The organism is Brevundimonas sp. DW-iso22, assembly GCF_058725425.1.
This window is the reverse complement of record NZ_JBZXEB010000002.1, coordinates 226737-284200: the sequence shown is the minus strand read 5'-3', so window position 1 is coordinate 284200 and position 57464 is coordinate 226737. Positions and strand designations below refer to the sequence as shown.

Genomic DNA, 57464 nt, shown 5'->3' with positions numbered 1-57464 from the left:
ACCGACAGCGCCACCATCAGCAGGATCAGCAAACCGCTCCACAGGGCGGCGGCCTGGGCCGGTGACATCTGCGTCAGGAACGACATGGCTCAGCCCTCGCGACCCACAGGATACAGGCGGTAGTGGTCATCATAGAACGGCGTGCGCTCATAGAACCACTGCAAACGCGCGTCGCCGTCGGCGGCAAAGGCGGGCTCGGCGGCCAGCTTGGCCTCGAACTCGGCCTTCAGCGCGGGGTCTGCCGCCAGCATCCGCTCGGCCAGGGGAGCTATGGCATAGCCCTCGATGTATTCCACGCGGCTCAGCACCTCGGGGAAGAAGCCCCAGGCGAAGAAGCTCTCGCTGGACTGCGGCTCCAGCAACAGCACGACGATGTCGCCCAGCGGCTGGTCGGTCGGCACGCGGACGGAGCCTGTCGGGAAGGACCAGTTTCTGCGTTCGGGCGTGACCCCGGAAATGGCGACGGCGACGTGACCCTCATTGGCGCGGGTGGCCAGGCGTGGGTCGTTCAGGCGCAGCATCTCGACATCGACGGCTCGCGGTTCTGTCACCGTTTCCATCTGGATACCGTGCATCGCCAGACGCTCGATAATGTCGGTGCGGTATGACGGCACCCAATAGGCGGCGGGGCGGCGCAGGGTCAGGCTGGGGTGGGAGCCATAGAAGGGCATCTGCCACAGCTCCGGATCGGGCTGGCCCGACCAGCGGATTTCCCTGCGGCCCGAGGCGGGGCTGTCATAGGTGTCGTACAGGATGCCCTTGAACGGGCGCGTCGAGGACGGCGCTTCGTCCTGAACGAAGTTGGCCGGAATTTCGGCAGGGCGCAGCGAGCTGTCCGCGGCGATGGCGGTGCGCAGGTCGTTGCCCCGGTCGGCCAGTGTCCGCATGGCGTGTTCGAGGAAGACATAGGTGCCCAGCACGCGCTGTTCGTGCGGCTTCAGGCTGTGGTTCTCGATCAGGATGGTCGGCACCCGCGCGGCCGAGCCCCATCCGTTGGAAAACCGTTCGCCCAGGCCGCCATCGTTCAGCCCGGCGCGGGGATTGGCATCGTCCTGACCAAAGACAAGCTCGCCGGGGATATGCCCTTGTGCTTTCAGAGCCGCGTTCATCGCCGGCTTGAACGCCTGATCCAGCCAGGTCGCGATGGCAGGCGAGCGGCTATAGCTGCCGTTCTCGCCGTTGTAGCCGTAGGTCACGTCGTACTGGTAATCCAGGCCGTCGGTGACGTGGATATCGACGTAGAGGTCGGGCTTGTACTTCAGGATCAGACCACGCACGGCCCGCATTTCGGGCTGGTCCAGCTTCAGATAGTCACGGTTCAGGTTCTGGTTGGTGGCCGTGTTGCGCCAGCCCTGGATGCGGGGGCCGCGCTGGTTCGGACGGGAATAGGCGGAGGCTCGCTCATGCCCATCGACCGACAGGATAGGAATCAGGATCAGATTGACCCGGTCCAGCAGGTCGTCGCGGCCATAGAAGGCGATGTCGCGCAGCAGCATCATGCCCGCGTCTTTGCCGTCGATCTCGCCCGGATGGATACCGGCCTGGGCTAGAAGCACGGGCTTGGACGGATCCAGCGTGTCGCCGTCCTTCGATGCGATGACGGCATAGATCGGTCGGCCTTCCGGCGAGGTGCCGAACTGTTCGATGCGGATCAGGTCGGACGCCGCATCCAGCCGGTCGAACCAGGCGCGGGTGTCGGCATAGTTCGGGCTGAAGTCGTGGCCGGCATCGGCCTCGAAGGCCGTGACCCACGGGTCGGAGGTATCGCGCAGCAGGCTTCGGCTGGCTCCGTTCCAATCAGGAGCTGGCGGCAGGAACGGCTGATCCCATGGCGCGGCATTGGGAACCGAGGGCGACTGGGACATGGCGGGACTCGCTACAAGGGCCGCAAGCGCGGCAACAAGAATGGCAGGGCGCATGGCGGAAGTCCTGTTCCGATTGGGCTGTGATGGCAAGCGCTGGATACCCGTTCGTCAGCGAGGATATGGCTGCCCTGGGCCGTACTTAGCCACCAAAGGCTGGTGACCACCCGCCTGAAGCAAACAGCATGTGTGCTGCTCGCGTCATGTTCCACATCGTATAGGCCAGGACCACAATAAGGGCCGCAATGACCACCTTTCGCTGTGGGGCAAAGGCGGCGACGCCGGTGGATACTGCAAAAATGCCCACGCCTATGATCAGTCTGATGGACCAGACGGCGGCCCAACTCGGATCAGCCAAGGCCAGAAACCCCAGCAAAATCCAGACGATGGCGTTGGCAGCCAGGACGCAGCCGAATACCAGTTGCCTGTGAGCCCAGAAATGTTCGTCCAGATCAATGCGCGTCTTTACCCCCTCCGCGCTGACTCGGGGAAAGGTCACACTGGCCGCGATGTAGAAGGTTGCGGCGACGACCAGGCCAACCAGCAGCAGCACCGGGTTGAAGGGGGCTCCGCGAAAGAACACCCAGGCCTGGTTCCAGAAGGTTGCCAGGTCGATGGCGACGAACACGGCCAGAAGCGGCGTCAGCCAACCGAAGCGGACGCGATGCCGCTCATGCAGGATGCGCGCGAGACCCCCGACCAGCTCGGCAACCGACAGGCCCAGCAGAAGGCCGTAGAAGCTGAAAAAGAACTCGAATGCGCTCATCTGGCCCCCAGGCCCTTTACTCTGCATAGAGCGAGCGGCCAGGGGCCGAGACGGAACTGGATCAGCGGTTCAAAAGTGTCAGCAGGCGATCTACATCGCGTTGGGCTGCGGCCCTTCGGCCTTCGTGCTGGGCGAGTTGACGCCGCTGGGAGTCTGTCAGGGTTCCCGTTTGCTCTTCGACGGCCTTGAGTTCGGCAATCTTGCTGTCGAGTTCAGCAACACGATCCTCGGCCTCCATCAACGAAGCTTCGCGACGCTCCGTAAGATTTGGGCGATCGCGTGAACTCGCTCCGCGACCCACCATTACCTGGGCATCGGCTATTGTGGCGGTGGTAACGACGGGCATGGCGGTGGCCAGTGCAAGCGTGGCAACAAGCAGCAATTTCATCTCGTAACCCTAAACTGAATGACGGCGTTGCCGGACCCTAGATTACATTTCCGTCACATGTGAAGCGGGTTTCGGACACAATTTCGCAACTGTGTCATTTCCATATCGGTGATTGGTCGCCGGGCAGGCCAAGACGGCCCCACATTTCTGTCACACGGGCCACGACGTCGTTGTCCATTCGGATCTCCTCACCCCACTCGCGCTTGGTTTCCGGCTCCCACTTGTCAGTGGCATCCAGTCCGATCTTGGAGCCCAGACCGCTCTCGGGACTGGCGAAGTCCAGATAGTCGATCGGGGTGTTCTCGATCAGGGTGATGTCGCGCGCCGGGTCCATCTTGGTGGAGATGGCCCACATGACCTGCTTCCAGTCGCGGGCGTCGATGTCGTCGTCCACGACGATGACCCATTTGGTGTACATGAACTGGCGCAGATAGCTCCAGACGCCCAGCATGACCCGCTTGGCATGGCCGGGATAGGCCTTCTTCATCGACACCACGGCGATGCGGTAGGAGCACCCCTCGGGCGGCAGCCAGAAGTCGGTGATCTCGGGGAACTGCGCGCGCAGCAGGGGAATGAACACCTCGTTCAGCGCCTCGCCGAGGACAGAAGGCTCGTCCGGCGGGCGACCGGTGAAGGTGGTCAGATAGATGGGGTCGCGCCGCATGGTGATGGCCGTCACCTGGAAGACCGGGAAAGTCTCGACCGAGTTGTAATAGCCGGTGTGGTCGCCGTACGGGCCCTCGGGCGCATGCTCGTCCAGCAGGACATGGCCTTCCAGCACGATCTCGGCGTTGGCAGGTACCATCAGCGGCACGGTCTTGCAGGGCACCAGCTCGGCCTTCTGTCCACGCAGCAGGCCCGCGAACTGATATTCCGACAAGGTGTCCGGGACCGGGGTCACCGCCGCCAGTATGGTGCCCGGATCGGCCCCCAGAACAACGGCGCAGGGTAGGGGGTCGCGCTTTCCGGCCTTCTTGTGCCGGGCATAGTGCTGGGCCCCGCCGCGATGGGCCAGCCAGCGCATGATGGCCTTGTCCTTGCCCAGCACCTGCATGCGATAGATGCCCAGGTTGAAGTCGTCCTCCCGGTCGTCGCTCGGGCCCTTGGTGACGACGAGACCCCAGGTGATCAGCGGTGCCGGCTCGCCCGGCCAGCAGCCCTGGACGGGCAGGGCAGTCAAATCGATCTGTTCACCCTTCAGCACGACCTCCTGCACCGGGGCCTTCTTCACCACCTTTGGCCGCATCGACATGACGGTCTGGGCCAGCGGCAGCATTTCCATGGCGTCCGACAGGCCGCGCGGCGGGGTCGGGTTGCGCAGGAAGGCCAGCAGTTCGCCGACCTCTCGCAGTTCGGCCGCGGTGGTGCGAACCTTCTTCTCCATGGTCACGCCCATGGCCACGCGCTTCACCGTACCGAACAGATTGGCAAGGCAAGGGATGGGGCTGATCGAGCCGTCCGGCATGACCGGCTTTTCGAACAGCACCGCCGGCCCGCCGTTGCGCAGCAGGCGGGTCTGGATCTCGGTCATCTCGAGGTGGGTGGAGACCGGCTCGGACACGCGAACCAGTTCGCCCTCGGCTTCGAGCATCGCCATGAAGTCGCGCAGGGATTTATAGGCCATGCTGGTGGATTAGGCGGACACGGGCGTCCTGTCACCTGACGGTAGGCTGCGGTCGATCGCCACGACCAAAAGGCCAACCATCAGGAAGAAGATCAGCAGTCCGCCGAAATAGGCGGCAGTCCGGGCCAGGCCCAGTTCACTGACGTCGACGAACCAGTACGGCCACCAGTCGGAGGCAAAACCGTGAACCAAGGTCCAGCCGCCATAGGCCAGGGGAAACAGCAACCACCGCGCCGGGTCCCGCCACGTCAGCTGTCCACGCGGCACGAAGGCCAGCCAGTCGATCAGCATGGCGCTGGGCATGACGTAGTGCAGCAGTATGTTGACCACATACAGCCAGCCCTGCGGAGCCCAGGTGGCATGCAGCAGGAAGTGATACACCAGCCCGACGACAACGGCATACATGGTCACTGCCGCCCTCACGCCGGGTGACGCCATCGCCCGTCCAGCCCCGGTGCGGCTCGCGACTACCGGCAGCAGCATCGCCAGCATCACCAGAACATTGGTCAGGATGGTGAAGAAGCTGAAGAAATTCAGGGTGAGGGCAGCGATACGGCCCGGGTCTGCGCCGATCATCAATGCGTACTGAACAACGAGCGCGAACAGGCCGACCAGGGCGAACACGCCGCGCCATAGGGTCTTCATGACAGGACTAGTCCCAGGCAGAACGCGAGCCCTGCGATGAAGCCCAGTGCCGCTCCGGCCTTGACGGCGGCCGGGTCGCCCCGGCCATCGCGCCATCCAGCCTTGAAACCTCGCCAGACCTGAGAGCGTCTCCACGGCATGGTCAGTAGGCCCGCGTGTCCGACGTCAGCGCCCAGAGCGGCAGGCGAAGGGCGCTGATCGCCGTGCCGATCCGTAGGCTGTTCAGATGAGCCCGGCCCGCCTCGATGCGGCGCTGCTCCTCGGGCGTCATGTCCATCAGCCGTGCCAGGTCTTCCACGCTCAGCCCCCGTCGCTCCCGCCAGTGCTTCAATCGGGCACCGACCGCCGCGTCTGCGGGATCGACGACCGGAAAACCATGCACAGAACCCATGTGCCGCTCCCTTGAGCCGCTCCCCCATAAGGTGATGGAGCGATGACGTTGCCTTGCCCTATCGGCCCGTCTGCGCGGGCCTGATCACCATTCGTGGTCCCATTCAAAGGCCTTGTCCAGCCAGTCGCCCAGGCGCCCGTCGGGCCGGGCCAGAGCGTGGATGCGGTCCATGTCCTCTTCGGTCAGGGCGAAGTCGAAGATGTCGAAGCTCTCTTGCGCCCTATGCACCTTGGTCGTGCGCGGGATGGCGATGACGTCCTGCTGGATCAGCCAGCGCAGGGTGACCTGGGCGGCGGACTTGCCGTGATGGTCGCCGATTTCCTTCAGCGTCGGGTCGTCGGCCACATTGCCCTGGGCCAGCGGGGACCAAGCGGTGATGGACGACCCCAGCTCCCGGGCCGTTTCCAGCAGTTGCGTCAGCTTGAGGTAGGGATGGTATTCGACCTGGTTGGTGATCAGGCGTGCCTTCGATATCGCCTGCGCTTCGCGGAACTGGGCCGAGGGGAAGTTGGACAGGCCGATGTTGCGGGTGAAGCCCTTGTCCTTGGCTTCGTTCAGCGCACCGATCGTCTCGGCAAACGGCGGCGTGGTCTTGGGCCAGTGGAGCAGCAGCAGGTCGGGAGTGAAGCCCAGGCTGGTGGCCGATTCCTTGGCCTGTTTCAGCAGGCCGGCGTGGTCGAAATGCTCGACCCAGATCTTGGTTGTCAGCCAGATGTCCTCGCGCGCGACGTGGCCCGCTTCGATCGCGTCGCGAATGCCGTCGCCGACCGCCGCCTCGTTCTTGTAGATCCAGGCCGTGTCGATGTGGCGGTATCCGATCCTCAGGGCCTCGGCCACCATGCGCCGCGCGTCAGCGGGCTCCAGTTGCCAGGTGCCGAAGCCGAGCAGGGGGATGGTGTTCCCATCGACGGTGATCGTGGCTTGGTCGGTCATGGCAAGGCTCCGTTTCGAAGGAGCCGTTTAACTAAGCAGCGACGCCGAGGTTTCAACCGGCCTTGGCGATGGGGGATGCGTCCGCTAAAGCCCGCAGCCTGATGTCTTGCCCGAGCGTAATCCCATGACCGACCTTCCCGACCGCCTGTCCGTCGATCCCGACAGCCCGTTCCACGATGCCGATCTGCTGGCCAAGGGCATCGGCGTCCGGTTCAAGGGCGAGGAAAAGACCAATGTCGAGGAATACTGCATCTCCGAAGGCTGGGTCCGCCTGGCTGTCGGCAATCGCGTGGATCGCCGCGGCAAGGCTCTGACAGTTAAGCTGCAAGGGCCGGTCGAGGCTTGGGTCAAGGGCGAAGAGGCCTAGGTCGCGATAGTCGCTTCCCGCGGTACGAGGTGCCCGCTACGGTTCGCTCTGCTTTCCTGAGTCTCCCGGAGCCGTCATGCGCCTGTCCGCCCGCCTTCTCTGCGCCAGTGCGCTTGCTTTTGGTCTGTCCGTCGCCCCAGCCCTGGCGCAGGACGCGCGCACCATCCGCGAGGCCGAGCAGCTGCGCGACCGGGCGCTGGACAGCAATGTCGCCTATGATCTGGTCTCGGAGCTGACAACGCGGTTCGGGCCTCGGCTCGCAGGCTCGGCCTCGGAGCAGGCCTCGGCGCGCTGGGGGGCGGACAAGTTCCGCGAAATGGGCTTCGACAACGTCTCCATCGAGCAGTTTCCCCTGGCCCTGTGGACACGGGGCGAGGCGAGGGTGGAGATCGTCGGGCCCTTCGCCCAGCCTCTGAATATCGTCTCGCTGGGCGGGTCCATCGCCACCCCGGCGGAAGGCATCGAGGGCGAAGCGGCCATCTTCGAGACCTATCAGCAGTTGCTGGATCAGCCCGAGGGCTCGTTGAACGGCAAGATTGCCATCGTGCTTCAGGACACGGTCCAGGCCCAGGACGGTCGCGGCTATGGCGCGACCTCACCCATCCGCGGCGCAGGCCCGACCGAGGCGGCCCGGCGCGGGGCCATCGGCTATGTGCTGCGGTCGCTGGGCACGCACGACCATCGCTTTGCCCACACGGGCGCGACGCGGGTAGGCGAGGGCACCATCCCCGCCTTTGCCATGAGCCCGCCGGATGCGGACCAACTGCGCCGGATCGGGCGACTGTCCGACGAACCGCTGCGCATCCGCCTGTTCTCCACCGCCGGTTTCACCGCCGACAGTGTCAGCCAGAACGTGGTGGGCGAAGTGCGCGGCTCGGGCCCGGATGCTGACGAAGTCATCGTCGTCGGCGGCCATCTGGACAGCTGGGATCTGGGGACCGGGGCCATCGACGACGGCGCAGGCGTGGCCATCACGGCCGCCGCCCTGAAGCTGATCGAGGACATGCCGCGCAAGCCCCGCCGGACCATCCGCGTCGTCTGGTGGGGTTCCGAAGAGGTCAGCCAGCCGCCGCCCGCCCAGGGCCTGGCCGGGGCCCGTCACTATGCCGAGACCCGACGCGATCAGATGGTGAACCATGTCGCCATTTCCGAAAGCGACTTCGGTGCCGGCCCGATCTACAGCCTGGCCCTGCCCGCAGGCGCAGCGGACACCGATTTCCGGCGCGCGGCGCAAGGCGTGCTGACGCCGCTGGGCGTTCTGTTCGATCCGGCCCCGGCGACGGGCGGCGGGCCGGATACCGGCCCGACGGTCGCTCTGGGCGTGCCCGCCTTCCGCCTGAACCAGGACGGTACGGACTATTTCGACACCCACCACACAGCCGACGACGTGCTGGACCGGATCGATCCGGAGGCCATGACCCAGAACGTCGCCGCCTGGGCCGCCTTCCTGTGGCTGCTGGCCAACTCGGATGTGGATTTTCGGGCGGCCGCGCCAGCCACCGCGCCGTAAGAAGGATATCGCATGGCCCAAGTGGCCCGGCGCTGCTAAGGCCATTGCGCCTGCGAGCGTGGCGAAATTGGTAGACGCAACAGACTTAAAATCTGTCGGCTTCGGTCTTGCGGGTTCGACCCCCGCCGCTCGCACCATCGGCTGATCTATTCAGCGCTTCTTACCCAGTTCGGCGGCGATGTCCTTGACCATGCGGCCGGCCTTGCGGTGGGCTGCGGTGATCTGGTCGCGCGTCACGCCCCAGCGCTTCATCCAGTATTCGACGGCCTGACGCTCGGACAGGTCCAGCCGGTCCTTGTCGATGAAGCCGCGCTTGTCCTTCAGTCCGGCCATGATCGGCGCTCCGTGTGAGGCCTCGAAAGGCCGTTTGGCCTGTCCATAGCGCATAACTTCGTGTTTCGCGCGGCGATCGCGGCTTAACCGCAGCGCGTTTCGTGGGCACAAGAGGGCATCATCCCTTTCGCCCGCATGGATATTCGATGATCAGAGCTCGCCGCGCCCGCATCGTCGCCACCCTGGGACCAGCCAGCCGCGCGCCCGGCACGGTCAAGGCCCTGGCCCAGGCCGGGGTGGACGTGTTTCGTCTGAACTTCAGCCACGGCACGCATGAGGATCATGCGGCGGCGCTGAAGGCCGTGCGGGGGGCGGAAATGGCGCTGAAACGGCCGCTGGGCGTGCTGGCCGATCTGCAAGGACCGAAGCTGCGGTTGGGCCGGTTTGCTGAGGTCGAGATTGACGTCAAGCAGGGCCACAAGATGCGGTTCGACCTGGATCCCACCCCAGGCGACGCCACGCGGGTGGAGATGCCGCATCCGGAAATCTTTAAGGCCCTGCGGACCGGCATGCTGCTGTTGCTCGACGACGGGCGGGTGCGTTTGCGTGTGGGCGAGCGCACGGATGAATGGGCCGATGTGACGGTCGAAAGCGGCTCCAAACTGTCGGATCGCAAGGGCGTGGCCGTGCCCGAGGCGGTCGTGCCGGTTTCGGCCCTGACGCCCAAGGACCGTGAAGATCTGGCCTTCGCCCTGCGCATCGGCGTGGATTGGGTGGCGCTGAGCTTTGTCCAGAAGGCCGAGGACATGGCCGAGTTGAAGCGGCTGGTCGCCGGCAAGGCGGCCTGTCTGGCCAAGATCGAAAAGCCCCAGGCCCTGGCTCAGTTGGACAGCATTCTGGATTATTGCGACGGCGTGATGGTCGCGCGCGGCGATCTGGGTGTCGAGCTGGAGCCCGAAGAGGTGCCAGTGGCCCAGAAGATGATCATCCGCGCCGCCCGCCAGCGCGGCGTGCCGGTGATCGTGGCGACCCAGATGCTGGAAAGCATGACGGCCTCGCCCGCGCCGACGCGCGCCGAGGCCTCCGACGTGGCCAATGCCGCCTATGAGGGGGCCGATGCCCTGATGCTGTCGGCCGAAACCGCGTCGGGCCAGTACCCCCTGGAATCGGTGGCGGTGATGAGCCGGATCATCGAGCGGGTGGAGAGTGATCCCCTGTGGCCCAGCCTGATGGATGCCGAACACGCCGGCATGGACGATATCGACGCCGACGCCCTGGTCGCGGCGGCGGGCAAGGCGGCTCAGGCTCAATCGACGGCCTGTATCGTGGTGTTCACGACCCTGGGCGGGACGGCCCGGCGGATGGCTCGCGAGCGGCCGTTGCTGCCGGTGCTGGCCCTGACGCCCAATCCGGACACGGCTCGCCGTCTCGCCCTGGTCTGGGGGCTGGAGACGCGGCTCGGCAAGGAGCCGACCAGTCTGGAAGACGTCACCGAGGATGCGGTCAAGAGCGCCATGACCTATGGGTTGGCGAAAGCAGGTCAGAGGGTGCTGATCCTGGCCGGGACGCCCTTCGGTGCGCCGGGGGCTGCGAATCTGCTGCGACTGGCCCATGCTCCGGCGAAGGGCGGCAAGTCGCGCGCCTGATCCTACGAGGATCGGCATGATCAAATACATCGGTTCCAAGCGGGCGTTGCTGACCCAGATCGCCACGGCGGTCAGTGGTCGGCTGCCCGACGGGGGGCTGGTGTGCGATCTGTTCTCCGGCACGGCGCGGGTCGGCCATGTGCTGAAAAAGCAGGGCTTCCGCGTCTGGTCCAATGACGTCAACGCCTATGCACATGTCTTGGCCACCGCCTATGTGCAGGCGGATCGCGAGCGGTGGGAGACGAAGGCCGAGACGGTGCTGGCCGAGTTGCGGACGGTGACGCCCCGGGCGGGATGGTTCACCCGCGCCTTCTGCGAGGATGCCCGCTATTTCACGCCCGAGAACGGTGCGCGGATCGATGCCATGCGCGACCGGATCGCGTCCATGGCCCTGGAGCCCGAACTGGAAGCGATCGCCCTGGTCAGTTTGATGGAGGCTGCGGACCGGGTCGATTCCACCGCCGGGGTGCAGATGGCCTATATGAAGGCCTGGGCCGCGCGGGCGTTGAAACCGCTGGAACTGCGGATGCCCGATGTTCTTCCGGGCGTGGCGGCGGGGCCTTGCCGGGCGACGCAGCGTGACGCGGTCGAGCTGGCCCCTGAGGTCGAGGCGGATCTCGTCTATCTGGACCCGCCGTATAATCAGCATTCCTATCTGGGCAACTACCACTGCTGGGAAAGCCTGGTGCTGTGGGACAAGCCCGAAACCTATGGTGTCGCCAACAAGCGGATCGACGTGCGCACGCGCAAGAGCGCCTTCAACAGCCGCCCCGGCATCGCCCCCGCCCTGAAGGCCGTCATCGACGGGGTGAAGACCCCCAACCTGGTCGTGTCGTTCAACGACGAGGGCTATCTGTCGCGCGATCAGCTGGTCGAGATGCTGTCGGCGCGCGGCGAGGTGCAGGTCATCGAAATCCAGCACCCCCGCTATGTCGGGGCCCGCATCGGCATCCATAATCCCAAGGGCGAGAAGGTTGGGACCGTGGGGCGGCTGAGGAATGTGGAGTATCTGTTCGTGGTCGGCGATCGGCCTCTGAAGCTGGCCGACGCGGCCTGAGGCGCTATGTCGGGAACCGGCGTTCCATATTGTCGTTAAACCGACATGGAACAGCAGCGCACCCCCTTGAACCAACCCGCCGATGCTTTCGACGCCATGCGTCATCGGGAGGCGCAGACCTTTGGTCGCCGTCCAGTCGCAAAGGCGGCGGTCCATCCGCAGGCCGATCCCTACGACCGCGCCCAGACCTGGGCCATCGTCGCCTTGGGCGGCATGATTGCGGCGCTGGCTGGGGCTCTGGCGGGCAGCGGCCTGTCGCTCTAGGCCTCCGCCTTCAGCAAGGCCCGGATCGGGGCCCAGCTGCGGCGATGCGCCGGGCAGGGGCCGAGGGTACGCAAGGCTTTGGAATGGATCGGGGCGTTGTAGCCCTTGTGTCCGGCAAAGCCGTAGCCGGGATATTGCGCATCGAGATCAATCATCAGCCGATCCCGTGCCGTCTTGGCCAGGATGGAAGCTGCTGCAATGGATAGGGAGAGGCTGTCGCCTTTGATGACCGTCTCGACTTCGCAGGGCAATTTGAAGCGGTAGTTGCCGTCCACCAATGCCGCCACGGGTTGGAGTGACATCGCCTCGATGGCCCGGCACATGGCCAGGCCGGTCGCGTGCAGGATGTTCAGTTCCGCGATCTCCTCCACCGAGGCGAAGCCGACGCCCCAAGCTAGGGCGCGGGCCTTGATCACAGGCTCCATCTCGAACCGGCGTTTTTCCGTCAGGGCCTTGGAATCGTCGATGCCGGGCGGCAGGTCGTCGGGGTTCAGAATGACAGCGGCCGCCGACACCGGCCCGGCCCAGGGGCCGCGACCCGCCTCGTCCACGCCGCAGACCAGGCCACCGACCGCGCGCGACAGGTCGGTCTCCAGCGACAGGGAGGGGATGTTGCGAACCGCAGTCATGGCCGCGCCATCGCACGAACTTGGGCGTGGCGAAAGCAGCTGGTCTGATGATCGTTGACCATGCCCACGGCCTGCATGAAGGCATAGACGATGACCGGCCCGCAGAAGGTGAAGCCCCGTGCCTTCAACGCCTTGGTCATGGCGACGGATTGCGGCGTCTGGGTCGGCCCGTCGCGATAGTCGGGCCAGGCATTCCGGATGGGCTGGCCGTCGACGAAGGACCACAGCCAGGCGGAAAAATCCTCGCCCTCGTCGCGCATCTTCAGCCAGATCTGCGCCCCCTTGATCGCGCTGTTGATCTTGGCGCGCGAGCGGATGATGCGCGGGTCGCCCAGCAGGCGCTGGATGTCGGCCTCGCCATAGCGGGCCACGATCTCCGGATCGAAATTGTCGAAGGCGTCGCGGATACCGTCTCGCTTTCGCAGGATGGTGATCCAGGCCAAGCCCGCCTGAAACCCGTCCAGCACCAGCTTTTCCCACAGGGCGCGGGCGTCATACTCCGGCACGCCCCATTCGGTGTCGTGGTAGGCGACATACAGCGGGTCGGTGCCGCACCAGCCGCAGCGGCCATCGGATTCGGTCATGGCGACAGGATGCCTGCGCAGATCATCCGTGGGAATGGCCGATTGATGCCGGACAGGGGGTGACGGGGGCAGAATCCCTCTTTAGCGTCCCGGCCCATGCGCAAACATCTTCTCGCCTCCGCCCTGTTCCTGGCCGCCCAAGCCCCCTTCACTGCCGCCTTGGCCCAGAGCGCCGATCCGGCCGTTCTTACGCCCGAGCGGGTGTTCGCCAATCCCTCATTGTCCGGGCCTGTGGCGCGGGGCGTGTCGCTGTCGCCTGATGGAGAGCTGGTCGCCTTCCTGCGCTCGCGTGAGGACGATGTGGATGTTCTGGACCTGTGGGCCGCCCCGACGGGCGAGGGCGAGCCGTTCAAGCTGATCGACGCGCGGGCCCTGGTGCCGGACGCCGGCGAATTGTCCGAGGCCGAGAAGGCGCGGCGCGAGCGCATGCGCATCAGCCAGCGCGGTGTGGTCGAATACTCTTGGGACGAACAGGGGCGCTACATCCTGGCCCCGCTGGAAGGCGACGTCTTCCTGGCTGAGCGGGCCGGAGGCAATGTCCGCCGCCTGACCGAAACCGAAGCGGACGAGATCGACGCCAAGGTCTCGCCCAAGGGCAATTTCGTCTCCTGGGTCCGGGATCAGGATCTGGTCGTCTATGACCTGGCAGCAGGCACCGAGGCCGAGGTCACGACCGACGGCGACGGCCTGATCACCTGGGCCACCGCCGAATTCATCGCCCAGGAGGAGATGGACCGCGACACCGGCTACTGGTGGAGCCCGGACGAACGCTACATCGCCCTGCAACGCACCGAGGAATCCACCGTCGATGTCGTACCCCGGCTGGACATCACCGGCGGCGGGGCCAGCGTGATCGAGCAGCGCTATCCCCGCGCCGGCCGCCCCAATGCCGTGGTCGAACTGTATGTGCAGGACCGTCAGAGCGGGCAGCGGACCAAGGTCGATCTGGGCACCAACACCGACATCTATCTGGCGCGGGTGAACTGGTCGGCGGACGGGCGGACGCTCTACGTCCAGCGCCAGTCGCGCGATCAGAAGCGGCTGGACCTGCTCAGCGTCGATCCGGCCACAGGGGCCTCGCGCGTGATCGTGACCCAGCGCTCCGACGCCTGGGTGCCCCTGACCAACGATTTCCGCGCGCTGGAGGACGGGACCTTCATCTGGTCGTCGGAAGAGACCGGCTGGCGGCATCTGTATCTCTACAACCGCGAAGGCCGTCGCCTGCGCGCGATCACGCGCGGGGCCTATCCCATCAAGGGGTTGAACGGCGTCAATCAGACGACGGGTGAAGTCTTCTTCACCGCCTCCATGCGCGATGGGCGCGAACTGCCGATCGAACAGCAGATGTTCCGCGCCTCCCTGCGCCGCACGGTGACGCCGGTCGCCGTGACGCCCGCTGGCGGCTGGTGGGGCGCATCGATGAACCGGACGGGCACGGCCTATGTCGGCAACTACACCGACCTGAACACGCCGGCGCAGTCGGGGCTGTACCGCGCCGACGGCACCTTCGTGCGCTGGATCGAGGAGAACCGGCTGGACGAGAGCCATCCTTATTTCCCCTATGTTTCCCGCCGCGGTCAGGTCACCTTCGGCGAACTGGAAAGCCACGGCGAGACCCTGGTCTGGCAGATGACCACACCGCCGGGCTTCGATCCGACGAAGACCTATCCGGTCGTTATGCAGGTCTATGGCGGGCCGTCAGGCGGCGGCGTCCGTCGCGGCTGGCAGTCGGCGACCAACCAGCTGCTGACCGAGGCGGGCTATATCGTCTTCCGCCTGGACAACCGAGGCGAGGGCGACCGCTCCACGGCGTTCAAACAGGCGCTGTATCTGAAGATGGGCCAGCCCGAGATCGAGGATCAGGTACTGGGTGCCAACTATCTGAGATCGCTGCCGTTCGTGGATGCTGACCGGATCTCGGCCATGGGCTGGAGCTACGGCGGCTTCATGACCCTGCACATGCTGACGGAGCCAGAAATGGGGCTGACGTCGGCGATTTCCGGCGCCCCGGTCACCGACTGGAGCCTGTACGACACCCACTATACCGAGCGGTTCATGTCGACGCCGGAAGCCAATGCCGAGGGCTATGCGGCGTCGGACGTGGTTGATCAGCTCGACCAGTCGACGGGTCGGCTGCTGCTGCTGCACGGCATGGCGGACGACAATGTCATCTTCGAAAACGCCACCCGCGTGATCGACGCCCTCCAGGCCAAGAGCGTGCCGTTCGAAATGATGCTGTATCCCGGCCAGCGCCACGGCATTCGCGGCAATGAACGACAGCTGCAGCAATGGCGGACCTATCTGGATTTCTTCGACCGCACGATTGGCGAGCGGGCGGCGAACTCGGACTGATCCGCTCGCTGCCGCACTTTGGTTAAGGTCGGAGACGAAGAAAATGGTGGGGATGATGAAGCGATACGGCAGATGGATGTGGGGCGTGTCGTTTGTTGTGCTCTCGGCGACAGCGTCTATAGCTCAGCAAAGCCCGCAGACCACACCGACGACACGACAGGACGCGGTTGAACAGGGCTGCCTTTCAAGAGAACAGCTTCCCGTCGAGATCGTTCGGTCCATCGCACGTGACCTGGCGCGTGAAGGGCGGGCAGATGCACCGTTTCCTTGCATCCAGCTAGAAACGTCGGATCAGGCTGGCGGCGCGAGTCCTCAGGTAGAGGTCACTCGACGGCAAGTCATGAGCATTCCGCTGCGCCCGCCGATCACCGCAGACAACATCATGCGTCAGTTCAGGGCCTATGACGAGACGAGGCGGAGCATGATCCAGTGGAACCATCCGCAGGTGCTTCAGCCTATGACGGCGGGCAGCACTCTGGTGTCCCGACCGGGTGCTCCTTTGTCAGAAATCAGTGGCCGCACGATTGTGCTGAAGGACAATATCGAGACGGCGGACATGCCGACGACGGCGGGCTCTCTGGCTCTTGTGAATAACGCTCCCGGTCGGGATGCGCCCATCGTTGCGCGTCTGAGAGCCACGCAGGCCATTCTGCTTGGCAAGGCCAATCTGTCTGAATGGGCCAACATTCGCTCTTCGGATTCAATCAGCGGCTGGAGCGCGGTCGGAGGACAGACGCGCAACCCTTATGACTTTGAGCGAACGCCATGCGGTTCGTCGGCCGGCAGTGCCGTCGCCGTGGCGACTGGACTGGCTGAACTGGCCATAGGCACAGAGACGGACGGCTCGATCACCTGTCCGGCCTCGGTCAACGGCATCGTGGGCTTCAAGCCGACCGTGGGTCTGGTCAGTCGGACGCACATCGTGCCCATCAGCCATTCTCAGGACACGGCCGGCCCGATGACCACGACGGTCGAGGACGCGGCCATCGTGCTGGGGGTCATCGCCGGGTCCGATCCGCTGGACCCCGCGACGGCCGAGGCCGATGCGCGCAAGGTCGACTATCGCGCCGCCCTGGACGCCGGGTCCCTGAACGGCGCGCGGATCGGGGTGATGTCTTTCCTCTTGCCCTCCTATTCCGAAGAGACCCGCGCCGCCTTCGAGCGGTCGTTGCAGGCCATGCGCGAGGCGGGGGCGGAGATCGTCGAGATCACGGAGCCCCCGGCCCAGTTCCGCCAGATCGGCGGCTGGGAGCTGACCGTCCTGCTGACCGAGCTGAAGCACGACTTGAACCTGTATCTGGCCTCGACCGATCCGCAGCAGGTGCCGACGCGCACCCTGGCCGACGTCATCGCCTTCAATGCCGCCGAGCCGCGCGAGACCGTGCTGTTTGGTCAGGACCTGTTCGAGCGGGCCGAGGCCACAGGCGGCCTGACCGATCCGGCCTATGTCGAGGCGCGGGCCAAGTCGTTGCAGGCCGCCGGGCCGGACGGCATCGACCGGATGATGGCGGACCACCGCGTCGTCGCCCTGATCGCGCCGACAACCTCGCGCGCCTGGACCAACGACCCGGAGGACGAGGACGACATGCAGGGCTCGGCCAGCCGCCTGGCCGCCGTCGCCGGTTATCCGCACCTGACCGTGCCCATGGGCCTCGACCGCGGCATGCCGGTGGGGATCAGCTTCATAGGCGGCAAGTGGGAGGATGCCCGCATCCTGTCGCTGGGCCATGCTTTCGAGCAGAAGACGCAGGCGCGGCGGGCACCGGGAATGGTCTCGCAGCAAGAATAAAGGGCTTGGACAAGTCTGGATAATCCTGCCGCGACAGGTTGGATAAGTCCGGTACTCTCTGGATAGATTGGCGCTTGTGCATACTGACCGGAACCGCGCCCAAGCGAAGCGGTTAGGCCGTCATGGAAAAGCTGTTCGTCCGGTTCGCGACCCTGACCGCCAAAGTGGCGGGCAAGCCGTGGACCTTCATCGCCTGCCTGGCGGTGGTCCTTGTTTGGGCCGTCAGTGGCCCGATCTTCAAGTTCAGCGAGACGTGGCAGCTGGTGATCAATACCGGCACGACCATCGTCACCTTCCTGATGGTGTTCCTGATCCAGAATACCCAGAACCGCGATGGCGCGGCGATGCAGGCCAAGCTGGACGAGCTGGTCTTCGCGGTGAAACAGGCGGATGCCCGCTTCATCGGTATCGAGCACCTGACCGAGCGGGAACTGGACGCCATCCTGGCTGAGGTGGAAGCGCGCGGAATCGCAGTGCATCAAGGCAAGCCAGCACGGGCAATCAAGGGCAAGCCGGCCAAGCGGGCCAGCGACATTGAGGCCGAGCAACCCGCCAAGGCCTCTCCTTCGGGCAAGGCTGGCTCCAGGGCCAAGGCATGAGCGACCTCGTCGCCAATATCGTGGGCACCGCTGCGGCCCTGTGTTCGATCACCAGTTTCGCACCCCAGATGATCAAGATCTGGAAGGAGCGCGACGCTTCGAATGTGTCGCTGAAAACCTATTCCCTGACCGTGACGTGTTTCGTGCTGTGGACCGTCTATGGTGTGATGACCACGGCCTGGCCGATCATCGTCGCCAATGCCTGCGCTCTGGTCATGGCGGCGGCGGTGCTGGGGATGAAGTGGCGGTTTCGGGACGGAGAGCCGGACTAGGCCCCCCGCAACCGCCCGCGTTTTTCCAGCGTGATGGTGTCGCCGTCGAAGCGGACCCAAGCGGGCTCCATGAGCTGCAGCACATTGCCCGGCTCGACCTCGAAGGCGCGGCCGAAGACGGACTGGGCGCGTGTGCCGCCGCCGAACTGATACAGTTCGCCCCATTGCTGGATCGGCCCGTCCGACGGCAGCAGCAAACCCAGCGACGGCCGGTCGTCCAGCGGGATAAACCATAAGCGGCCTTCCTCGTCGCCAACGGTGGGACGTAAGGACTCACCGGGCCCGGTGGTCACGAAGTCGGGGCCATAGGCGCGCTGGAACTCGGCCATGCCGCCAGCGCCGTCCAGAAGCCCCTGATAGGCGACCAGCAACGCCTTGAATTCGGGCGAACGGCTGCGCTGGGCGATCAGGTCTGCGTCGGCAGTCGAGGCCGTGGCCGCAGGTGCGAACAGGGTGGAGGCGCGGCTGGTCGATGGGCGGGGTGAGGGGGGTGAAGCAGCCGTAACCGGGGCCGTGGGTTTGCGTGCCGGTCGAGCCGGAGCCTGTTCGAAGAAATCCTCCGCCAGATCGCCGGGACCCCGCGCATCGGTCTGATCGGGGAAGGGCTCGAGCGGTTGATCGTCGTGGGTTAGCGGGCGCGCGAGGGCTCCATCCATGCGCCGGCGCAACTGGGCGACCTCGGCGGACAGGGTCTCGATCTGGCGCTGCTGGCGGGACAGCAGCCGGTGCAGAGTCTCCAGCGTGACTGCGCCATCTGTGGTGTCGCTTGGGTCGCGCCTCGGAAGAGTTGCAGCGGCATCGGCAGTCGAACCGTCCGATGGCTCATACTGCGGTTCGGCTCCAGTCTTCTTCCTGCCGCCCAGGCCCCACAGTCGGTCCCCGGCCACGGTCAGATATCCCTGACGACGATGCGGCGGTCGCGCTCGATCAGGGGCAGGGCCATGATCGACACCAGTTCGCGCAAGGCGGTGATGAAGGGCGGCTCGAACGGCTGGGCATCCTCGTCGGTGAAGGCGTCGGCGTCCAAGTCGTGCAGCGTATCCGACAGGCTCTGGCGAACCTTGGCGCGGATGTCGTTCAGGGCCCCGCGCTGCTCGATGTCGATGTTGATGTCGGTCAGCTTGCGCAGGGCGATCAGGAAGCGGCTGAGGTGGGCCAGTTCGATGCGGTCGACCTCGGTCGCGCTTTGCAGGGCCGTCAGGGGCGCGGTCGCCAGGGCCTGGGTCTCCACACCCCCCACCATCACATCGATATCCTCGCCCAGGACAGCCAGGCGGCTTTCGTTGCCGTTGGGGTCCTCGCGGCGATCGACCAGCAGGCCTTGCGCCACCTCATGCTTGGCCTCGTGCGGGCCGGAGAAGCGGAACTGGATGGCGACATCGGCCGGATTGTATTCCGCCGCCGCGATGGCGAGGCGGACAAGCTGGGTCAGCTCGTCGTCCGCGCCGCCCGTGTGGAACTGGCGGAACAGGGTCGAGCCGCGCCCGGCAAAGGCGACGGTCAGCCGGTCCAGGTCGGCCCGGCGCAGGCCCGAGTTCGGATCGGCCACCAACTGCCCCAGCACCAGTCCGACGTAGTACATCAGCCCGCCCAGAGCGACGGAGGCGACCTGTTGCAGGCCCAGACCCGCAGGCTCGGACGCCAGCAGGCCGAAGTTGTCGGCGAACCGCTGGGCGAAGGCCGGCTTGTTGACATACAGCTCGACGAAATCGCGGCGACCGTCCGCGCTGAGCGGATCGCCCTCGCTGAGGCCGGTCGAGACCTCGCTCATGTCGATCTTGCGCAGGACCTCGGGATTGTTGGCCAGATAGGCGGTGAAGAAGTCCCCGCCCGCGACCTTGAACGAGTTGCGCCAGAATGGCTTGCCGTCCCGCCACAGGGCGATGTCGGTGGTGCCGCCGCCGATGTCGAGCACCAGCATCAGCTTCTCGGCCCCCTGGGTCACGAAGACATGGGCGGCCGCGGCCCCCTCGGTCTTGCGCAGGAAGGTCGGGCGGCCGTTGGCGGTGGTGTCGCCGGGCGGGCCGAACAGGGACGACCAGTTGCGGCGCAGCTCGTTCTCCAGCTGGCGGTGCTGCGACGGCTTGAAGGCCTGCGGGTAGGAGAAGCGCCAGTCGATGGCCAGGGGATCGGTGCCCTCTGCGACCAGCTCGGCGGCTGACATCATCATGATCTGGCGCAGGAAGTGGGTGGCCAGAGCCCGTTCGGACTGGGTCTCGCCCCACTTCAGCCGGAACTTCAGCAGCCCCGCGCCGGTCCATTCGCGGAAGATGTTGTCCGACATGCCCAGATCGGCCTGTCGCGCGATGAAGCCGTCGAAGTTCGGGACGAAGAAGACATTGTCGGCAAAGCCATGCTGATGCATCCGACCCTCGCGGACGCGGGCCTGAAGCTCGGGCGGCAGGGCCGGGCGGAACTCGCGCAGCTTGGCGACGGTGGGGAAGGGCGTCTCGTGCTTCTGCAGCGGGAAGAAGCCCAGATACTGCCCGACCAGCTCCTCGCGGCGCCGCGCCTGTTTGGCGCGCACGCCGAACGGGAAGACGATCCGGTCCTGGAACGCCAGCCGCTCGCGCAGGCCGTTCCGCTCCGTATAGACCACGGTGTTGGTGGTTCCGAAGTCGACGGCCACCTTGGCCTCCAGCGCCGAGGATCGGGTCTGGGCGAACCGGACCAGCGCCATGCCGGCGGGCACGAAGTCGCCAGTTGCCGTCTTGCGGGCGAAGAAGACCGCATCCGCGCCGCCGGGGAGGTGATGAAGCTCGGCCACGCCCTGATCGGTGGCGGTGAAGCCGATGCGTTCGACCAGAACCTCCTGCTGGCCATTAGCCGTCGTGCCGCGCACGGTTGAGATGCGCTCGGGCTGAAGCGCCGAGGCGGGCGGGACGAAGCCGAACAGGTCGTCGATCGCCAGTGTGGAGGAGTCCGACCACAGCCGGATGCGACGCGCGCGGTCGGACATATCCAGCGAGGCCCCGCGCACCTGACTGGCCATCACCTCGGCGGTGACGGCGAACCGGGGCCGCATGTAGTAGTTGATGCTGGCGGTGAAGTGCAGGAAGGTCCAGCGCCAGCCGGGAGCCTGGAAGTTGGGCCAGAAGGCCAGGTCGTCCGGGACCTGAAGCACCTGTTTGCTCTGGTCCGCGCGGGGCAGATCGCGGCGTACCGCATGCGGACGGCCGGATTGAAGCCGTAGCCGCAGGCGGACCACGGCGTCGCCGGAACTTGGCGACATATCCAGCGCCTCGGCCAGGCCCTGACCGGGCACCAGCATCAGGGCCAGCGGCGACAGCGGCAGCAAGGCCGACTGGAAGGCGGCGGGGTGTGCCTCGTTGATCGTCTGGCTGTCCAGGGTGATCAGGCTGTCGGTGAACAGGTCGGACGGGCGGATGACCAGCCAGCCTTCGGCCTCGGCCTCCTGGCGGATGATGTCGAAGGTGGCGGGCCGCATGGCGTCGGCCAGGCTGTGCCGACCCCAGACGGAGATGGATTCCGGGCGCTTGCCCAGGGTCTCGGCCAGATCCGGATCGACCAGGATCGCGCCCTTGAACAGGCTGCGAGCCGGGGGCGACAGCTCGATGGCCGCGTCGGCCTCGGTCGGGGGCACGCTGGTGCCGTCGAACTGCCACGTAGAGCCCAGCACCTGGGCATGCAGCGCGTTGGGCCAGGCCAGGTCGATGGTGGCCGGGTTCAGGCCGCGCACTTCGGGAGCGGCTTTTGCATTGGCGGCCCGATGGAAGGCCTCCAGGGCCTGGGCCAGACCGCCACGCAGCCGGGGTTCCAGATCGTCGCGGGCGCTAAGCCGCGTCCACATCTGGCGGATATAGTCGGCCAGGATACGGAACTGACGCTCCGACAGGGCCGCGTCGATCGGGTCGGACAAACCGTCCTTCAGCCACGGCACATCGGGACAGCGCACCTGCTCCGACGCGCGGCCTGCGGCAACCAGACTGGTCGGCGTCAGGAAGCCCAACGGGCGACCGGGCCCGAAGGCGAAGGCCCCGGCCCCGCCGCGCTCCTGGATCATCAGGGCGACGGGACGTTTCCAGCTCAGTTCCGGCACCAGAACACGCGCGGGCTCGAGGTCTAGCAGGGTGCGGGCGAACAGGCTGTTGCGGCGGCTGGCTTCCAGATCGACGGGCTGAGCCGTCAGTGTATAGGCCGCGCTGAACTCGGGCATCAGGGCGATGGTCGCGATCAGGGCGCGCCACTGAGGCAGAACGGTCGTGTGCAGGGGGTGGGACGCATCGAACAGGGCGCGATCGAAGACCAGCATCTGGGCCCAGGGGTCCGGGATGCTCTTCACATCGCTGCGTTCGGCCTGTTTCTCGCCGATGAACAGGGCGTCGGCCAGCTTGTCGAGATGATCGATCGGGGTCCAGGCCCCGGCCTTCTTGGCCTCAGCCAAGGGGCCGTCGGTGATGATCGGCGGCAGGTTGTAGGTGTACAGTCCGCTGTGACGCATCTCAGGTCCTCGTCGCGGCGGGCGGTTGAACGTCGGCAAAGGCGTGCAGGGCCGACACGAACCAGCCCAGGCCACGCTGGTTGACCTCCGGAGCCGTCTCGTTCGTCAGGCGGCCCATCAAATCGGCGGCGGTCGGCGGGGCCTCGCCCGTCTCGCCCGGCATGACGATGCTGCCATAGGCGTCATCGTAGTCGGCCCCCTCGAAGGCGCGGGGCACCTGGACCGGCAGGTTCGGACGCTCGCCTGGGCGGATGAAGGCGTCGGTGTTCCACAGGCCGAAGTTGATGCGCGCACGGCGGGCGTGCAGCTCTATCCCCCCGGCCCAGCCCAGCACCCAGCGGCAATAGGCGTCCAGCGCGGCGACCTCAGCCTCGGCAGGGGTAGCGTCGAACTTGATCGTGTCGATGCGCTGGCGGCGATACCAAGGATCGGTACGGAACGCCTTGAACAGGCCCGAGCGAGGTCGGCTGACCAGCGGGCCCCAGTGCTTCCAGGCCACGGCAAAACGCAGCAACTGCCCCAGCTTGTGATAGGGCGCGTCCGGGTCATTGTCGGGCGAAGGCAGGTCGGACCAGGTCAGGGCGTCGGCGGCGGTGCGGGCGCTGGCCAGCACCTGACCGGACACACCCTTCAGGTCCGCATTGAAGAAGCGGCAGGCGGCCAGGGCCCCGAACAGCTCCGGAGCCAGCGGCGGATTGGCCTGACCATTGGCCCCGCGGCTGTGATAGCCCAGAGCGAACGGACGGTCCCAGCCGACCAGATACAGCTGGTCGAAGATCGGCTCGTCCCGCAGCAGGTCGGAATAGTGTTTCAGGGCGCTCTTGGACTGGAGGACCAGTTCCTCCGACAGGGCGACATTGTCGCGTGAGGCGTCGCCGTCGCGGCCCGGCGGGTCGAAGTCGAAATAGGGCAGCATCAGCACGCCGCCGATGTGAACATTGGACGCGCCCTGCGGCAGGCGACGCCGGATCAACCGGGCCAGGGTCGGGAAGCCCGCTGCACCCGTGCCACCGAAAACCGAGCCGACCAGCAGGACGCGCACCTCCGTCGCACCGCGTGCGGCATCCAGAGCTGTGGTCAGCTTGTCCCAGAATTCGATATCGTCCTCGATGCGCGAGGCCATGACCGCGGCCCCGATGTGCGGACGGCCGCGATAGCCCTCGTCCAGCGGCAGGTCCTGTTCGGTGTCGGCGGCGCTGGTGCCTTGCGCGAACAGGCCGTCGAACAGTTGGCGCTCGCCGGTCGGCATGGATTCGCGGTCGAAGATGCGGGCCAGCGACGCGGCCTTGTCCGGATGCGGGATCCAGACTTCCTCGGCGGGCGAGAGGGACTGGATGTCGGTGGCGAACAGGGGACTGCCGCCCAGCACATGCGCGCCGCCGGTACTCCGCCAAAGAGCGCGAGCGCTGACGATGGTGGCTAGCAGTTGGGCCGTGCGCCCGACATTGCCGTTGGAGCCATCCTGATCGACCAGGCCGACGGTCAGATTGTCGCCCGCCAGACCGGCGACGGCGGCGTGCAGGGTCGATTCGACGACCTTGGCCCCGGTGCCCCCGACCCCGATCAGGATGTTGACGGCCATCAGCGGCTCCTGCCGATCGGAATGAGGACAGTGGCCATCGGCACCGAGGCGCGCAGCACGGCGGGTGCGGCCAGGGCGGTCGAGACATAGTAGCTGAGCCAGGTCAGGATAATTCCCCCCGCGATGAAGCCGCCGGTCGCCGTGGCCGTGGCCTCTACCGCCGGTCCCTGACGGTTGAAGGTCAGCCACAGCAGGATGGCCGCAGCGACCGTGACGACCAGATAGCCGACCAGCCAGACGCCCTGGGCCGTGCGCTGGGTCTCGGGACGGCCCACTTTCGATACCTGGCTCCAGGCCAGCAAGGTCCAGCCCAGGGCCACGGCGGTGGTGATGATCATCAGCTTCATAAAGCCATCAACGAGACCGTCGGCCGCACGCTTGCGCTGGGTTTCCATCTGGTTGCCCAGGGCATTGGTGGTGACGGTGCCGCCACCGTCCAGCGCGCCATCAAGGGCGGCGTCCAGCGCATTGCCCTGATCGACCGTCGCTGGTGCGCTGGTGGTCATCGGGGCGGGTTCGAGAAAGCGTGTGCTGGCCGTTTGCCAGGTCAGCAGACCCCAGCCGAGGGCGAAAACGATGACGCCTGTGACCAGCACGACGGCGAGGGCCTGAAGCCAGTTGCGGGTCATCGAGAACTCCAGAAAAGGGCAGGCATCGAAAGTGTCAGGGCTCAACCCTCACCAGAACCGCCAGACTGGCCAGTGGCAAGCCCTGCGGCGGGGTGGTTTCGCGCAAGCCCGCCTCAAGCTGCTCGGCGAAAGCGGCAAGATTGAGCGTGGGGAAGAAGGCGGGCGAGGCCGCCGAGACGGCGCGGGCGCGGTCGGGCGAGACGCTCCAGTCGCGCATCCACTTGGTCTCGGGCGGAGCGGCGGTGAAGTTGTTCGTCGTCAGCTGACCCTGGATCAGATAGTCGCTGCCCGCGACCAGGGCGGCGGTGGAACGGGCGTCAAGTGTGAAGGTCGCGCCGTCCGGTCCATCCGGACGCCAGGCCCCGGACAGGGCCGGTTGGCTTTCCCAGGCTCCCGCACCGCAACCGCCCGCACGTCGCCAGACCTGGGTCTGGCCGCCCAGCTTCCCGCGCCAGACGGCCCCCGGCAGGATGCGGGCATCGGCGACAACGGGGATGCGCAGGCTGGCCTGGCCGGTGCGCAGTTGGTCCAGGCTGACGCCGACCTGGGGCAGGGCCTCGGACTGATCGCCGTCGATCAGGCGCTGGGCTGCGATGTCGCCGGTGGTCTGGACCGGGGCGCTGGCCCCGAGCCAGGCGGTGGCGGGTTCCGGCGTGAACAGGGCAAACTTGCTGCGGTCGCCGCTCAGGGCCGGGCTGCCGGAACGGGACAGGGTGCGATAGGCGGCCAGTACCTCGGTCCGGCTGCCGACCAGAAGGATGAACAGCGGCCGTTCGTGCGCCCCGGCATGCGTGCCGACGCCCGGCACGTCATAGACGGGACCGGCATAGGGCGCGCGCAGGCCGATCACGCCGATCGACTTTCCCTTGGCCAGCAGGGCGCGGATCGGCTGGCCCAGGGCGATCTCGGCGCTGCCCTGGAACGCCGTGTTGGACAGCCACAGGTCGGTGACGACGACGTCCAGCCCGGGCCCCGTGCGGTCTGCGATACGGGTCAGGACGCTGTCGATCCGGCTTTCCTGATTGTCGCAGTTCGCCTGCTGTCCGCAGCGATAGAAGCCGGTGGAGGCTAGGCCGGAGCCGGAGGGCAGGGGCGTGATCCGTTCGCCGAAACGCAGCCATTGCGACTGAACCCCGGCCCCGCGGGCGTGACTGGCCAGCAGTGGCTGCAGATCCCCGAGCGGACGCACAGAGTCGGTCGCGCCATCGACATAGCCGGCGATGCTTTCGGACCCGTCCCAGAAGACCCGCATCGGCCCCTTGGCGACATCGGCGGCGGGACGAAGGGCAGACGCGGCACCGTCCGGCGCGCACAAGGCCCCCATTGCACGGTCGCCACACGCGGCCAGCAGGACGGCGGTCGCGAGGGCGGCGCAGGCAAAGAGTTTGCTGACGGGCAACGAACTCCCCATACGCTCGGTTGCGGATTAAGGGCTTGGTTTACTACGCTCTTCGCGCGACTGTCCATGCTGCTTCACGGGGGTCTTCTTGTCCGGTTCGCCGATTTCCATCGCCTTCGTGATCGAAGGCCAGACGGTTCGACTGGGCGATCCCAACCAGTGGCGAGCGGCGGTGAAGCATGGCGACCTGACGCCAATGACGCGCATCGTCGTGGCCGAGGACGGGGGCCAGGTCTACAGCGGCCCGGCCTCAGGCTATGAAGGGCTGAAATCAATGTTTCAGGCGGAAGAGGCGTCTGAACATCCCCCTGTTGTAGACGACAGCACCCCTGGCCAGTCGCCGGTGATTACACCGGCTTTTGAGGTGCCAGCCCCGACGGTAGCCTCGTCCGCTTCGGCTCCAGACCTGACGCCGAACCCGGTGCCAGAGTTGCCTGTATGGCAGCAGCCCCGTCCCCAGCGCTGGCCTGTGCCCGAGCCGCCGACCATTCCGCGTACAGCGACAGCGGCGGACGCCGAGGCCTGGCGTGCCGGGCAGCGCCCGCTGCCGCCACCGAAGAAGAAAAACAATGCCGGTTTGGGGTGTCTTGTCCTGATCGTCGTGCTGGCTGGAGCGGGCCTGTTGCTCTCTCGCTGCGCCGGAGACGCAACACGCCGCGCCGAGGTGCGGTATGCCGAGACGCAGACGGTCGTGACGGACGGCCCTGACGGTGCGCCACGTGCCATGCTGAACCGGGGGGATACCATTACAGTCCTGTGGCCGCGTACAGGCCAACCTCAGGAATGGTTGCAGGTACAGGGCGGACGTCTGGATGGCGGTTATGTGCGGCAAGAGGCCCTGTCCGATCGCCGACGCCCAACCATCGTTCTGACCGACCGGACGCGGACGATCACGACAGAGGACGTGCGTGTGCGGGCCGATCCGGCAGGTGAGCCGCTGGACGTCGTCAACACTGGCGATCAGGTCCGCGAAATCGGCGTCACCGAAAATGGCTGGTCCGAGATCGAATATGGCCAGGGTGTTGCCTATGTCGCCACGCGCTACACACGCGCTCCTCGTCGATAAACGTCAGCCCAGCACCTTGGCGCGATCGCGTTCCAGATAGGCGACAATGTCAGCAACGGTCGTGCGGGTGTCGCGTGTCTTGGCATAGGCGTGGGCCGTGCGCGGCCTGCGGTCGAACCAGATCTGGTCGACCACTTCGTCTGGACGGGTCGCGGCCAGCCAGTCGATGGTGTCGGCACCTTCGGCGTCGTTGCGCAGGATGGGGGCCAGAACCTTGCGGAACTTGGGCAGGGACGTCTTGACCCCTGCCGTATCCGCCCAGCCCGGATGGACGGCATAGGTCTTGATGCCCTTGTGCGCAAAGGCCTCGCGCCAGTGCTCAGCCAAGGCCATCTGGGCTCGCTTGTGCGAGGCATAGGCTGCGAAGCCGTTGAACTTTTCCTGCGGAATATTCAGCATCGATTTGTTCAACGGCACATTATAAAGGCCGCCCGAGACCACATTGATGACGGCCGCTCCGGGTTTCAGTCCGCCCTGCGCCTGAAGCTGTTCGGTCAGGATGTAGTGGCCCAGAAGATTGGTCGCATAAGAGGTCTCGAAGCCTTCTGCTGTCGCCTCGAACTCGCGCATCAGCAGGCCGACATTGTTGACCAGAACGTCGTACTGGACGGCACCAATCTCCGGCCGTCGGGTCAGGGCCGAAACCGCCGCCATCGATGACAGGTCGCAAACGACAGGCAGAACGGTACCCGGCATCGCTGCCGTTTCGGCGACGAGCGCATCCAGGGCCTTCAGATTACGGCCGACGGCATGAACGGTTGCGCCCTTGGCCACGGCCTTCAGCGTGGCGGCCTTGCCCAGGCCACCCGTCGCACCCGTGATCAGCCAGGTCTGGCCGCCGTAGTCGGCGCGCACCGGACGGAATGGCAGGCCGCGCGCGATGTAGCCGACGCGGGTGAACGACGGGGCAAACCGGCCGTAGAAATTGACCGATTTCATCAGGGCCTGAAGGGCGGGCAGTTCGGCCATGAGTGTCGCTCCGATCCTTGCGAGAGCGTTTCCTCGCTGTCGCTTTCATTAAGATACTAATCAGGCCTGACGGCTTGGCAAGCGACTTGTTATTCTGGACTGAGTGGTTATCAGTTCTGGAAAGCAAGTGACGTCAGGTGCCCGATGCATGAACCGATCCGCGTGATCCAGTGGGCTACAGGCTCTATGGGCAAGGCCTGTCTTCGGGCCGTACTGGACGATGCGCGGTTCCGGCTGGTCGGCCTGTTCGTCTATGGCGAAGACAAGGTGGGACGCGATGCAGGCGACATTGCCCGGCGCGAAGCTACGGGCGTGATCGCCACCCGGTCGATCGATGACATCCTGGCCCTGGACGCCGATGTTGTCCTGCACTGCCCGCGCCTGTCGGCCCCGTACACGGGCCATGACGCGGATGTTCGACGGCTGCTGGAGTCGGGCAAGAACGTCATTTCCATCAATCACTATTTCGAACCGGTGGCGCTGGGCGCGGACTATGCGACAGCGCTGGAAGCCAGCGCGCTGAAGGGCGGGGCGACCCTTGCGGGGACGGGGGTCAATCCGGGCTGGGTGGCCGAGCGGATGGCGGCCCATGCGGCGGCGGTGTGCCTGTCGCATCGCAATGTCGCGACGCGCGAGATCATTGACTGCTCGGGTGTGCCCAGTCCGGACTATGTGTTCGGCTCGCTGGGGTTCGGGGCGACACCCGATGGCGTTGATCTGAAGAATGGCGATCTGGCGCAGACCTTTACGGCCATGTTTTCGCAAAGCGTGGCGGGATTGGCGGCGCGGCTGGATGTGTCCCTGGACGGGTTCGAGCCGGATCACGAGATTGGCCTCGCGTCGCGTGACCTTCAAGTCGCGGCAGGACTGATCCCGCAGGGCACGGTGTCGGCCACAACCTGGCGCGTTCATGGACTGAGCCGAGGTCAGCGCCGGATTACCCATTCAGTAAGCTGGATCATGGACCCGAGCGACCCGGCATTCGTGGGCAAGCCGCACTGGGAAATCGAGATCGATGGCCTGCCGGGTGTCCGGATCGCCATGGACCTTGTCGACACGGCCCCGGACGGTGTGCGTACCAAGCCGGAACAGTTCGCGGTCGCGGCCATGGTTCTGGACGCCATCCCCAAGGTGGTGGCGGGACCGCCAGGATTGATGCGTTTGTGAGCCGATCCGGCTTGCCCGCTAACGCAAGCCATGTCACTTTCATTCAAAGACTAAAAACGTGGGAAGAGGAAACGACCATGGCCGATCGCGATCCGGAACTTCAGGCGCTGCTCGACAAGAAGGCGATCGAGGAGACGCTGCTCTTGTTCCTGCGCGGCTGCGACCGGGCCGATCCGGAACTGGTCGAGCAAGCCTACTGGCCTGACGGTTGGGAGGACCACGGGGGTACTTTCGACGGCCCTGCGTCGGAATGGATCGCGGTGATCAAGGAGCGTCTGCCCAAGGCCGGGTTGATGAACCATCTGGCCATGAATCTGGTCGTCGAGCTGAAGAGCGCCACGACGGCGACGGCAGAATGCTACATTCTGACCGCCTCACGCCTGAAGGTGAAGGGCGAGCTTTTCGATACTCGCACCCTGGCGCGCTGCGTCGACCAGATGGAGAAGCGCGGCAGCGAATGGCGCATCCTTCGCCGGACCATGTGCTGGGAATGGAACGAAGAGCACGAACTGTCCGAGACCTGGGCGCGCGGGGCGATCACCAACGATGCCAGCCTGCTGCGCCGGGGTGCCAAGAAGCCCGAAGACATCATCTACACCGCAGCCTGAGGCGACGATCATGGAGGTTCAGGGCTGTATCGCCATCGTCACCGGAGCCAATCGCGGCATCGGTGAAGCCTTCGTCAGGGTATTGATCGAGGAAGGGGCGGCCAAGGTTTATGCCGGGGCCCGCGATCCCGCCTCGGCGCGCCATCTCGAAGAGGCCTATCCCGGCAAGGTCGTGGCCGTGGCGCTCGACGTCTCCAAGCCTGATCAGATAGCCGCCGCCGCCGCCGCCTGTCCGGATGTCTCGGTCGTGGTCAACAATGCCGGGGCCTTCACCAACCGCCTGCTGATCGGTGCCGAGGACATGAGCGGCGCGCGCGAGGAAATGGAGGTCAACTATTTCGGTCCGGTCGGCATGGCGCGGGCCTTTGCACCCGCGCTCAGGGCGAACGGCGGGGGCGCAATCCTGAACGTCTTGTCGGTGGGTGGCATTCTCGCGGCCCCGAACATGGGCGGCTACAGCCCGTCAAAGTTCGCCATGCGGGCGGCGGGCAGCTGCATTCGCGCCGAACTGGCCGACCAGGGCACGACCGTGACCTCGCTGATCGTCGGCTCGGTCGATACGCGCATGGCCTCGCATGTGAAGGGGGCCAAGGAGGCACCGGAAGACATTGCCCGCGCCTCACTGAGGGGCATCACGCGCGGCACTGACGAGATCGACACCGACCGCTTCGCTATCGAGAGCCGCGCCGCCATGGCCCGCGATCCCAAGGGGCTGGAGCGTCAGATGGCCAGGATGCTGAAAGCCAAGGACATATCCACCGGTCGGTAAGACCGCACATCATCACTCGGGGGAGACAAGACCATGCCTGAACTACAGGATATCGCCATCGTTCTGGGGGCGAACTTCGCGATCTGCGTCGTCTGTTTCATCGCCCTGTGGGGTGTCGCCTGCGCGATCAGGGACGTGACCTTCGTCGATGCATTCTGGGCCATCGGGCTTGCTCTTATGGCGGTGACGACCTTTTTCCTGGCTGACGGGGCAGAGGCGCGTCAGCAACTGATGCTGGTCGTGGCGGTGGTCTGGGGCCTGCGTCTTGGGCTCTACATCCTGTGGCGCTGGCGCTCGCACGGACCGGACCGTCGCTATGTGAAGATGCTGGCGCGGGCGCAGGAAAAGGGCGCGAGCTTTCCCAAGGCGGCCTGGACGAACGTCTTTGCGCTTCAGGCCCCGCTGATGTGGGTCGTCAGCTTGCCGGTACAACTGGGCCAGATATCGGACCAGCCGACGAGCATAGGCATCGTGGGCTGGATCGGGGCGGGGTTGGCGGTGTTCGGCATCCTGTTCGAAAGCCTGGGCGACTGGCAACTGGTGCGGTTCAAGGCTGATCCGGCCAATCAGGACAAGGTGCTGTCCAGTGGCCTGTGGCGCTACACCCGGCACCCGAACTATTTCGGCGACCTGTGCGTCTGGTTCGGCCTGTTCCTGATCGCGGCGGAGACGACCCTTGGCCTGTTCAGCATCGTCGGCTGGCTGGTTCTGCTGGTCCTGTTCCTGAAGTACAGTGGAGGGCCGTCCTATGAGAAGCGGTTGACCTATCACCGCCCCGGCTATGCCGATTATATCGCCCGGACCAGTTCGCTGGTCCCCTGGCCGCCAAAGGCTACGTCGGACGTGAAATAGGATCGGCTAATGCGACGTCCGGCCAACCCTCGCACGCTCAGCACGCCCGGCGTTGCGGTGCCATCGCCCCGCGCCGTGGGGGCGCTACTGAACATCCAGGCCGCGCGTGATCCGGACCGTCCGGCTCTGACGTTCGAGGGCGTGACGATCAGTCGGGGGGAACTGGCCGCGCGGGTCAACCGGCGGGCCCGGACGATGGCGGCGGCAGGGGTCAAGGCCGACGATTTCGTGGTTGTCGCCCTGCCCAATGGTCCCGCATTTCTGGAAGTCGCCTATGCGATCTGGGGGCTGGGCGCGACGCCTGTGCCGCTGTCGCATCGGCTGGCCAATGCCGAACTGGCGGACATCCTCGATCTGGTCCAGCCGGCGCTGGTCGTGATCGATGACACCGGTCGAGCCGGTCCCTGGCCCGTTCTGACTCCGTCGCAAACCCATGATGCCCGCCAGGACAGCGGCCCCCTGCCAGAGATCGCCTCCACCCATCTGAAAGCCATCGCCAGCGGGGGCAGCACAGGGCGTCCCAAGGTCATCGTGGACATGGCTCCGGCCCTGGCCGATCCCGATATGCCATTGCTGGGGATGCGGCCGGATGATGTGCTGTTGAATCCCGGCCCGCTGTACCATGCCGCCCCGTTCGGAATGACCTGTTTCGCCCTGGGGTGGGGTCTGCACGTCATCATCATGCCCCGCTTCGACGCCGAGGAAACGCTGCGTCTGATCGACAGACACAAGGTCAACTGGCTGTTTCAGGTTCCCACCATGATGCATCGTATCTGGGCGCTGCCAGACGAGATCAAGGGCCGGTATGACGTCGGCTCACTTGATGCCGTCGTCCATATCGCCGCCGCCTGTCCGTCTTGGCTGAAGAAGAACTGGATCGATTGGGTCGGGGCCGAGACGGTGTGGGAGCTCTATACCGGCACCGAGGCGCTTGGCGGGACGTCGATCAGCGGCACCGACTGGCTGGCCCATCCCGGCTCGGTGGGGCGCGTGCTGCCCGGCTATGAGTTGAAGGTGCTGGACGAGGCAGGCCAGCCGTGTGCGCCGGGTCAGGTGGGCGAGATCTACTTCCTGCCGCAGCGGGGCAGGGGGGCGACATACCGCTACATCGGGGCCGAGCCCAAGGCGAAGGGCGAGTTCGAGACCTTGGGCGACATGGGTTATCTGGACGAGGAAGGCTTTCTGTATCTGGCCGACCGACGGGTGGACCTGATCGTGACGGGCGGTGCCAATGTCTATCCCGCCGAGGTCGAGGCGGCGATTGATGCCTGGCCGGGTGTGCAGTGCAGTGTGGTGATCGGCCTGCCTGACGTCGACATGGGCCAGCGCGTGCATGCGATCGTTGAAACGGCGGACGGTACTTTGGACGAAGAGGGTTTGCATGCCTTCCTGTCAGTGCGGATCGCGCCCTACAAACGGCCGCGGACATTCGAGGTGACGACTGAACGCCTGCGCGACGACGCGGGCAAGGTCCGGCGCGGAGCCTTGCGGCAGGCGCGGATGGCACCTGCCGCCTGAGCCTACTTGCCCGACGCCGCCGCCGGGTCCTTCATCTGGAAATAGTCGCGCCAGGCGACGATCTTTCCGGCGTCGTTGAACTCGATGATCCCCATGTAGGGATGGGAGACAGAGACACCGTCGGCGTTGACATAGTCCTCGCGGCCTTCGGTCAGGACCATGGTGTCATTCTGGGCCCAGTGGGTCAGGACCCAGGCTGTGTCCGAGTGATTGGCCCAGTATTTCGTGATGAACCTGTCGACCCAGTCCCGTCCGATCAAAGGGCGGGTCCCGACATGGTAGTGGTACTCCACGTCCTCGGCGAAGGCGTCCAGAAAGGCGGCCTTGTCGCGTGCCTTAGAGACCTCCATCAGCGCCTTCAGGCGCTCGATCGGCGTCATGCCGAGGCCGCCTCGGGCTTGGCCTCCGGCCTGACAGGCGCGTGAACCATCGAGGTATCGTAGTAGTCGCGCATCCGGGTGATCAACCCGTCCCGCAGTTCGAACACCTGGACGAAGGGGTTGTCCATGCGCGTGCCGGTCGAGCGGTCGACGAGGACTTCCATGCCCTCGACAAAGAGCACATTGCCCGCCTCCGCCGAGTGCAAAATCTTCCATTCCTGCTGATCGAAACCCTGTTCGTAGTTGGCCAGGAATTTGCGCATCTTGTCCTTGCCGACGGCGGGGCGTTTTGTGGGGTGCCAGTGGTATTCTATGTCATCGGCCAGGGTGGCGATGAACCCTTCGACGTCGCGCTTTTTCCACGCCGCCATCATGGCCTCGACGGCTTTCATGTGCTCGCCCATGTCGTCTCTCCTGTTGTTCCCTGACGAAACGCTAGGACGATAAGTCTGTTTAAGCAAGTCAAAATGGTCTGCGGATGCAAGCGACGATCCTGCCCACTTTCAGGCCTTTTCTCGAACCTTGCCGGCCTTCATCAGGACGTCGGCCATGCTCAGCTTTCCCTGGCAGGCACCGCACGCGACGACCGGGTTCAGAGCCGCGCCACACTTGTGCTTGATCCGCACCGGCGGCCCTGCCTTGTCCTTCAGCCAGGTGTCCGCCCAGGTCATCATCGACAGGGCGTGAGGATAAAGGTCCATGCCCTTCTTGGTCAGCCGGTACTCATAGCGGGGCGGGGTAATCTCATACAGCCGCCGCTCGAAAATGCCTGACAGCTCCAGCGTCCGCAGACGGTCTGTCAGGATGTTGGAGGCGATCCCCAGCAGGCTCTGCATCTCGTCGAACCGGTGCACGCCGAAATACTGGACGCTGACCACCAGGGCGGTCCAGCGGTCGCCTAACAGATCGACGAGTTCGATGGTGGGAGCCTCGTCACTGGGCTGGCGGCGGCGGTGCATGCGCTGCACTGGCAGGCTTTCCATGCCTTCCCCCGGTCCGGGTGTGAAGGTGCAACTGTGCAGGGTCAGCGGCTCCCCGCAGTCGCCACAGCGCAGTTCGGGCAACATGGCCTTGCCGCAGGTCTGGTGGGTAAACACGATCGGTGCGCGACCGCCACCGACGCCCCAGCGCACCCCCCAGCCCCACATCAGCAGCATGCTGTCGAACAGGCCCAGGCCGCGCGGCGTCAGGTGATAGCCCATGCGCGCACCGTCTTCACGGTGTGGGCGCTTCTCCAGAATGCCGTGCCTTTCCAGCCCCTGCAGGCGGCTGGACAAGGTGCTGCGCGCGCCGCCGAGGCGGGCGTGGAACTCTTCGAAGCGGCTGGCGCCCAGAAAGGCCTCCTGCACGACCAGCAGGCTCCAGCGATCGCCCAGCGCGTTCAGCGCCCGGTTCACTGAACTCTTTGGAACCAGCCGGGATTTCGGCGCACCGCGAGAAGACATAGGCTTGTCTTAGCGGTCTAAGGTCCAGAAGTTCAAGCGACTGTCAGCTTCTGTCGGCGCACTTGCAGACCCGCGCTCTCCCGATCAAAGGTTGCAGGCGTAACGCCCTCGGCACGCAGGCCGGTTTTCATGATCTTGTTCGTGGGTGTCTTGGGCAGTTCGGCCTCGATCCGCACATAGCGCGGCACCATGAAATGGGTCATGCGCGGGATCAGCCATTCGATCAGCGCATGGGGGTCCAGGGTCGCGCCGGGCATGGGGGCGACGGCCACCATCACCTCCTGCTCTCCGCCAGGCAGGTCGATGCCATAGGCTGCCACCTCACGTACAGTGGGGTGGGCATTGACCTCGATCTCGATTTCCAGAGACGACATGTTTTCGCCGCGTCGGCGGATCGCGTCCTTCTTGCGGTCGATGAAGAAGAAGCATCCCTCCTCGTCGCGGCGCATCAGGTCGTCGGTATGGAACCAGCCGTTACGCCAGGCCGAAGCGGTCGCTTCTGGATCACCCAGATAGCCGCTGAACAGCGTCCAGGGACTGTCAGACCGGATGATCAACTCGCCGGGCTGGCCCTGCGGGACCTCATTGTCATGGGCATCGACGATGCGGCATTCCATGCCCTCGCGGACACGACCACAACTGCGCATGACCTGTTCGTTGACGGCACAGATCAGCGGCCCCGACACCTCGGTCATGTTGAAGCCGGAGATGTAGTCGAAGCCGAAGCGGGCAGCCAGGGCGACCGTGTCCTCGTTGATCGGCGACAACGTCACCATGCGCAGCGGATTGTCGGCATCGTCGGGGCGTGGCGGCTCCTTCATCAGGAAGGTGGTCAAGGCTCCGATCAGCCCGCTGCACACGGTCGATTCCGTCTCTCGCACGATGTCCCAGAACCGGCGCGTATCGAACGCCTCGAACAGGGCGACCGAGCCCCCGCAGGCCACCGCTGAGGTGATGGCCGCGATACCGCCGACGTGGAACATCGGCAGGTTCACCAGCATGCGGTCGTCCTGGTTCATATAGCCATAGGTGACCCGTGCGGTGGTCCATTCCTGGACGTAGGAGGTGACGACCGCCTTGGAGGGGCCCGTGGTTCCCGAGGTAAAGATGATGACCGGGGTGTCCCACGGATGCGAGTCCACCTGAACAAAGGCCGAGGCATCGCCGGTCAAGGCTGAGACCGGTTCGACGGGAATGGTCAGATCGACGGCGGTAGCGGCGTCGCCCGTCAGGATCAGCCGCTCGACCTGACCCAACGACAAACCTTCCAGTCGCTCGACCAGGTCGGGATGGATGATCAGCAGCCGCGCCTGGCATTTGGCGATGGCGTGCTCCAGCAAGCGTCCGCGAAAGCTGGTGTTGATCGGGGCCAGCGCCGCACCGGCGTAGTTGGCCCCGAACCATGCTTGCATCAGAGCGGCCGAGTTGGGGGCCCAGGCGGCGACGATGTCGCCCTTGGCCACACCGCGCGCCTGAAGCGCCGCTGCTGTCGCCTTGGCCCTGTTGCGTGTCTGGGCCCAGGTCCAGGTCTCGCCGGTCTCGAAGCGGACGAACACCTTGTCAGGCGTGTTGGCGGCGTGCCGGTCGATCAGACGCGGGATGACGCACTGCTCAGCCGTCGGCGGCGTCGGGTCGAACCATTGCAGGGCCAGGCGGGACATCAGTGCGATCCCTGCCAGTCGCGGGCCTCGTCCACGCTGGCGCGGAAAGAGGGCAGGGTGCGGATCAGCATGAAGGAGGCCAGGCTGATGCAGACGCCGCTGACGATGGCCAGCGCCAGCCCGATCGACTGTGGCCCTCCGAGCAGTGTGTCGCTTATCGCCGCCACTACGGTCGGACCCAGCCCAAGGGAAATCAGATTGCCGACCAGGAAGTATATGGCCGTAATCTGGGCTCGGAGCTGATTGGGGGCCACCGATTGCAGGGCTGTGGCGGGCAGGCTGTTCATCACTCCGGCAAAGAAGCTGAAGGCGGCCAGCGAGGCCAGGGCCCAGCGCACGTCACCGAGCAGTGGTGTGGCGATGGCAAACGGAATGCTGGCGACCAGGGCCAGTATGGCGGCGTACAGAGGGGCATCCTTGCGCCCCCGGTTGGACATGGCGTCCGTCAGCCAACCGCCGATCAGGACCCCGGGCGTGGCCGCGAACAGCAGGATAGCTCCATAGGCAAAGCCGACCTCGGCCGGGGTCCAGCCATGCTGGCGGATCAGGACAGCGGGGATCCACGCCAGGTAGGAGATGCCGGCCATGCCGAAGATCGAAAACGCCAGGATCATGGGGACGAAGGTGGATTTGCGCGTCAGCATGAACTTCACGACACCGGCCTCGACACCGGCGGCGACGACGCCCCTGCGGGCGGGCTCGCGCACCACCAGAAACAGGGCTGCGATCAGTAGTCCGGGCGCACCGACCAGCACGAAGGTCTGCTGCCACGGAGCCAGAATGCCGACGAGCGGCAGGGTCATGGAGCCCGATCTGGCGATCAGGTCGATGACACCGCCGCCGATCATCAGGGCCAGTCCCGCGCCGATGTAGGGGCCCATGGAATAGACGGCCAGGGCACGGGCGCGCTGGCGTGGTGGGAAATAGTCCGAGATCATCGAATAGGCGGCGGGCGACAGCGCCGCTTCACCTATGCCGACCCCGATGCGCGCGGCGAACAGAGCCCAGAAGCTGTTGGCCAAGCCGCAGGCCACGGTCATCACGCTCCAGACCACGATGCCGATCAGGATGATCCAGCGGCGACTACCCCGGTCTGCCAGCTTGGCCAGCGGAATGCCCATCACCGTGTAGAACAGCGAAAAGGCGATCCCGGCCAGCAGGCTGAACTGGGTGTCCGATATGGTCAGGTCCGCCCGGATCGGTTCGACCAGCAGGCTCAGGATCTGGCGATCGATGAAGCTGGACGTATAGGCGATCATCAAGGCCGCAACCGCGAACCAGCCCCACGCGGGATGGGGCCAGGCCAGAGCGGCAGGTGCCGGGCTATCGGACACTGGAGGGGGAGATTCGATCGTGATGGTCATCGGCCCACTGTGCTCAGTCAATCTAAAGGTGAAAGTGACTTTATGTCGATGCTGGATGGCGTCGAAACAGGTCTGGCGCAATCATTGGAAGCGGCGGCGTCGCGCCTGCGCGGGGACGTGATCAGTGATCATCTGAATAAGCTCGCATGTCTCAACTCTCTGATAAAAAGCCAGTTTTCTGGTCTTGTGGTCTGGGTATCGGGTCGGTTTGGCAAATCGGATCGACAATACTTCTACCGCCGTGTCGCTGGAACACCACTCAATCATCAACTCGGTCTGATTACAAAAGTTATTTGACAGTCTCAGTTTGCCAGTTACATCTGGCGCCAGAAGCACCTCGGCAAACGAGGGCTCATGGGAGGATTGGGCATGAAGATCAGTGGTTCCGTCAGCTTACCTGTCTTGCTGGTTGCCGCGGCGTTGGGGGCTACGCCTGCCTTCGCCCAAGAGGCCGTTTCTGCTCCGGCTCAAGAGCCCGAGGCTACTGCTCTTGACGACATCATCGTCACCGCCAACCAGCGACAGGAACGCCTGATCGATGTTCCGATCGCGGTCACGGCGGTGGGCGGGCAACAGCTTGAAAACTCGGGCGTCACCGATATCCGCGAGCTGACTGGCCTAGCCCCCAGTGTGCAGTTCCAGACGCCGGGCGGCGGGGCCGACTCCTCCATCCGCATCCGTGGCATCGGCACGACCTCGACCAACCCTGGCCTCGAATCGTCGGTCGGCGTGGTGATCGACGGCGTCATCCGCGCTCGCACGGGTGTGGCTCTGTCGGAACTGGGCGATCTGGAACGGATCGAGGTTCTGCGCGGTCCACAAGGCACGTTGTTCGGGCGCAACACCTCGTCCGGCATCATCAATGTGCTGACAAAGCAGCCCACGACCAGCGACACGTTCGGCCGGTTCGAGGGCACCTACGGCAACTATGACGACATCCGCCTGGCAGGGTCGGTCAATATTCCGCTGTCGGACACGGTCGCCCTGCGACTGGAAGGCAGCACCGAGACCCGCGACGGCTTTTACGAAGATGCCAACAGCACCGAAACGCTCGACAATCTGGATCGCCAGTTCGTTCGTGGCAAACTGCTGTGGGAAGCGTCTGACACGATGACCTGGCGGTTCAGCGCCGACTATACCGACCGGGACGAGAACTGCTGCGTGGCCGTCCTGGCCATTGCCGGGCCAACGCTGGGCCTGGTCAACAGCCTGTCCTCGGCGCGTGGCAATGTGGGCTACAGCAGCACCGACCCGTTCGACCGCGAGGCCTCCAAGACTCCGGGCCGCGTCAACTCCGAGAACATCGTCGACTACGGCTTTTCGGCTCAGGGCGATTTCGATCTCGGCTTCGCCAACCTGACATCCATCACCGCCTATCGTAGCTGGGAGGCCTCGCGGTCACAGGACTTCGACCACTCGGGTGCCGACCTGGGCTTCTTTGCCCCCGACGGGTTGCATCAGGGTTTCGACGTCTTCACCCAGGAAGTGCGCCTGCAAGGGACCAATGATCGGCTCGATTGGTTGGTCGGAGCCTTCTACTCGCATGAAGAAGTGTTGAACGATTCAGCCTTCCGCATGGGGGCCGACTATCCGCTGATCTACGGCGGGGCAGCCACTTTCCAGGCCTCGACCCTGGCCGCCTTCACGCCGGGTGATGGCGCACGCGGCATCGGCGAACAGACCGGCCAGGACATGTCGATTTTCACCCATAATATCTTCCGGGTGACCGACCAGCTCAGCATCACCGGCGGTCTGCGCTACACAGAAAACAAGAAGGAAATCGACTTCCGGGGCGAGAACTTCAACCCGGCCTGCGACAGTGCACTGGCCACCAGCGACGCGCCCGGCATCACACGCTTCTGCGCTCCGTTCTGGGATACGCGACTGAATCCGGCCGGTGATTCCGATGAACGCACCGAAAGCGCCGTGACGGGCACATTCAACATCGCGTATCAGTTCACGCCAGAGCTCAATAGCTACGCGTCCTACTCGCGGGGCTACAAGTCGGGGGGCTACAACTTCGATCGCGCCGGCTTCACCACGCCGGCCACGCCGAACGCGCGCGATTTGGCCTTCGTGGAAGAGACGGTCGACGCCTATGAGATCGGCCTGAAGGGCGAGTTCTTCGACCGTACCCTGCGCGCCAACTTCGCCGCCTTCCACCAGACGTTCAGCGGCTTTCAGCTGATCGAATACACCGGTGTCAGCTTCGTGGTTCGCAGCCTTGACGAAGCCGTCACGCAAGGGGCCGAGCTGGAGATCACCTGGCTGCCCATGGACGGCCTGACCCTGACCAACGGCCTCAGCTACACGGACGCCTTCTATCCGACCTCGCCGGGCAATCTCGGCTATTCGGGGCGTGACATGGAACAGTCGCCGGCCTGGGTGAACGTCTCGTCCATCACCTATGAGTTCCCGATCGGCAATGGTCTGGTCGGCGTGGCCTATGCCGATGCCCGCTACTCCTCGGAGTTCTTCACCGGAGGGTTCGACCCCAACCGCGTGCAGGACGCCTTCACCACGGTCAACGCCCGCTTCTCGTTGCGGCAGGAGGCCGGAGACTGGTCGGTGGATGTCTGGGCCCGCAACCTGTTCGACACCGAATACTATCGCCGCGTGATCCCGGCCACCTTCCAGGCGGGATCTTACTCGGCCTTCCTAGGCGATCCCGCGACTTACGGGATCACCCTGCGACGCAACTTCTGATCCCCTCGACGAAGTCTGCGTTATCCTGAACCGACTGGCCCCGCCGTTCACACGGCGGGGCCATTTTTTCTCAGAAACCCATCTGCTTGGCCGCGAGGTCTCGCAGGATTTCCTCAGAGCCCCCACCGATCACGAATATGCGGGCCTCGCGATAGATGCGCTCCACGCGGCTGTGGCCGGTATAGGCCCGGCCGCCCAGAACCTGCAGGCTTTCGCGGGCGCAATGCTCCAGGGTCGTGGTCGCCTGCACCTTGAGCAGCGCCAGGTCAGCCACCGGCGTCTCGCCGCGCCCGAACCGCCAGACCAGAATGTCCAGCAGGGCATAGGACACCTTCAGCCGCTGGATCATGTCCACCATCTTGTGCCGCATAACCTGGTGATCGATCAGCCGCTTGCCGAAGGTCTGGCGCTCGCGGGCAAAGGCGATGGCCTCGGCCACGCAGGTGCGGGTCATGGCCAGGGTGGCGGCGATGCCGCTGAACCGCTCGATGTTGAACTGGCTGGCCAGGCCGGCAAAGCCCCGGTTTTCGACCCCGACCAGATTGGTGACCGGCACTTCGACATTGTCGAACGTCAGCCAGCCGTTATTGCGATTGTACCATTCCAGACCGGGGACCGGGCCGCGCGACACGCCCGGCCTGTCCGTCTCGATCAGCAGCATCGACAACCCGCCCATGCCCGGCCCGCCGGTCCGCACCGCGGTCAGCAGGAAATCGGCCTTCATCGCGCCCGAGATCAAGGTCTTGCCGCCATTGACCACGAAGACATCGCCCCGGCGCTCGGCCGTTGTGGTGAAACCGGAGACGTCCGATCCCCCGCCGGGCTCCGTCACGGCGAAGGCGATTTTCCTGTCGCCGGCCAGCACCGGGCGGGCCACGCGGTCCAGCATCTCGGGCGTGCCGCCGTTGATGATGGGGGGCAGGGCGATCCACGGGGTGGCCAGGTCGGCGAACACGACGCCCGAGCCCATGCGGAAGAACTCTTCGGCGAAGATGATACGGTGCCACAGGTCGATGTCCTCGCCTGTCCCGCCGAGGTCCTCACGAAAGCCCATGCCCGACACGCCCTCCAGAGCTGCGGTCTTGTAGAGGGCGTCAGGAAAATCGGACGCCGCATCCCAGGCGTCCAGGTTCGGCGCGACATGGGTGTCGATGAAGGTCCGCAGATGCGTGCGCCAGGCGTCATGGCTGGCGGTCAGGAACGGGCTGGGCGGGCGCAGGCCGTCGAAATCGAGGGCAGGGAACTGATGATCGGCCATGGTCGTCTCCCGATACGCTCACCGTTTTCGGCGTAGCTTGCGATTTGATACTAAAAGCTCTCGCCAAGGGCCGCAAGAATGGTATTCTAACGCAACTTACTTGGCGGCTTGCCGCACAGTCCAGGAGTGTCTCATGGGTGCCGAACCGACAGGCGCAGCGCGCACGGGCTTTCAGCAGGGTGCCATCCGCACCTCGATCCAGCCGAACGACCACCCCTATATGAACGGGGCCTGGGCTCCTCAGCACACCGAGCATTCGGCTGACGACATGGTCGTCATCGGCACCATCCCGACCGACATCGACGGGGTCTATGTGCGCAATACCGAAAACCCGGTGCACCAGCCGCTGGGCCGCTACCACCCGTTCGACGGTGACGGTATGCTGCATGCCATCACGCTGAAGGACGGCAAGGCCGCCTATCGCAACCGCTTCGTCCGGACCAAGGGCTTTGAGGCCGAGCAGGAGGCGGGGCGGGCGCTTTGGGCCGGTCTGGCCGAACATCCCTCGTTGTCCGAGCGGCCCGGCTGGGGCGCACATGGCGGGCTCAAGGATTCATCCTCGACCGACGTCATCATTCATGCGGGCGCGATCCTGTCGACCTTCTACCAGTGCGGAGAGGGCTACCGCCTTGACCCCTTCACGCTCGAACAACTGACCAGTGCCGACTGGTGTCCGCCTGAAGGAATCTCGGCCCATCCCAAGGTCGATGAGAGGACCGGCGAGCTGCTGTTCTTCAACTATTCGAAGACGGCCCCTTTCATGCACTACGGCGTCGTCGGGGCCGACAATCAGCTGAAGCATCTGACGCCTGTACCGCTGCCAGGAGCGCGCCTGCCGCACGACATGGCGTTCACGACCAACTATTCCATCCTCAACGACTTCCCCCTGTTCTGGGAGGAGCATCTGCTGCCCAAGGGCTATCACGTCGCGCGCTTCCACCCTGACATGAAGTCCCGCTTCGGCATCATTCCGCGCTTCGGCACGGCTGAGGAGGTCAAATGGTTCGAGGCCAACGCCACCTATGTCCTGCACTTCCTCAATGCCTGGGAAGACGGCGACGAGATCGTCATGGACGGCTATTTCCAGGACAATCCGGTCCCGGACACCAGCCCCGACGCCTGGCCCGCCTATGAGCGGATCATGACCTTCCTGGATCAGAATATGCTCCAGCCCAAGCTGCACCGCTGGCGTTTCAACCTGAAGACGGGAGCCACGACAGAGACGCGGCTGGACGACCGCGTGTTGGAGTTCGGCGTCATCAACAACCAGTTCGCGGGCGTGAAATACCGCTATGCCTACAGTGCGGTCAGCAAGCCCGGCTGGTTCCTGTTCACCGGCGTGGTCAAGCACGACATGGATACGGGCGACAGCTGGGCCATCGACTTCGGCCCCGAACGCTATGGATCGGAGCCGGGCTTCGCGCCTCGCATCGGCGCGACCGAAGAGGACGACGGCTATCTGGTCACCTATGTCTCGGACATGATCGAGGACCGTTCGGAATGCGTCATATATGATGCGCGCAAGCTGTCGGATGGACCGGTCGCCCGGATCATTTTGCCGGAACGCATCTCCAGCGGCACCCATGCGACATGGTCGCAAGGGGCCACCATCCGCGCATCGCAAGCCGCAAACGCCGCATAAGGATCGACGATCATGACCTACATCCTCGGCGGCTGGCAGTCCGACTTCGCCCGCAACTGGTCCCGCGAAGGCGTTGAGATGGCCGATGGATTCGGGGAGGCCGTGCACGGCGGACTGGCGGCGGCGTCGCTGGACCCTGCGGACATCGATGTGGGCCATGTCGGCAATTTTGTCGGCGATCTGTTCGCGGGACAGGGGCTGCTGGGCGGCTTCTTCGCCCAGACCGAGCCGGCCTTCGACGGTCTGCCGACCTCGCGTCACGAAGGGGCCTGCGCATCGGGCAGTCTGGCCCTGCTGGCGGCCATGTCGGACATCCAGGCGGGGCATTACGGCACGGCGCTGGTCGTCGGTATCGAGCTGATGCGCAACGTGCCGGGCCAGACGGGCGCGGAATATCTGGGGGCCGCCGCCTGGACGGGGCATGAGTTCGGCGACGCCACCTATGTCTGGCCCCGCGCCTTTTCCAACCTGACCGACGAATACGACAGCCGCTACGGCATCGACGAAGCCCACCTGCGCCACATCGCCCAGGTCAATTTCGGCAACGCCAAGCGCAATCCAAACGCCCAGACGCGCAACTACTCCTTCTCCAACGCGAGCTTCACCAGCGACGACGAAGCCAATCCCGTCATCGAGGGGCGCGTGCGCAAGACCGACTGCGGACAGGTCACCGACGGGGCGGCCGCGGTCGTTCTGGCCTCGCCGGAGCGGGCAGCGGAGTATGCCAAGGCGCGCGGCATCCCACTGGACAGCCTGCCCCGCATCAAGGGTTGGGGCCACCGCTCGGCCCCGATCAGCTACAACACCAAGATCGACAACAGCCGTGACCAGCCGTACGTTTTTCCGCAAGTGAAGCGAGCGATCGACGAAGCCCGCAGTCGCGCCGGCGTCGGGCTGTCCGACATCGATCTGGTGGAAACCCACGACTGTTTTTCGATGACCGAGTACATGGCCATCGATCATCTGGGCCTGACCGCGCCGGGCGAGAGCTGGAAGGCGATCGAGGCGGGCGACATCGAAATGGGCGGCAAGCTGCCCATCAACCCCTCCGGCGGCCTGATCGGCTGTGGCCATCCCGTGGGGGCCACCGGCGTCCGCATGGCTCTGGATGCGTTCAAACAGACGACCGACACGGCGGGCGATTATCAGGTCGAGGGGGCGAAAACGGTCCAGACCCTGAACATCGGCGGGTCCACGACCACGACCGTCAGCCTGGTGATTGGGGTCTAGGCGATCCCAGCGGTCCGTTTGCGGAAGGCCTGCACGGCTGCCTGGTACTCCAGGGACAGTTGCTCCACGACCTGCGACAGCGGCTCGACCTTACGTACGGCATCCACGCCCTGGCCAGCTGCCCAGATATCGCGCCAGCGTTTGGGGTCGCCGTTGCTGGAATAGTTCCGCTCGGCCGGTCCGCCCAGATTGTCGGGATCCTGTCCTGCGGCCCTCAAACTGGCCTTCAGCCAGGATGCCGGCGTTCCGGTCACGGCGGCGGAGACGACCAGATCGTCCGGCCCAGCCTCCACGACCATCTGCTTGTAGGCAGGCTGGGCCATGCTTTCCTCGGTCGCCAGAAATCGCGTGCCCATATAGACAAAGTCGGCCCCTGCCGCGACGGCCCCGGCGATCCCTGCGCCATCACCGACACCGCCGCCGACCGCGATATAGCCATCGAAGAAGTCCCGCACCGCCGAGATGAAGGCGAACGGTGTCAGATGCCCCGTATGTCCGCCGGCACCGGCGCTGACGCAGGCCAGTCCATCGACACCGGCCTCGGCCGCCTTCCTGGCCAGCTTCATCGAGATGACGTCGGCGAAGACCAGACCGCCGTAGGCCTTTACGGTTTCCATGACCGGGCGCGGCGAACCCAAGGCCGTGATGACCACGGGCGGCTTGTACTCGGCGATCAGGCGCAGGTCCTCGGCCAGGCGAGTGTTGGTCGAGTGGGTGATCATATTGGCGATCCACGGGGCGTCGCCGGGGACCAATGCGTCGGTAATGCGGCCCATCCACTGATCCAGGTCTTCGACCGTTCGACAGTTGGGCGTGGGGAAGGCCCCGCCAATGCCGGACTTGCAGGCTGCGATCACCATCTCTGGCCCGCTCACCAGAAACATGGGCGCGGCGAAGACCGGCAGGCGCAGGGTGTCAAACGGCGTGGTCATGCGGTGTCGTCTCGGAATGGCATCATCGACAGCTGGCGGTCGCCCTCATTCCTGGCGTCACCATTGCCGATTGTTCGAGAACAAGCTGTAGGAGAGTTTGGTCTGTCGCCGCAAGTTAGTTCTGGGGGGCTGATGAAAATAAATCCTGTTTTGCAAGCGTCTCGTCGAGGCTATTGAGGAGTTGCAACGAAGAAGGAAGCGCCCTTGTCCGAGCCGGTGTCCGAAATCAATGTCCAGCAGGACGCACCCTTCCGTCCGGTGCGGTTCGGCCAAGTCGGGCTGGAGGTAGAGACCCGTCTTGACGGCACCTTGATCCTCTCGGCTCGTGCGCCGCTGGTCGATCATGACAGCAATCTTCTGCGGGTCTTCTGGGCGCATGGGGACGCAATGCCCGACCGAACCTGGATCGCCCGGCGCGGTGGCGAGCACCGGGACTGGCAACCCTTGTCCTATGCTCAGGGACGCGCCGACGTCTCCGCCGTGGCTGCCTGGCTGCTCCGGCAGGAGATCGCCCCGGGTCGGTGCGTACTCGTCCTGTCCGAAAACTCCATCGCCCACGCCGCCTGGATGTTTGGCGCGATCGCGGCAGGCGTGCCCATCTGTTCGGTCAGCGTGAACTACTCCCTGCTCGGCACCGACTTCGAGCGGCTTCGTCATGTCGTCGACCTGGTGAAGCCTGCCGTGATCTTCGCAGAGCAGGGTGCCCCCTTTGCCCGGGCACTGGCCGCAGTGAGGCCGGCCGACGCGATCGTCGTTTCTGCCCGGCCACAGGACCTGGCCGGTGACGTCGTGGCGCTGGCCGACGTCCTCGCCTGCCCGGACGTGGAGGCCATCGGTGCACGCGTACAGGCGCTCGATCCGACCGTGCCTGCCCGCTACCTGCTGACCTCCGGCTCCACCGGTCGTCCCAAGGCCGTGATCCATACCCAGGCCATGATGACAGCCAATACCGCCAGCGGCTTTCAGGCCATGGGCGATGCCTTCGCCTGGGATGGACCGTGTCTGGACTGGCTGCCTTGGAGCCATATCGCCGGATCGTCCCTGCTGACGAACATCACCGCGTTGGGCGGCAGCCTCTACATCGACGATGGCCGTCCCACGCCGGAACTGTTCGGCGAGACGCTGCGGAACCTGAAGGAGATCAGGCCGCGCTTCTACGGCACCATGCCGTCCGGCTATGCCATGCTCGCCGACGCGCTGGACCTTGATGACGCCCTGCGCCATGCCTATTTCGCCGACCTGCGCTGCATGCTGTTCGGCGGTGCGGGCCTGCCTCAACCACTGCATGACCGCATGCAGGCTCTGGCCGTCCGGACTATCAAAACTCGAATTCAGTTTGTCTCCGGTTACGGTTCCACCGAAACCGGCTCCGCCATCAGCTACACCTGGTGGGAGACCCGAAAGGTCGGAATCGGCCTGCCGGTCCCCGGCGCGTCCCTCAAACTGGTTCCCGCCGAGGGGGCCTACGAGGTTCGGGTCAAGGCCCCCTGCGTCACCCCCGGCTACCTCGGCGATCCCGCCCGCACTGCCGAAGCCTTTGACGAGGAGGGGTTTCTGCGGATGGAAGACCGCGCCGACTTCCACGACCGTGCCAATCCCTCCGAGGGGCTATTTTTCGCGGGGCGTAGCGCAGAGCAGTTCAAGCTGACCAACGGCACATTCGTGGCGGCGGGGCGGCTGCGCGATTCAGTGCTCAAGGCCTGTCCGGGCCTGTTTCGCGACGTCGTCGTCTGCGGCGAAGGGCAGGCCGAACTCACCGTGCTTGCCTGGCTCGATGCCGAGGTTGCAAGCCGCGAAGATCCAGTGACGATCCAGACACGGGTACGGACAGGCCTGTCGCGTCACAACCTGGACAACCCGGGACAGAGCGGTCGTTTGCGGCGTCTGATGTTGCTGACCGATCCGCCCGACGCGGGCCACAGTGAGCTGTCTGACAAGGGTTCGATCAATCGTGCCGCCGTCCTGCTTCGCCGGGCGGCCGATGTGGCGCGCCTGTATGATGGCAGGTTCCATCCCGACGTGATCGAACTTTCCTGATTGTCGGCATCTACAGCCCCAGAGGGCCGAGCAGCCATGTCAGCCAGATGCCGACGGCCAGAAAGGGGCCGAACGGGAGACGATCCCGGCCCGACACGGGGCGGCCTGTAACCCATCGGGCCGCAACCAGACTCAAGGCAGAAATTGATGCCCACAACAGAACACTGGGGAGTCCGATCCAGGCGACCCAGGCTCCTCCGGCTGCCAGAAGTATGGGGTCGCCGCCGCCCAGGCCTTCCCTTCGGCGAAGTTGCCGGTAGGTGATGGCCAGAAGCCACAGACCCGCGAAGCCAACGAAGGCTCCGAGGGCCGAATGCACCAGATTGCCACTCGGCAAGACTGCGGCGGCGGTCAGGCCTGTAGCCAACAGCGGCAACGTCAGGACATCGGGCAGCCAGAAATGCTCCGCATCCACCACGGCGATCAGGATCAATTGCCAGCCGAGCAAGGCTGTGAGCCCTGCTGCAAGGATATCCGGCTGTGAGAGTCCTGCCCATGCACCCGCCGCAGCGCAGCCCAGTTCAATTAGCGGGTAGCGCAGGGGAATCACCGACCCGCAATCACCGCATCGACCTCTGGCCAGCACATAGCTGGCGACCGGAATCATGCGCTGCGGTGGCAGGGGCCGGTCGCAGCCACCGCAACGAGATCGTCCAAATATGACATCGCGTTCCTGCGGCAAACGCAGGCTGACCAGACCGATAAAACTTCCGGCGATCAGGCCCAGACCGGCCAGGATGAGCGCGAGGAGAAGGGGAGACAAACGTTGATGTCCTATGGGTTTCCACCGGCCTAACGCGGTGCCGATGACAGTGCAACGGCCGGATCCGTGGCCCGGGAACCGGTTTGTGACTATCGCGCCGTATCAGGATTGAGTTTCACAGAATGGCGAAAACAAGTTCACACAAGCGCGTCCTAACCGTCACGGTTCGGCGCTCCCTCTGTCACATCCCGCGTCTAGCCAAGGGCTGGGCAGGAGGGGCGATACGTCGTCGGGGCCGGGCTTGAGGCCTGTGTTCCACCTGTCGAATGATCCTTTGGACCTGACACGGTGAAAACGATGACCGGCTTTCGACTGACAACACTGCTCGCCCTCTCGGCCAGCGCCCTGGCTCTGGCCGCTTGCGGCTCTTCGGAAGTCGCCTCGCCCGGTGAAGGCGATTTTGGTGGCGGCGGTGGCGGCACCAACCCTGGTGGCCCGACCACCCCCCCGCCCGGCACTCCTGCTGCGGATTGCCCGACCGGCTTCGCCAATGTCGGCCTGATCGCCAACAACACCCTGCGCGTCTGTCAGCTACCGCAACAGATCAACGGTGCCCTGACGGTGCCGCTGCGCGCCGGCACCATCTATTCCATCTCCGGCCGCACCTCGGTCGGTACGGACCGCGGCATCGACCCGGCAGCACCGACCGCCGGTAGCGAGCAAGGCATCCTGACCATTGAAGCCGGCGTGCGCATCTTCGCCTCGGGTGGCTCGGACTACCTCCTGGTCAACCGCGGTTCGCAGCTGTTCGCGGAAGGCACGGCCACCAGCCCCATCGTCTTCACCAGCCGTCAAAACGTCGAGGGCACCACCAACGAGAACTCGCAGGGTCAATGGGGCGGTATCGTACTGGCCGGCCGTGCGCCGCAAGCCAACTGCCAGCTGACCGCGCCGGTGACCTGCACCGGCACGGTTGAGGGCACCAGCGCCTTCTACGGCGGCAACACCGCGGCCGACAACTCGGGCCGCGTGCGCTATGTTCAGATCAAGTTCTCGGGCTTCGAAATCTCGTCGGGCAATGAGCTTCAGGGTCTGACCCTGGCCGGTGTCGGCTCCGGCACGACGGTCGAGTTCGTGCAGGTTCACAACAGCTCGGACGACGGCATCGAAATCTTCGGCGGCAACGTCAATCTGCGTCGCGTCGTCATTACCGGTGCCGACGACGATGGCATGGACACCGACACGGGCTGGCGCGGTGGTGCTCAGTTCGGCATCGTGACCCAGCGTCCGGCCGGCACGACCAGCCGCAGCGCCGGCTTTGAGTTCTCGTCTGCTCCCGCCTCGACGCCGCTGGCCAACCGCTACGTCTCGCAGCCGAAAATGGCCAACTGGACCCTGGTCGGCCGCAACGCGACCATCGATGCTCACACTGTAGCCCACTTCGATACGGGTACTGACTCTACGATCATCAACTCGGTGTTCACGAGTGTTGCCGGCTCGGTCGCAGGCTGTATGGCCATCAACGACGCCGATACCGGCACCAGCGGTGTGACCTTCAACTCGGTCTTCATGTCGTGCGCCGTGCCGTACCGTCCGTCCAACACCGCGCTTTCGACGGCTGCCTTCACCGCCGGCACGAACAACACGGCCACTGGCACTTCGACCCTGACGGCACCGTCGGGCACCAGCCTGCCCAACCAGACGCTGACCTTCATCAACGGTGCGAACGAGAACGCCGTAACACCGGCAAACGCTCCGGCGGTCTATCCGTTCTTCACGGCAACAACCTACATCGGTGCCGTCCAGAACGCTGCTGACACCTGGTACACGGGCTGGACCTGCGGTCTGACGTCCGGCGCGACCTGCTGATGACGGATGCGCGGAGGTGGCCCGACCGGGCCACCTCCGGCTTTCGCGTATCCTGTTAAACTCTTCCAAGGCGCAGATCATGAAGACCCTTACCTTGACCCTGAGCGGGGTCCTCCTGGCCACCAGCGCGATGATCGCGCCCGGGATGGCGCATGCCCAGACGCCGCCGCCCGTAGCGACCGCGCCGCAAAGCTCCACGGCGCAGACGCCTGCCGTTCAGGCCGATCCGGTGCAGGAGGAGTCGCAGCTCGACGAGATTGTCGTCCTGGGCCGCTACATCCCCGAACCAAATCGCGAGAGTGCCGAGGTTGCTGCCTTCCTGACGGCCGAAGATCTGCAGCGTACGGGTGATTCGAGCGCAGCGCAGGCACTGACCCGCGTCACTGGCCTGACTGTCGTGGAAGGGCGCTTCATCTATGTGCGTGGCTTGGGGGAGCGCTATTCCTCGGCGCTTCTGAATGGCTCCCCGCTGCCCAGCCCCGAGCCGCTGCAACGCGTCGTTCCGCTGGACCTGTTCCCGGCCAGCATTCTGGAAAGCGTCACCGTCCAGAAGACCTATTCCGCCGACTTCCCCGGCGAGTTCGGGGGCGGGGTGATCGACCTGCGTACGGTCGATGCGCCAAACGAGCCCTTCTTCACCATGTCGACGTCGATCGGGGCGAACTCCGAGACGACCAACAAGGAAGGCCTGATTTACTACGGATCGCGCACTGACTTCACGGGTTTCGATGATGGTACCCGTGATGTGCCGACGCCCATCGCCATCGCTTTCCAGTCGGGTCAGCAGATCAATCGCGCCAACTTCACGACGGCGGAGTTGCAACGCATGGGCCAGTCCCTGGTCAATGCCCCGCTGCGGCTTCTGCAGCGTGAGACGACCCCCGTCGACTTCGGTTTCGATTTCGCCGGCGGACTGTCCAGTGACAGCAGCCTGGGCACTCTTGGTCTGATCGGCGTTGCCGGCTATGACAACAGCTGGAGCGGTCGCCGCGGCCGTCAGCAGGAAGGCCAGTTTTCGGGCGACATTCTGGTGCCCGTCACGGACAAGGCGTTCGAGTCCAATCAGAACGACATCCAGCTGAACTTCCTGGGTGCCCTGTCCCTGACGAACGACAATCACGAGCTGAAGTGGACGAATTTCTACGTTCGCAATACGACCAAGGAAGCTCGCTCCAGCGTCGGCCCGGACCTTAGTGTTGGTGGCGGCGTCCTGCGTGATGATTACACCGAGTTCTTCGTGCGTCAGCTGTTCTCGAGCCAACTGGCCGGTGAGCATGAGTTCCTGGATGGTGCGCTGGAGTTCGACTGGCGCGCGTCCTATGCCAAGACCTCGCGCGATGCGCCCTATGAATCGCGCTTCCAGTACGGCGTAGATGGTGACGGCAACTTCATCCACAATCCGTCCAACCAGATCTCCTTCAGCGAACTGGACGAGGATGTCATCTCCGGTGGGGCCGACGTCAGCTACACGTTGCCGCTGTCAGACTTCCGCGAGATCGTATTGAAGGCTGGCGTCGCCTATACAGACAGCAGCCGCGACGCGACCCGTTATGACCTCCAACTGGCGGCGGTGAGCGGCCTGACGGATGAGCAGCGGCAATCGCGTATCGACTTCCTGTACTCTGACTTCAATATCAACCCGACGACGATCGAACTGCGCCAGATCGCAGGCACCAATGGTGCCGGGGCCTATGAGGCGGAACTGACAGTCGCTGCGGCCTATGTTCAGGTCGATGCCGAGATCATTCCCTTGGTTCGCACAACGGCCGGCGTCCGCTTCGAGGATGGTGAACTGACGGTAACCCCGCGAGACCTGTTCGGCGGTGCCGCCCCGTTCGCGCCCACCAGCATCGAAGAGCAGTACTATCTGCCCTCTTTCACCGCGACCTGGAACTTCGCCGAGGATCAGCAGCTACGCCTTGGCGCGTCCCAGACCATCGGGCGTCCGCAGTTCCGTGAACTGGCTCCGCAGTCCTATATCGACCCCGAGAGCGACCGCGAGTTCACGGGCAACCCCTTCCTGGTCGATACGGAAATCCTGAACCTGGACGCTCGTTACGAGTGGTTCTTTGCACGTCAGCAGTTCCTGACCGCCGGTGTCTTCTACAAGCAACTGGATAAGCCGGTTGAATCGGTGGTCGTCCTGACGGGTGACCAGCGTCAACAGTCGTTCCTGAACGCGCCGGAAGCGACCATCTTCGGGGCCGAGATCGAGGCCAAGAAGTTCTTCGAGTTCCCCGACAATGCCATGCCATTCATTGCCAACAAGCGCTGGCTGGTCCAGGCCAACTACACCTGGTCAGACTCCGAGGTGAACGTCGAGCCAGGCGATGTCGTTCGTACGCCGGGCGGTGGCGGAGCGGATGAAGACGCAACCTTCTTCATCGAAGACGGCAGCCGCCTTCAGGGCCAGTCCGAGCATGTCGCCAACCTGCAACTCGGTTGGGAAGACGACACGGCCCGCTCGCAGGCGACCTTCATCGTCAACTACGTCAGCGAGCGCATCACGGCGCGCGGAGCAGGCAGCGCGGGCAGCCGCGAGCCCGACTATGTGCAGGACCCGGGCGTCTTCCTGGACTTCGTCTATCGCAAGGACTTCGAATATGCGGGACGGGATCTGGGCTTTTCGCTGGAGCTACGGAACCTGCTGAACACCGACTATGACGAGTTCCAAGAGTTGGGGAACAAGATCCTGATCAATAACTATGAGCTGGGATCCAGCGCATCGGTCAGCCTGACCGCGCGCTTCTAAGGTAAGATGGACGAGGGGTGGCGACGCGCCACCCCTCGTTTTCGTTCACGACGGTTTGGCGTCATTTCGTCCGTACTGCCCCTAACCGTCACGGCAAGTTCTCGCGGGCGTCACATGGCGGTGAAGCCCGCATACGGACGATCGGTCTAGGTATCGCGCCGGGCCGCCCCAGGCCCCTGTCGGGCAAGTCATGGTGATCGCCGCCTTTCGCAACTGGAACCGTCAGCTCCGGCCGACCGGCGATGCGCCGGGCGGTGGCCGCGCCCGTCTGCGACGCGGGATCGAGGTCAGCCTGACCCTCGTGTTGCTGATTCAGATCGCGCGGCTGGTGTGGGTTTTCCTGGCCTCGCCGACCCTTTCCACAGCCGGACCGGTCACGGCACCCGAAGCAGCCGCGCCAGACTATTCCATCTTTCAACGTTTCGACGCCTTCTTCCGCACCGGCGCGCCCGGGGCGCTGGGCGAAGCGACGGCCCAGGGCAGCAGCCAGATGCGGCTCTACGGCGTTCGCGCCGACGGCGCGGGCGGCGGCTCGGCCATCATCGGTCTGGCCGACGGACGTCAGGTTTCGGTGGGCGTGGGTGAGGAGATCGAGCCGGGCCTGATCCTGCGATCGGTGGCTTCCGATCATGTGGTGATGGCGCGGGGTGAGTCCCTCACTCGTCTGATGTTCACAGAACTGCCGATGGGGGCAGCCGCGCCGCCCCCGCCACCCGCCGAGCAGCAGGTCGTGACACCGCAAGGCGCAGCGCCTGCGGACGCAGCTACTGCCGTGGCACCGGCGTCGGCGATTGGTCCGTCAGGCCCCAGCGTCGACCCCGCCCGGCTGATGGCCCAGGCGGGGCTACGTCCACGCATGCAGGGTCTCGGCATCAACGGCTTTACCGTCAGCGGAGCGGGCGATGGCTCGGCCCTGGCGGCGGCAGGACTTCGGTCTGGCGACGTCATTCTGGCCGTAAATGGACAGGCGCTGGACAGCCCCGCCCGTATCGCGGGCCTGCGTGGCCAGCTTTCCAACAGCACCAGCGCCGAAATCCGCTTCGAGCGGAACGGCGTCGAGCAGACCACTATTATAAGGACAGGCCGCTGATGCGATCCCGCCCCCTGCTGACGGCCGCCTTGGCCGGGCTTCTGGTCGTTCAGGCACCGCTGGCGACTATGCCTGCCTATGCCCAGGCGGCAGGCGGCCAGACCCTGAACGTCCAGGGTGCCGACATCCGCGCCTTTATTCAGGACATCTCCCGCTCGACGGGCCGGACCTTCATCGTCGATCCGGGCGTGACCGGCACCGTGACCGTGTCCAGCGACCGCAATCTGAGCCGGGCCCAGCTGTTCGAGGTCTTCCTGTCGACTCTGCGGGCCAACGGCCTGGTGGTGACGCCAACCTCGTCCGGCGCCTATCGCATCAGCCCGGCCCAAGGCGCGGCGCAGGGACCATCGACGGTCGGCAACGAGCGGTTTTCGACCGAAGTGTTCACCCTGCGCAACATCGATGCGGCTTCGGCCGCCGAGACCATCCGGCCATTGGTCGGTGCCCAGGGGCAGGTGCTGGCCAACCCCGGTGCCAACAGCATCGTCGTGGCCGATTTCGCCGACAACCTGGCCCGCGTCCGCGCCCTGATCGCGCGTATCGACGTGGACCGGACCGGGTTCGAGGTCGTGACGCTGGAGAACTCCTCGGCGCGCGAAATTGCAGCGGTGTTGCAATCGGTTCTGGCACCCCCGGGCGGACAGCCGGGGTCGGGCATGGTGTCGGTGACGCCGGTCGAGAGTTCCAACTCCATCGTGCTGAGGGGCGACCCCTCGGCCATCGCGCGCGTGCGTCCTCTGGTCGATGATCTGGACCGTCGGGCCCTGTCGGCGGACGACGTCAAGGTGGTGTTCCTGGAACACGCCAATGCCGAGCAACTGCTGCCCGTGCTGCAACAGATCGTCGGCCAGCAGGTGACGGCGGCCAGCGCCAATGCCACACCGCGTGAGCCGGGCACCTCGCGCGCCGGAGCGACGACCGACGACGTGACGCCGGCTTCGACCTCTGCACCCGCCGCGCCTCTGCCGGGGCAGCGGGCCACGATCGCGCGCTTCCCCGGAGCCAATGCCCTGGTCATCTCCGGCTCGGCCGACACCCAGCGCATGCTGTCCGAGGTCATCCGCCAGCTGGACCAGCGCCGTCAGCAGGTCCTGATCGAGGCCATCGTGGTCGAACTGTCCGACACTGCGGTCAAGGAACTGGGTGTGCAGTGGCTGCTGGCGGGCGAAGACGGCGCGCCCATCGGCCTGACCAACTATTCCAACAGCGCGACACCAATCCTGCCCATCATCGGCGGTGCGGCGGCGACCGATCTGGACGAGGACGATCCCCTGCGGACCCAGCTGCAGAACCTGGCGCTCAATAGCCTGCTGGGGGCCAACGGCTTCATCGGCGGGGCAGGGGGGCGGATCGGCGATGGCCTGTTCGGCTTCATCATCAATGCGGCCAAGACCGACAGCGGCTCCAACCTGTTGCAGACACCGTCGCTGATGACGCTGGACAATGAGGAGGCGACGATCCTGGTCGGCCAGGAAGTGCCGATCACGACCGGCGAGACCCTGCTGGACGGAAACTCCAACCCGTTCCGCACGACCCAGCGTCAGGACATCGGCGTCAAGCTGATCGTGCGGCCCCAGATCAATGCCGGGGGCTCCATCACCCTGTTCCTGCGTCAGGAGGTGTCCAGCATCAACGGCGTGCTGACCGATGGGGCGAACGATCTGGTGCTGAACAAGCGGGAACTGGAGACGACCTTGGTCGTGGACGACGGCGACATCGCCGTAGCGGGTGGCCTGCTGGACCAGAACGACCGTCTGGCCGTGGATGCGATACCGGGTCTGGGACAGTTGCCTGTCATCGGGGGTCTGTTCCGCTCGACCACCCGCCAGCGGGGACGGACCAATCTGATGGTCTTCATTCGCCCGACCATCATCCGCAGCGCCGCCGATGCCCAGACCCTGGCCGCCGACCGTTGGGGCTATATGCGCCAGCAGCAGCTGACGGCCGTGCCGGACCGTGAGCCCAGCCTGGACGAGATGCTGCGCGACTATATGCGGGCCCAGCCGCCGGTCGCGCCGTCGACCATGATCATCGCGCCGGATGAAGTGACTGCCGCGCCGTTGCCGCCCGTCGACAATCCTGTCGTACCGCAGTGATACGGTGACGGCGTCATGATCACCCTGGTCAATCCGACACTGCCCTATGGCTTCGCCAAGCGGCATGGCGTCATCCTGCTGGATGCCGGCGAGGTGGCGGTGGTCGGCCTGCGCGAAGGTGCCGATCCTCAGGCCCTGATCGAGACGCGCCGCGCCCTGGGGCGGCCCTTGCATGTCGAACGCCTCAGCCAGGCCGAGTTCGATCGTCGCCTATCCCAGGTCTATGCGGGCGATCACCTGACGGCGACGGATGGCGACGATCTGTCGATGCCGTCCGGTCTGGACAGTCTGATCGACGATATGCCCGCCGCCGCCGACCTGCTGGATACGGCGGACGATGCGCCGGTCATTCGCCTGATCAACGGCATCATCGCCGAGGCGGTGCGGGCAGGGGCGTCCGACATACATCTGGAACCATTCGAGAGCGCCCTGACCGTGCGGATGCGGGTCGATGGGGTGCTGCGCGAGGCGCTGTCGCTCAATCCGCGGATCACGCCCCTTCTGGTCTCGCGCATCAAGGTCATGGCGCGGCTGGACATCGCCGAAAAGCGGGTGCCTCAGGACGGGCGCATCCCCTTGGCTCTGGGCGGCAAGACGCTGGATGTGCGGGTCTCCACCCTGCCGTCGCGGGCGGGCGAGCGGGTGGTGCTGCGTATCCTCGACAAGGATCAGGCGGACCTGAGCCTTGAACAACTGGGCATGGCCCCTGACGCGCTGGAGGCCTTCAGGACGGCACTCAAGGAGCCGAACGGGATCATCCTCGTTACCGGGCCCACGGGGTCGGGCAAGACCACCAGCCTGTATGCCGGACTGTCGCTTCTTAACGACGCGACCCGCAACATTCTGACGGTCGAGGACCCGGTCGAATACGCCATCGACGGGGTCGGCCAGACCCAGGTCAACACCAAGGTCGGTATGACCTTTGCCGCTGGGCTTCGCGCCATCCTGCGTCAGGACCCGGACGTGGTCATGGTCGGCGAAATCCGTGATGTGGAGACGGCGCGCATCGCGGTTCAGGCTTCGCTGACGGGGCATCTGGTGCTGTCGACGGTGCACACTAATGATGCTGCGGGGGCGATAACCCGGTTGCGCGACATGGGCGTCGAGCCCTTCCTACTGGCCTCGACTCTGCGACTGATTGTGGCGCAGCGACTGGTGCGGCGGCTGTGCGGTGAGTGCCGCCGGGAGGAGCCTGCGGATGCGGCGACCGCACGGCTGGTCGGGGTCAAGGCCGGTCAGACGGTGTGGCGGCCCCAGGGCTGCGTCCACTGCAACCAGACGGGCTATGTCGGGCGGGTCGGTCTGTACGAACTGATCAAGGTCGACG

At 65.3% G+C, this 57464-nt stretch carries 50 protein-coding genes and 1 tRNA gene (2 of these 51 cut by a window edge); 26 read left to right on the top strand and 25 right to left on the bottom strand.

Annotation, left to right across the window (positions count from 1 at the left end; translation table 11 throughout):
* From AC4PRM_RS01295 to AC4PRM_RS01260, 8 genes are all read right to left on the bottom strand, one after another.
* A protein-coding gene (locus AC4PRM_RS01295) for an MAPEG family protein (RefSeq protein ID WP_373255725.1) crosses the window boundary here: on the bottom strand, positions 1-86 show its start. It extends 325 nt beyond the left edge of the window; only the first 86 of its 411 coding nucleotides appear in the window; the start codon lies at positions 84-86; its stop codon lies beyond the left edge, outside the window.
* 3 nt (positions 87-89) lie between these two features.
* Positions 90-1919, bottom strand: a complete 1830-nt coding sequence (locus AC4PRM_RS01290; protein ID WP_492038512.1) for a M14 family metallopeptidase — start codon at positions 1917-1919, stop codon at positions 90-92.
* Positions 1920-2004: 85 nt separating this feature from the next.
* On the bottom strand, positions 2005-2628 hold the full coding sequence (locus AC4PRM_RS01285) for a hypothetical protein (RefSeq protein ID WP_373255723.1): 624 nt from the start codon (positions 2626-2628) through the stop codon (positions 2005-2007).
* A gap of 61 nt (positions 2629-2689) precedes the next feature.
* Positions 2690-3016, bottom strand: coding sequence for a hypothetical protein (locus tag AC4PRM_RS01280; protein ID WP_373255722.1), 327 nt, complete (start codon positions 3014-3016; stop codon positions 2690-2692).
* 94 nt (positions 3017-3110) lie between these two features.
* A complete protein-coding gene (locus AC4PRM_RS01275) occupies positions 3111-4640 on the bottom strand; it encodes a UbiD family decarboxylase (RefSeq protein WP_492038511.1) in 1530 nt (509 codons plus the stop codon).
* Positions 4641-4649: 9 nt separating this feature from the next.
* On the bottom strand, positions 4650-5285 hold the full coding sequence (locus AC4PRM_RS01270) for a Pr6Pr family membrane protein (protein ID WP_492038510.1): 636 nt from the start codon (positions 5283-5285) through the stop codon (positions 4650-4652).
* A gap of 142 nt (positions 5286-5427) precedes the next feature.
* Complete coding sequence (locus AC4PRM_RS01265) at positions 5428-5676, bottom strand: helix-turn-helix domain-containing protein (protein ID WP_373255719.1); 249 nt, start codon at positions 5674-5676, stop codon at positions 5428-5430.
* An 84-nt stretch (positions 5677-5760) separates the two neighbouring features.
* Complete coding sequence (locus tag AC4PRM_RS01260; protein ID WP_492038509.1) at positions 5761-6609, bottom strand: aldo/keto reductase; 849 nt, start codon at positions 6607-6609, stop codon at positions 5761-5763.
* Between the two features lie 124 nt (positions 6610-6733).
* Between AC4PRM_RS01260 and AC4PRM_RS01255 the strand changes: the two genes are divergently transcribed.
* The 3 genes from AC4PRM_RS01255 to AC4PRM_RS01245 all read left to right on the top strand — a co-directional run bounded on the left by AC4PRM_RS01255 (position 6734) and on the right by AC4PRM_RS01245 (position 8623).
* Positions 6734-6976 carry a DUF3297 family protein gene (locus tag AC4PRM_RS01255; RefSeq protein ID WP_292173583.1) on the top strand — a complete coding sequence of 81 codons (243 nt, stop codon included), beginning with the start codon at positions 6734-6736 and terminating at the stop codon, positions 6974-6976.
* 76 nt (positions 6977-7052) lie between these two features.
* The gene (locus tag AC4PRM_RS01250; protein WP_492038508.1) at positions 7053-8486 is read left to right on the top strand and encodes a M20/M25/M40 family metallo-hydrolase; all 1434 of its coding nucleotides are present in this window, start codon (positions 7053-7055) and stop codon (positions 8484-8486) included.
* Positions 8487-8538: 52 nt separating this feature from the next.
* Positions 8539-8623, top strand: a tRNA-Leu gene (locus tag AC4PRM_RS01245).
* A gap of 13 nt (positions 8624-8636) precedes the next feature.
* Here AC4PRM_RS01245 and AC4PRM_RS01240 read toward each other — a convergent pair.
* Positions 8637-8819: a DUF3606 domain-containing protein gene (locus tag AC4PRM_RS01240; RefSeq protein WP_013269402.1), complete on the bottom strand. Its 183-nt coding sequence runs from the start codon at positions 8817-8819 to the stop codon at positions 8637-8639.
* A 146-nt stretch (positions 8820-8965) separates the two neighbouring features.
* On the opposite strand from AC4PRM_RS01240, the gene pyk reads away from it, so the two are divergent.
* The 3 genes from pyk to AC4PRM_RS01225 all read left to right on the top strand — a co-directional run bounded on the left by pyk (position 8966) and on the right by AC4PRM_RS01225 (position 11726).
* Entirely contained in the window at positions 8966-10405 is a 1440-nt protein-coding gene (pyk, locus tag AC4PRM_RS01235; RefSeq protein WP_492038507.1) for a pyruvate kinase, read from the top strand.
* 16 nt (positions 10406-10421) lie between these two features.
* The gene (locus AC4PRM_RS01230) at positions 10422-11462 is read left to right on the top strand and encodes a DNA adenine methylase (protein ID WP_492038506.1); all 1041 of its coding nucleotides are present in this window, start codon (positions 10422-10424) and stop codon (positions 11460-11462) included.
* 66 nt (positions 11463-11528) lie between these two features.
* Entirely contained in the window at positions 11529-11726 is a 198-nt protein-coding gene (locus AC4PRM_RS01225; protein ID WP_487923193.1) for a hypothetical protein, read from the top strand.
* Here AC4PRM_RS01225 and rnhB read toward each other — a convergent pair.
* On the bottom strand, positions 11723-12355 hold the full coding sequence (gene rnhB / locus AC4PRM_RS01220) for a ribonuclease HII (RefSeq protein ID WP_487923192.1): 633 nt from the start codon (positions 12353-12355) through the stop codon (positions 11723-11725). The genes AC4PRM_RS01225 and rnhB overlap by 4 nt on opposite strands.
* Complete coding sequence (locus AC4PRM_RS01215; protein WP_492038505.1) at positions 12352-12939, bottom strand: DNA-3-methyladenine glycosylase I; 588 nt, start codon at positions 12937-12939, stop codon at positions 12352-12354. Before AC4PRM_RS01215 ends, rnhB begins: the two co-directional genes overlap by 4 nt.
* A gap of 96 nt (positions 12940-13035) precedes the next feature.
* Here AC4PRM_RS01215 and AC4PRM_RS01210 point away from each other — a divergent pair, with 96 nt between their 5' ends.
* The 4 genes from AC4PRM_RS01210 (at position 13036) to AC4PRM_RS01195 (ending at position 17951) form a co-directional block, all read left to right on the top strand.
* A complete protein-coding gene (locus AC4PRM_RS01210) occupies positions 13036-15291 on the top strand; it encodes a S9 family peptidase (RefSeq protein ID WP_492038504.1) in 2256 nt (751 codons plus the stop codon).
* A 457-nt stretch (positions 15292-15748) separates the two neighbouring features.
* Positions 15749-17080: an amidase gene (locus tag AC4PRM_RS01205; protein ID WP_492038817.1), complete on the top strand. Its 1332-nt coding sequence runs from the start codon at positions 15749-15751 to the stop codon at positions 17078-17080.
* A gap of 122 nt (positions 17081-17202) precedes the next feature.
* Positions 17203-17679 (top strand): low affinity iron permease family protein, encoded by a 477-nt coding sequence (locus AC4PRM_RS01200; protein ID WP_492038503.1) that lies wholly within the window; start codon positions 17203-17205, stop codon positions 17677-17679.
* Positions 17676-17951: a SemiSWEET family sugar transporter gene (locus AC4PRM_RS01195; protein WP_373255706.1), complete on the top strand. Its 276-nt coding sequence runs from the start codon at positions 17676-17678 to the stop codon at positions 17949-17951. Before AC4PRM_RS01200 ends, AC4PRM_RS01195 begins: the two co-directional genes overlap by 4 nt.
* Here AC4PRM_RS01195 and AC4PRM_RS01190 read toward each other — a convergent pair.
* From AC4PRM_RS01190 to AC4PRM_RS01170, 5 genes are read right to left on the bottom strand one after another with little or no spacing between them, the layout of a single operon-like run.
* A complete protein-coding gene (locus AC4PRM_RS01190) occupies positions 17948-18838 on the bottom strand; it encodes a hypothetical protein (protein WP_492038502.1) in 891 nt (296 codons plus the stop codon). The two genes, AC4PRM_RS01195 and AC4PRM_RS01190, sit on opposite strands and share 4 nt — an antisense overlap.
* Before the next feature lie 2 nt (positions 18839-18840).
* Positions 18841-22413 (bottom strand): hypothetical protein, encoded by a 3573-nt coding sequence (locus tag AC4PRM_RS01185; protein ID WP_492038501.1) that lies wholly within the window; start codon positions 22411-22413, stop codon positions 18841-18843.
* A gap of 1 nt (position 22414) precedes the next feature.
* Entirely contained in the window at positions 22415-23995 is a 1581-nt protein-coding gene (locus AC4PRM_RS01180; protein ID WP_492038500.1) for a tubulin-like doman-containing protein, read from the bottom strand.
* The gene (locus AC4PRM_RS01175; protein ID WP_492038499.1) at positions 23995-24624 is read right to left on the bottom strand and encodes a hypothetical protein; all 630 of its coding nucleotides are present in this window, start codon (positions 24622-24624) and stop codon (positions 23995-23997) included. The genes AC4PRM_RS01180 and AC4PRM_RS01175 overlap by 1 nt, the downstream gene beginning before the upstream one ends.
* Positions 24625-24658: 34 nt before the next feature.
* Positions 24659-26023, bottom strand: coding sequence for a hypothetical protein (locus tag AC4PRM_RS01170; protein ID WP_492038498.1), 1365 nt, complete (start codon positions 26021-26023; stop codon positions 24659-24661).
* Positions 26024-26111: 88 nt separating this feature from the next.
* Between AC4PRM_RS01170 and AC4PRM_RS01165 the strand changes: the two genes are divergently transcribed.
* Positions 26112-27089, top strand: a complete 978-nt coding sequence (locus tag AC4PRM_RS01165) for an SH3 domain-containing protein (protein WP_492038497.1) — start codon at positions 26112-26114, stop codon at positions 27087-27089.
* 3 nt (positions 27090-27092) lie between these two features.
* On the opposite strand, the gene AC4PRM_RS01160 is transcribed toward AC4PRM_RS01165, so the two are convergent.
* A complete protein-coding gene (locus tag AC4PRM_RS01160; RefSeq protein WP_492038496.1) occupies positions 27093-28058 on the bottom strand; it encodes an SDR family NAD(P)-dependent oxidoreductase in 966 nt (321 codons plus the stop codon).
* Positions 28059-28202: 144 nt separating this feature from the next.
* Here AC4PRM_RS01160 and AC4PRM_RS01155 point away from each other — a divergent pair, with 144 nt between their 5' ends.
* From AC4PRM_RS01155 to AC4PRM_RS01135, 5 genes are all read left to right on the top strand, one after another.
* Positions 28203-29225: an NAD(P)H-dependent amine dehydrogenase family protein gene (locus tag AC4PRM_RS01155; protein WP_492038495.1), complete on the top strand. Its 1023-nt coding sequence runs from the start codon at positions 28203-28205 to the stop codon at positions 29223-29225.
* A 77-nt stretch (positions 29226-29302) separates the two neighbouring features.
* The gene (locus AC4PRM_RS01150) at positions 29303-29833 is read left to right on the top strand and encodes a nuclear transport factor 2 family protein (protein ID WP_487923181.1); all 531 of its coding nucleotides are present in this window, start codon (positions 29303-29305) and stop codon (positions 29831-29833) included.
* A gap of 10 nt (positions 29834-29843) precedes the next feature.
* Complete coding sequence (locus AC4PRM_RS01145; protein ID WP_373255696.1) at positions 29844-30602, top strand: SDR family oxidoreductase; 759 nt, start codon at positions 29844-29846, stop codon at positions 30600-30602.
* Positions 30603-30635: 33 nt separating this feature from the next.
* Positions 30636-31454 carry a DUF1295 domain-containing protein gene (locus AC4PRM_RS01140; protein ID WP_492038494.1) on the top strand — a complete coding sequence of 273 codons (819 nt, stop codon included), beginning with the start codon at positions 30636-30638 and terminating at the stop codon, positions 31452-31454.
* A 9-nt stretch (positions 31455-31463) separates the two neighbouring features.
* Positions 31464-32972, top strand: coding sequence for an AMP-binding protein (locus AC4PRM_RS01135; RefSeq protein WP_492038493.1), 1509 nt, complete (start codon positions 31464-31466; stop codon positions 32970-32972).
* A gap of 2 nt (positions 32973-32974) precedes the next feature.
* On the opposite strand, the gene AC4PRM_RS01130 is transcribed toward AC4PRM_RS01135, so the two are convergent.
* The 5 genes from AC4PRM_RS01130 to AC4PRM_RS01110 form a co-directional block, all read right to left on the bottom strand.
* On the bottom strand, positions 32975-33352 hold the full coding sequence (locus tag AC4PRM_RS01130) for a nuclear transport factor 2 family protein (protein ID WP_492038492.1): 378 nt from the start codon (positions 33350-33352) through the stop codon (positions 32975-32977).
* Positions 33349-33756, bottom strand: coding sequence for a nuclear transport factor 2 family protein (locus tag AC4PRM_RS01125; protein ID WP_492038491.1), 408 nt, complete (start codon positions 33754-33756; stop codon positions 33349-33351). The genes AC4PRM_RS01130 and AC4PRM_RS01125 overlap by 4 nt, the downstream gene beginning before the upstream one ends.
* Before the next feature lie 99 nt (positions 33757-33855).
* On the bottom strand, positions 33856-34749 hold the full coding sequence (locus AC4PRM_RS01120; protein WP_492038490.1) for a winged helix-turn-helix transcriptional regulator: 894 nt from the start codon (positions 34747-34749) through the stop codon (positions 33856-33858).
* 80 nt (positions 34750-34829) lie between these two features.
* Positions 34830-36458, bottom strand: a complete 1629-nt coding sequence (locus AC4PRM_RS01115; RefSeq protein WP_492038489.1) for an AMP-binding protein — start codon at positions 36456-36458, stop codon at positions 34830-34832.
* On the bottom strand, positions 36458-37822 hold the full coding sequence (locus tag AC4PRM_RS01110; protein ID WP_492038488.1) for a spinster family MFS transporter: 1365 nt from the start codon (positions 37820-37822) through the stop codon (positions 36458-36460). Before AC4PRM_RS01110 ends, AC4PRM_RS01115 begins: the two co-directional genes overlap by 1 nt.
* A gap of 42 nt (positions 37823-37864) precedes the next feature.
* Here AC4PRM_RS01110 and AC4PRM_RS01105 point away from each other — a divergent pair, with 42 nt between their 5' ends.
* Together AC4PRM_RS01105 and AC4PRM_RS01100 are read left to right on the top strand one after the other, a co-directional pair.
* The gene (locus AC4PRM_RS01105; protein ID WP_492038487.1) at positions 37865-38119 is read left to right on the top strand and encodes a hypothetical protein; all 255 of its coding nucleotides are present in this window, start codon (positions 37865-37867) and stop codon (positions 38117-38119) included.
* Positions 38120-38191: 72 nt separating this feature from the next.
* A complete protein-coding gene (locus AC4PRM_RS01100) occupies positions 38192-40528 on the top strand; it encodes a TonB-dependent receptor (protein WP_492038486.1) in 2337 nt (778 codons plus the stop codon).
* Positions 40529-40598: 70 nt separating this feature from the next.
* Here AC4PRM_RS01100 and AC4PRM_RS01095 read toward each other — a convergent pair whose 3' ends face one another.
* Positions 40599-41786 carry an acyl-CoA dehydrogenase family protein gene (locus AC4PRM_RS01095; protein ID WP_492038485.1) on the bottom strand — a complete coding sequence of 396 codons (1188 nt, stop codon included), beginning with the start codon at positions 41784-41786 and terminating at the stop codon, positions 40599-40601.
* A 133-nt stretch (positions 41787-41919) separates the two neighbouring features.
* Here AC4PRM_RS01095 and AC4PRM_RS01090 point away from each other — a divergent pair, with 133 nt between their 5' ends.
* The gene (locus AC4PRM_RS01090) at positions 41920-43428 is read left to right on the top strand and encodes a carotenoid oxygenase family protein (RefSeq protein WP_492038484.1); all 1509 of its coding nucleotides are present in this window, start codon (positions 41920-41922) and stop codon (positions 43426-43428) included.
* Between the two features lie 12 nt (positions 43429-43440).
* A complete protein-coding gene (locus AC4PRM_RS01085) occupies positions 43441-44658 on the top strand; it encodes an acetyl-CoA acetyltransferase (protein WP_492038483.1) in 1218 nt (405 codons plus the stop codon).
* On the opposite strand, the gene AC4PRM_RS01080 is transcribed toward AC4PRM_RS01085, so the two are convergent.
* Positions 44655-45590 carry an NAD(P)H-dependent flavin oxidoreductase gene (locus AC4PRM_RS01080; RefSeq protein ID WP_492038482.1) on the bottom strand — a complete coding sequence of 312 codons (936 nt, stop codon included), beginning with the start codon at positions 45588-45590 and terminating at the stop codon, positions 44655-44657. The genes AC4PRM_RS01085 and AC4PRM_RS01080 overlap by 4 nt on opposite strands.
* 204 nt (positions 45591-45794) lie before the next feature.
* On the opposite strand from AC4PRM_RS01080, the gene AC4PRM_RS01075 reads away from it, so the two are divergent.
* Positions 45795-47627, top strand: a complete 1833-nt coding sequence (locus tag AC4PRM_RS01075) for an AMP-binding protein (RefSeq protein ID WP_492038481.1) — start codon at positions 45795-45797, stop codon at positions 47625-47627.
* A 10-nt stretch (positions 47628-47637) separates the two neighbouring features.
* Here AC4PRM_RS01075 and AC4PRM_RS01070 read toward each other — a convergent pair whose 3' ends face one another.
* On the bottom strand, positions 47638-48390 hold the full coding sequence (locus AC4PRM_RS01070) for a prepilin peptidase (RefSeq protein WP_492038480.1): 753 nt from the start codon (positions 48388-48390) through the stop codon (positions 47638-47640).
* Between the two features lie 297 nt (positions 48391-48687).
* On the opposite strand from AC4PRM_RS01070, the gene AC4PRM_RS01065 reads away from it, so the two are divergent.
* From AC4PRM_RS01065 to gspE, 5 genes are all read left to right on the top strand, one after another.
* Positions 48688-50199 (top strand): beta-helix domain-containing protein, encoded by a 1512-nt coding sequence (locus AC4PRM_RS01065; RefSeq protein WP_373255680.1) that lies wholly within the window; start codon positions 48688-48690, stop codon positions 50197-50199.
* 79 nt (positions 50200-50278) lie between these two features.
* Positions 50279-52951 (top strand): TonB-dependent receptor domain-containing protein, encoded by a 2673-nt coding sequence (locus AC4PRM_RS01060; RefSeq protein WP_492038479.1) that lies wholly within the window; start codon positions 50279-50281, stop codon positions 52949-52951.
* Positions 52952-53141: 190 nt separating this feature from the next.
* Positions 53142-54041 carry a type II secretion system protein N gene (locus AC4PRM_RS01055; protein ID WP_492038478.1) on the top strand — a complete coding sequence of 300 codons (900 nt, stop codon included), beginning with the start codon at positions 53142-53144 and terminating at the stop codon, positions 54039-54041.
* Complete coding sequence (gspD, locus tag AC4PRM_RS01050) at positions 54041-56137, top strand: type II secretion system secretin GspD (protein ID WP_492038477.1); 2097 nt, start codon at positions 54041-54043, stop codon at positions 56135-56137. Before AC4PRM_RS01055 ends, gspD begins: the two co-directional genes overlap by 1 nt.
* A 15-nt stretch (positions 56138-56152) precedes the next feature.
* A protein-coding gene (gene gspE, locus AC4PRM_RS01045) for a type II secretion system ATPase GspE (RefSeq protein WP_492038476.1) crosses the window boundary here: on the top strand, positions 56153-57464 show its 5' portion. The gene runs 206 nt beyond the window's last position; the window shows 1312 of its 1518 coding nt (coding positions 1-1312); its start codon is at positions 56153-56155; the stop codon falls past the right edge of the window.

Bases quoted from the DNA above. Each gene is read 5' to 3' on its own strand.
- AC4PRM_RS01290 (WP_492038512.1), bottom strand. From the start codon at position 1,919: ATGCGCCCTGCCATTCTTGTTGCCGCGCTTGCGGCCCTTGTAGCGAGT.
- AC4PRM_RS01285 (WP_373255723.1), bottom strand. From the start codon at position 2,628: ATGAGCGCATTCGAGTTCTTTTTCAGCTTCTACGGCCTTCTGCTGGGC.
- AC4PRM_RS01280 (WP_373255722.1), bottom strand. From the start codon at position 3,016: ATGAAATTGCTGCTTGTTGCCACGCTTGCACTGGCCACCGCCATGCCC.
- AC4PRM_RS01275 (WP_492038511.1), bottom strand. From the start codon at position 4,640: ATGGCCTATAAATCCCTGCGCGACTTCATGGCGATGCTCGAAGCCGAG.
- AC4PRM_RS01270 (WP_492038510.1), bottom strand. From the start codon at position 5,285: ATGAAGACCCTATGGCGCGGCGTGTTCGCCCTGGTCGGCCTGTTCGCG.
- AC4PRM_RS01265 (WP_373255719.1), bottom strand. From the start codon at position 5,676: ATGGGTTCTGTGCATGGTTTTCCGGTCGTCGATCCCGCAGACGCGGCG.
- AC4PRM_RS01260 (WP_492038509.1), bottom strand. From the start codon at position 6,609: ATGACCGACCAAGCCACGATCACCGTCGATGGGAACACCATCCCCCTG.
- AC4PRM_RS01255 (WP_292173583.1), top strand. From the start codon at position 6,734: ATGACCGACCTTCCCGACCGCCTGTCCGTCGATCCCGACAGCCCGTTC.
- AC4PRM_RS01250 (WP_492038508.1), top strand. From the start codon at position 7,053: ATGCGCCTGTCCGCCCGCCTTCTCTGCGCCAGTGCGCTTGCTTTTGGT.
- AC4PRM_RS01240 (WP_013269402.1), bottom strand. From the start codon at position 8,819: ATGGCCGGACTGAAGGACAAGCGCGGCTTCATCGACAAGGACCGGCTG.
- pyk (WP_492038507.1), top strand. From the start codon at position 8,966: ATGATCAGAGCTCGCCGCGCCCGCATCGTCGCCACCCTGGGACCAGCC.
- AC4PRM_RS01230 (WP_492038506.1), top strand. From the start codon at position 10,422: ATGATCAAATACATCGGTTCCAAGCGGGCGTTGCTGACCCAGATCGCC.
- rnhB (WP_487923192.1), bottom strand. From the start codon at position 12,355: ATGACTGCGGTTCGCAACATCCCCTCCCTGTCGCTGGAGACCGACCTG.
- AC4PRM_RS01215 (WP_492038505.1), bottom strand. From the start codon at position 12,939: ATGACCGAATCCGATGGCCGCTGCGGCTGGTGCGGCACCGACCCGCTG.
- AC4PRM_RS01210 (WP_492038504.1), top strand. From the start codon at position 13,036: ATGCGCAAACATCTTCTCGCCTCCGCCCTGTTCCTGGCCGCCCAAGCC.
- AC4PRM_RS01205 (WP_492038817.1), top strand. From the start codon at position 15,749: ATGACGGCGGGCAGCACTCTGGTGTCCCGACCGGGTGCTCCTTTGTCA.
- AC4PRM_RS01200 (WP_492038503.1), top strand. From the start codon at position 17,203: ATGGAAAAGCTGTTCGTCCGGTTCGCGACCCTGACCGCCAAAGTGGCG.
- AC4PRM_RS01195 (WP_373255706.1), top strand. From the start codon at position 17,676: ATGAGCGACCTCGTCGCCAATATCGTGGGCACCGCTGCGGCCCTGTGT.
- AC4PRM_RS01185 (WP_492038501.1), bottom strand. From the start codon at position 22,413: ATGCGTCACAGCGGACTGTACACCTACAACCTGCCGCCGATCATCACC.
- AC4PRM_RS01180 (WP_492038500.1), bottom strand. From the start codon at position 23,995: ATGGCCGTCAACATCCTGATCGGGGTCGGGGGCACCGGGGCCAAGGTC.
- AC4PRM_RS01175 (WP_492038499.1), bottom strand. From the start codon at position 24,624: ATGACCCGCAACTGGCTTCAGGCCCTCGCCGTCGTGCTGGTCACAGGC.
- AC4PRM_RS01160 (WP_492038496.1), bottom strand. From the start codon at position 28,058: ATGGCCGAACTGCCCGCCCTTCAGGCCCTGATGAAATCGGTCAATTTC.
- AC4PRM_RS01155 (WP_492038495.1), top strand. From the start codon at position 28,203: ATGCATGAACCGATCCGCGTGATCCAGTGGGCTACAGGCTCTATGGGC.
- AC4PRM_RS01150 (WP_487923181.1), top strand. From the start codon at position 29,303: ATGGCCGATCGCGATCCGGAACTTCAGGCGCTGCTCGACAAGAAGGCG.
- AC4PRM_RS01145 (WP_373255696.1), top strand. From the start codon at position 29,844: ATGGAGGTTCAGGGCTGTATCGCCATCGTCACCGGAGCCAATCGCGGC.
- AC4PRM_RS01140 (WP_492038494.1), top strand. From the start codon at position 30,636: ATGCCTGAACTACAGGATATCGCCATCGTTCTGGGGGCGAACTTCGCG.
- AC4PRM_RS01135 (WP_492038493.1), top strand. From the start codon at position 31,464: ATGCGACGTCCGGCCAACCCTCGCACGCTCAGCACGCCCGGCGTTGCG.
- AC4PRM_RS01130 (WP_492038492.1), bottom strand. From the start codon at position 33,352: ATGACGCCGATCGAGCGCCTGAAGGCGCTGATGGAGGTCTCTAAGGCA.
- AC4PRM_RS01125 (WP_492038491.1), bottom strand. From the start codon at position 33,756: ATGGGCGAGCACATGAAAGCCGTCGAGGCCATGATGGCGGCGTGGAAA.
- AC4PRM_RS01115 (WP_492038489.1), bottom strand. From the start codon at position 36,458: ATGTCCCGCCTGGCCCTGCAATGGTTCGACCCGACGCCGCCGACGGCT.
- AC4PRM_RS01110 (WP_492038488.1), bottom strand. From the start codon at position 37,822: ATGACCATCACGATCGAATCTCCCCCTCCAGTGTCCGATAGCCCGGCA.
- AC4PRM_RS01105 (WP_492038487.1), top strand. From the start codon at position 37,865: ATGTCGATGCTGGATGGCGTCGAAACAGGTCTGGCGCAATCATTGGAA.
- AC4PRM_RS01100 (WP_492038486.1), top strand. From the start codon at position 38,192: ATGAAGATCAGTGGTTCCGTCAGCTTACCTGTCTTGCTGGTTGCCGCG.
- AC4PRM_RS01095 (WP_492038485.1), bottom strand. From the start codon at position 41,786: ATGGCCGATCATCAGTTCCCTGCCCTCGATTTCGACGGCCTGCGCCCG.
- AC4PRM_RS01090 (WP_492038484.1), top strand. From the start codon at position 41,920: ATGGGTGCCGAACCGACAGGCGCAGCGCGCACGGGCTTTCAGCAGGGT.
- AC4PRM_RS01085 (WP_492038483.1), top strand. From the start codon at position 43,441: ATGACCTACATCCTCGGCGGCTGGCAGTCCGACTTCGCCCGCAACTGG.
- AC4PRM_RS01080 (WP_492038482.1), bottom strand. From the start codon at position 45,590: ATGACCACGCCGTTTGACACCCTGCGCCTGCCGGTCTTCGCCGCGCCC.
- AC4PRM_RS01065 (WP_373255680.1), top strand. From the start codon at position 48,688: ATGACCGGCTTTCGACTGACAACACTGCTCGCCCTCTCGGCCAGCGCC.
- AC4PRM_RS01060 (WP_492038479.1), top strand. From the start codon at position 50,279: ATGAAGACCCTTACCTTGACCCTGAGCGGGGTCCTCCTGGCCACCAGC.
- AC4PRM_RS01055 (WP_492038478.1), top strand. From the start codon at position 53,142: ATGGTGATCGCCGCCTTTCGCAACTGGAACCGTCAGCTCCGGCCGACC.
- gspD (WP_492038477.1), top strand. From the start codon at position 54,041: ATGCGATCCCGCCCCCTGCTGACGGCCGCCTTGGCCGGGCTTCTGGTC.